Source organism: Polyangium fumosum (assembly GCF_005144585.1).
GTDB classification, from domain to species: Bacteria; Myxococcota_A; Polyangia; order Polyangiales; family Polyangiaceae; genus Polyangium; species Polyangium fumosum.
In genome coordinates, this window is the sequence record NZ_SSMQ01000062.1 from 1 (window position 1) to 57,671 (window position 57,671).

General features: G+C 69.2%; 41 protein-coding genes (1 of these 41 running past the window's edge). 17 read left to right on the plus strand and 24 right to left on the minus strand.

Going from position 1 to position 57,671, the window contains the following annotated elements:
• Positions 1-400: 400 nt before the first annotated feature.
• Positions 401-2,386 carry a hypothetical protein gene (locus tag E8A74_RS39510; protein WP_136934287.1) on the minus strand — a complete coding sequence of 662 codons (1,986 nt, stop codon included), beginning with the start codon at positions 2,384-2,386 and terminating at the stop codon, positions 401-403.
• An 88-nt stretch (positions 2,387-2,474) separates the two neighbouring features.
• Complete coding sequence (locus E8A74_RS39515) at positions 2,475-3,230, minus strand: hypothetical protein (protein ID WP_136934288.1); 756 nt, start codon at positions 3,228-3,230, stop codon at positions 2,475-2,477.
• 248 nt (positions 3,231-3,478) lie between these two features.
• On the opposite strand from E8A74_RS39515, the gene E8A74_RS39520 reads away from it, so the two are divergent.
• The 3 genes from E8A74_RS39520 to E8A74_RS39535 all read left to right on the plus strand — a co-directional run bounded on the left by E8A74_RS39520 (position 3,479) and on the right by E8A74_RS39535 (position 6,043).
• Positions 3,479-4,231 (plus strand): VOC family protein, encoded by a 753-nt coding sequence (locus E8A74_RS39520; RefSeq protein WP_136934289.1) that lies wholly within the window; start codon positions 3,479-3,481, stop codon positions 4,229-4,231.
• Between the two features lie 573 nt (positions 4,232-4,804).
• A complete protein-coding gene (locus E8A74_RS39530) occupies positions 4,805-5,173 on the plus strand; it encodes a copper-binding protein (RefSeq protein ID WP_136934291.1) in 369 nt (122 codons plus the stop codon).
• A 102-nt stretch (positions 5,174-5,275) separates the two neighbouring features.
• Positions 5,276-6,043: a Uma2 family endonuclease gene (locus tag E8A74_RS39535; protein ID WP_211365558.1), complete on the plus strand. Its 768-nt coding sequence runs from the start codon at positions 5,276-5,278 to the stop codon at positions 6,041-6,043.
• A gap of 4 nt (positions 6,044-6,047) precedes the next feature.
• Here E8A74_RS39535 and E8A74_RS39540 read toward each other — a convergent pair whose 3' ends face one another.
• A complete protein-coding gene (locus E8A74_RS39540; protein WP_136934293.1) occupies positions 6,048-7,100 on the minus strand; it encodes a C2 domain-containing protein in 1,053 nt (350 codons plus the stop codon).
• 48 nt (positions 7,101-7,148) lie between these two features.
• A complete protein-coding gene (locus E8A74_RS39545; RefSeq protein WP_232379954.1) occupies positions 7,149-9,092 on the minus strand; it encodes a multicopper oxidase family protein in 1,944 nt (647 codons plus the stop codon).
• Between the two features lie 166 nt (positions 9,093-9,258).
• On the opposite strand from E8A74_RS39545, the gene E8A74_RS39550 reads away from it, so the two are divergent.
• From E8A74_RS39550 to E8A74_RS39565, 4 genes are read left to right on the plus strand one after another with little or no spacing between them, the layout of a single operon-like run.
• Positions 9,259-10,788 (plus strand): AAA family ATPase, encoded by a 1,530-nt coding sequence (locus E8A74_RS39550; RefSeq protein ID WP_136934294.1) that lies wholly within the window; start codon positions 9,259-9,261, stop codon positions 10,786-10,788.
• Positions 10,785-11,681: a hypothetical protein gene (locus E8A74_RS39555; protein ID WP_136934295.1), complete on the plus strand. Its 897-nt coding sequence runs from the start codon at positions 10,785-10,787 to the stop codon at positions 11,679-11,681. The genes E8A74_RS39550 and E8A74_RS39555 overlap by 4 nt, the downstream gene beginning before the upstream one ends.
• Entirely contained in the window at positions 11,678-13,339 is a 1,662-nt protein-coding gene (locus E8A74_RS39560) for a vWA domain-containing protein (protein ID WP_136934296.1), read from the plus strand. Before E8A74_RS39555 ends, E8A74_RS39560 begins: the two co-directional genes overlap by 4 nt.
• Before the next feature lie 4 nt (positions 13,340-13,343).
• Positions 13,344-13,934 (plus strand): hypothetical protein, encoded by a 591-nt coding sequence (locus E8A74_RS39565; protein ID WP_136934297.1) that lies wholly within the window; start codon positions 13,344-13,346, stop codon positions 13,932-13,934.
• A 369-nt stretch (positions 13,935-14,303) separates the two neighbouring features.
• Here E8A74_RS39565 and E8A74_RS39570 read toward each other — a convergent pair whose 3' ends face one another.
• Together E8A74_RS39570 and E8A74_RS39575 are read right to left on the minus strand one after the other, a co-directional pair.
• On the minus strand, positions 14,304-15,098 hold the full coding sequence (locus E8A74_RS39570; protein ID WP_136934298.1) for a hypothetical protein: 795 nt from the start codon (positions 15,096-15,098) through the stop codon (positions 14,304-14,306).
• 258 nt (positions 15,099-15,356) lie between these two features.
• Entirely contained in the window at positions 15,357-16,052 is a 696-nt protein-coding gene (locus tag E8A74_RS39575) for a LamB/YcsF family protein (protein ID WP_170229716.1), read from the minus strand.
• 114 nt (positions 16,053-16,166) lie between these two features.
• Between E8A74_RS39575 and E8A74_RS39580 the strand changes: the two genes are divergently transcribed.
• The gene (locus E8A74_RS39580) at positions 16,167-17,168 is read left to right on the plus strand and encodes an NAD-dependent epimerase/dehydratase family protein (RefSeq protein ID WP_136934300.1); all 1,002 of its coding nucleotides are present in this window, start codon (positions 16,167-16,169) and stop codon (positions 17,166-17,168) included.
• A gap of 107 nt (positions 17,169-17,275) precedes the next feature.
• Positions 17,276-18,040 carry an SDR family NAD(P)-dependent oxidoreductase gene (locus tag E8A74_RS39585; protein ID WP_136934301.1) on the plus strand — a complete coding sequence of 255 codons (765 nt, stop codon included), beginning with the start codon at positions 17,276-17,278 and terminating at the stop codon, positions 18,038-18,040.
• Positions 18,041-18,062: 22 nt separating this feature from the next.
• On the opposite strand, the gene E8A74_RS39590 is transcribed toward E8A74_RS39585, so the two are convergent.
• The 8 genes from E8A74_RS39590 to E8A74_RS39625 form a co-directional block, all read right to left on the minus strand.
• Positions 18,063-20,918 (minus strand): acetoacetate decarboxylase family protein, encoded by a 2,856-nt coding sequence (locus tag E8A74_RS39590; protein ID WP_136934302.1) that lies wholly within the window; start codon positions 20,916-20,918, stop codon positions 18,063-18,065.
• Positions 20,919-20,960: 42 nt separating this feature from the next.
• The gene (locus E8A74_RS39595) at positions 20,961-21,986 is read right to left on the minus strand and encodes a polyprenyl synthetase family protein (RefSeq protein WP_136934303.1); all 1,026 of its coding nucleotides are present in this window, start codon (positions 21,984-21,986) and stop codon (positions 20,961-20,963) included.
• 17 nt (positions 21,987-22,003) lie between these two features.
• Complete coding sequence (locus E8A74_RS39600) at positions 22,004-23,002, minus strand: hypothetical protein (RefSeq protein WP_136934304.1); 999 nt, start codon at positions 23,000-23,002, stop codon at positions 22,004-22,006.
• Positions 22,999-25,167, minus strand: coding sequence for an FAD-dependent oxidoreductase (locus E8A74_RS39605; RefSeq protein ID WP_136934305.1), 2,169 nt, complete (start codon positions 25,165-25,167; stop codon positions 22,999-23,001). Before E8A74_RS39605 ends, E8A74_RS39600 begins: the two co-directional genes overlap by 4 nt.
• A 119-nt stretch (positions 25,168-25,286) precedes the next feature.
• Positions 25,287-30,776 (minus strand): trifunctional serine/threonine-protein kinase/ATP-binding protein/sensor histidine kinase, encoded by a 5,490-nt coding sequence (locus E8A74_RS39610; protein ID WP_136934306.1) that lies wholly within the window; start codon positions 30,774-30,776, stop codon positions 25,287-25,289.
• Between the two features lie 55 nt (positions 30,777-30,831).
• Entirely contained in the window at positions 30,832-31,524 is a 693-nt protein-coding gene (locus tag E8A74_RS39615) for an amino acid ABC transporter ATP-binding protein (protein ID WP_136934307.1), read from the minus strand.
• Positions 31,525-31,535: 11 nt separating this feature from the next.
• Positions 31,536-33,125, minus strand: coding sequence for an ABC transporter substrate-binding protein/permease (locus E8A74_RS39620; protein WP_170229717.1), 1,590 nt, complete (start codon positions 33,123-33,125; stop codon positions 31,536-31,538).
• Positions 33,126-33,214: 89 nt separating this feature from the next.
• Positions 33,215-33,661, minus strand: a complete 447-nt coding sequence (locus E8A74_RS39625) for an acyl-CoA thioesterase (protein WP_136934309.1) — start codon at positions 33,659-33,661, stop codon at positions 33,215-33,217.
• Between the two features lie 248 nt (positions 33,662-33,909).
• Between E8A74_RS39625 and E8A74_RS39630 the strand changes: the two genes are divergently transcribed.
• The 5 genes from E8A74_RS39630 (at position 33,910) to E8A74_RS39650 (ending at position 42,972) form a co-directional block, all read left to right on the plus strand.
• A complete protein-coding gene (locus tag E8A74_RS39630) occupies positions 33,910-34,374 on the plus strand; it encodes a hypothetical protein (protein ID WP_136934310.1) in 465 nt (154 codons plus the stop codon).
• Between the two features lie 129 nt (positions 34,375-34,503).
• Entirely contained in the window at positions 34,504-34,719 is a 216-nt protein-coding gene (locus tag E8A74_RS39635; protein ID WP_136934311.1) for a hypothetical protein, read from the plus strand.
• Positions 34,720-34,832: 113 nt separating this feature from the next.
• Positions 34,833-35,774 (plus strand): DODA-type extradiol aromatic ring-opening family dioxygenase, encoded by a 942-nt coding sequence (locus E8A74_RS39640; RefSeq protein ID WP_136934312.1) that lies wholly within the window; start codon positions 34,833-34,835, stop codon positions 35,772-35,774.
• Positions 35,775-35,854: 80 nt separating this feature from the next.
• Entirely contained in the window at positions 35,855-37,888 is a 2,034-nt protein-coding gene (locus tag E8A74_RS39645; protein ID WP_211365560.1) for a DUF4215 domain-containing protein, read from the plus strand.
• Between the two features lie 119 nt (positions 37,889-38,007).
• On the plus strand, positions 38,008-42,972 hold the full coding sequence (locus E8A74_RS39650) for an AAA family ATPase (protein WP_136934314.1): 4,965 nt from the start codon (positions 38,008-38,010) through the stop codon (positions 42,970-42,972).
• Here the strand turns inward: E8A74_RS39650 and E8A74_RS39655 are convergent.
• From E8A74_RS39655 to E8A74_RS39665, 3 genes are all read right to left on the minus strand, one after another.
• Positions 42,959-45,013, minus strand: a complete 2,055-nt coding sequence (locus E8A74_RS39655; protein ID WP_136934315.1) for a serine hydrolase domain-containing protein — start codon at positions 45,011-45,013, stop codon at positions 42,959-42,961. The genes E8A74_RS39650 and E8A74_RS39655 overlap by 14 nt on opposite strands.
• 39 nt (positions 45,014-45,052) lie before the next feature.
• Entirely contained in the window at positions 45,053-46,606 is a 1,554-nt protein-coding gene (locus E8A74_RS39660; protein WP_136934316.1) for a vWA domain-containing protein, read from the minus strand.
• Between the two features lie 185 nt (positions 46,607-46,791).
• Complete coding sequence (locus tag E8A74_RS39665; RefSeq protein WP_136934317.1) at positions 46,792-48,027, minus strand: S41 family peptidase; 1,236 nt, start codon at positions 48,025-48,027, stop codon at positions 46,792-46,794.
• Between the two features lie 289 nt (positions 48,028-48,316).
• Here E8A74_RS39665 and E8A74_RS39670 point away from each other — a divergent pair, with 289 nt between their 5' ends.
• From E8A74_RS39670 to E8A74_RS39680, 3 genes are all read left to right on the plus strand, one after another.
• Positions 48,317-48,658 carry a hypothetical protein gene (locus E8A74_RS39670; RefSeq protein ID WP_136934318.1) on the plus strand — a complete coding sequence of 114 codons (342 nt, stop codon included), beginning with the start codon at positions 48,317-48,319 and terminating at the stop codon, positions 48,656-48,658.
• 268 nt (positions 48,659-48,926) lie between these two features.
• Positions 48,927-49,442: a hypothetical protein gene (locus tag E8A74_RS54300; RefSeq protein ID WP_211365561.1), complete on the plus strand. Its 516-nt coding sequence runs from the start codon at positions 48,927-48,929 to the stop codon at positions 49,440-49,442.
• Positions 49,439-49,720 (plus strand): hypothetical protein, encoded by a 282-nt coding sequence (locus tag E8A74_RS39680; protein ID WP_136934319.1) that lies wholly within the window; start codon positions 49,439-49,441, stop codon positions 49,718-49,720. Before E8A74_RS54300 ends, E8A74_RS39680 begins: the two co-directional genes overlap by 4 nt.
• A gap of 3 nt (positions 49,721-49,723) precedes the next feature.
• Here E8A74_RS39680 and E8A74_RS39685 read toward each other — a convergent pair whose 3' ends face one another.
• From E8A74_RS39685 to E8A74_RS39715, 7 genes are all read right to left on the minus strand, one after another.
• Positions 49,724-50,200, minus strand: a complete 477-nt coding sequence (locus E8A74_RS39685) for a hypothetical protein (protein ID WP_136934320.1) — start codon at positions 50,198-50,200, stop codon at positions 49,724-49,726.
• A 112-nt stretch (positions 50,201-50,312) separates the two neighbouring features.
• Positions 50,313-50,813: a cupin domain-containing protein gene (locus E8A74_RS39690; RefSeq protein WP_136934321.1), complete on the minus strand. Its 501-nt coding sequence runs from the start codon at positions 50,811-50,813 to the stop codon at positions 50,313-50,315.
• 29 nt (positions 50,814-50,842) lie between these two features.
• Positions 50,843-52,150: a hydroxyacid-oxoacid transhydrogenase gene (locus tag E8A74_RS39695; RefSeq protein WP_136934322.1), complete on the minus strand. Its 1,308-nt coding sequence runs from the start codon at positions 52,148-52,150 to the stop codon at positions 50,843-50,845.
• A gap of 4 nt (positions 52,151-52,154) precedes the next feature.
• Positions 52,155-53,153: an NAD-dependent epimerase/dehydratase family protein gene (locus E8A74_RS39700; RefSeq protein ID WP_170229718.1), complete on the minus strand. Its 999-nt coding sequence runs from the start codon at positions 53,151-53,153 to the stop codon at positions 52,155-52,157.
• Positions 53,154-53,195: 42 nt separating this feature from the next.
• Positions 53,196-54,800, minus strand: a complete 1,605-nt coding sequence (locus tag E8A74_RS39705) for a hypothetical protein (RefSeq protein WP_136934324.1) — start codon at positions 54,798-54,800, stop codon at positions 53,196-53,198.
• Positions 54,801-54,844: 44 nt separating this feature from the next.
• The gene (locus E8A74_RS39710) at positions 54,845-55,867 is read right to left on the minus strand and encodes a ribonucleotide-diphosphate reductase subunit beta (RefSeq protein ID WP_136934325.1); all 1,023 of its coding nucleotides are present in this window, start codon (positions 55,865-55,867) and stop codon (positions 54,845-54,847) included.
• Positions 55,864-57,671: the 3' portion of a ribonucleoside-diphosphate reductase subunit alpha gene (locus E8A74_RS39715; protein WP_136934326.1), read on the minus strand. Its footprint extends 625 nt past the window's final position; only the last 1,808 of its 2,433 coding nucleotides appear in the window; its start codon lies beyond the right edge, outside the window — the gene reads right to left on this strand; it ends in the stop codon at positions 55,864-55,866. The genes E8A74_RS39710 and E8A74_RS39715 overlap by 4 nt, the downstream gene beginning before the upstream one ends.

A 57,671-nucleotide genomic window follows, 5' to 3' on the forward strand; every position in this document is an offset into this window, starting at 1 on the left:
CCCCCGGCTCCGTCACCATCAGTCGCGGCCTGGAACGCCTAGCTCCCGCAGCAGAGATGCTGCGCGTCCTCAGGGAGAATGGGCTCGTAAGATGAGACCAGTGCTCAGGGCACGGCCTGGACCGAGGATGGAAGAACTGCGCATTGCGCAGTTCTTCCAACGGGCCGGTGGCAAGACCATGGAGGTGGGTTTCGAGCCGGCGACGGGCACGCTGCCGGCTAAACCTGCAGCGCCGTGGCCGTAGTGGGCAGGATCGTCGCCAGTCTTGCCACCGGCTGTTCGATGAACTGCGCGGAGCGCAGTTCATCGGGCCTGGGTCCAGCCCCTGGCTGGTCCGGGTCCAGGGGCGGACAGCCCCTGGTGGGGCCTGGGGCAAAGCCCCAGCGCGGCGCCGCGACCGTCAGAGATCCATCTTGAGCAGCCGGCCCTCTGGCTTTGAGGCGTCGAGCAGCGGGAACAGGAGGTAGGGCTCCTTCTGCATTTCCTTTGGCGGCGGGGCTGTCGTGGTCACGACGTACTGGAAGGCGAGCGACCCGTTTGCGCTCTCCTCCAGGTGGCGTGCGTAGAGGAACAGCCGTTCGTAGATGCGCCCGTCCATGTCGGCTTCGCGTGGGCCGTCGTGGACGAGCAGCCCTGGGAGTTGACCGTGACCGTCCATCGAGAGCTTCATCGCGGCGAGGTCGAAGGCGAGCAGCTTGATGGTCTGCATCGCTGCGCCGTCTCGCTCACCTCGGTCCTCGACGCGTAGCTCTAGCCGCCGGCCCTTCACCTCGACGCGTGCTTCCACGTGGTCGCCGAGCAGCGCGCGCACGACGTCGCGGAACCGCTCCGAGATTCGCGCTTCGGCCTCCTCCTGCTCGCGCCGCAGCGCGGCTTGCCGCTCCGAGGAGGCTTTCACCTCGTCCGTCACCACGGCGAGCCGCTCCGTGTTTGCGTCGGCTTCGCGCTCGGCGGCCGTCATGTAGTCGTAGAGCCGCTCGACCTCCTCGATCGCTGCTCGTTCCCGCGCGATGCGCTTCTCCTCGGCGGACAGCGCGCTTCGCCGCCGTGTATGCTCGGCTGCCGCTTCTTTCTGCGCGGCCCGCGCCTCCGCGAGCGTCCGCTTCGCCTCCATCACCGCCTCGGCGAGCGCCTTCTTCCCCTCGCGCGTCATCGGCGCTGCTGCTGGATGCGAAGCTGCGAGCGGACATCCCTTCGCCATCGCCACGTCGAGCGGCACGCTGCACAGGCCTGCGCGCATCGGCAGCGGCGCGGGCGCGCCTTCCTCGGCCTCGCGCTTCTTCTCGCTTGGCCGCTTTGCCTCCTCGCGACGCGCTTCTGCCTCGCGCAGCGCTTCGACCCGCGCGCCGCACGCCTCGGCCGCTTGCCGCGCGGCGTCCTCGGCTTGCTCCACCTCGAGCGCTTGCGCCGCGAGCGCCTCCTCTGCGGCCGCGAGGCTCGCCTTCCGCCTCGTCACGGTCTCGCGGAAGCGCGCGGCGAAGAGCGGTCCTGCGTCGTTCGTGTCGTCCTCGACCCCGAGCAACCGCGCGAGCCTGCGCCGATCCTCCGCGGCCCGATCTGCGAGCCTCGGCGCCCTCTCTTCGAGGCCTTGCTTCTCCAGCGCGAGATCCTCGTAGCGACGTTGCGCCTCGCTCTCCTCGTCCGACATGAGCGCGCAGAGCGCTCGCAGCACCACGTGCCGATCGTCGAGCACGAGCCGCGGGCTCTCCGACTCGCTCGATGGATCCCGCCACTCCACGAGCCCCGCGAACCGTGACTCCTGATCCCGCGTCAGCCACGGCAGCACGTGCTCCCACGCGATGGGCTCCCGCTGGTGCGGCAGCTCCTTCACCGGCACGGGCTCCATCACCACGCGCCGGATGTCCGCGAGAAAGTCCTGGTAGCCGCCGCGCCCGCGCTCGGCGAGCGCCTCGGCGAACGAGAGCCCGCGCGCCGCGAACGGATGCAGGCCGAGGCCAAAGGGCCGCCCCACGATCCAGCGCTCGTCCCCGACGACGATCGTCGCCACGACCCAGCCCTCGGGCAGCGCCTCGCGGATCTTGTCCTGCCCGCGCGCGGTGCCGAAGCGCTGCTCGCCGAGTAGGTAGCGCAGCATGCGGCAGAACGTCGTCTTGCCGGCCGTGTGCCCCGTGATTTGCCCGTCGCCGAGCCGGTTCTCCACGTCCTCGGGCGTGGGCGGGGCCCAGAGCACGTTCAGGCCTTTGCGCAGCGTGATGTGCCGGAGGATCGAGGCCTCGGACGCGTCGTACTCGCGGAGCAGCCAGACCTCGGCCACCCAGACGAGCGGCTCGGAGCGGCCCGTCTTGATTGGCGCGGACGGAGGCGGCGGGGCGGGGGGCTCGAAACCTCCGAAGAGGTCGAGCTGTTGCATGCGGCGCTTGGTCATGACTTCGAGGGCGGGTGCGCGACGCTACCCCACGTCTTCGCGACTGTCTCTCCGGAAAGGTGGTCCTCGGGCCGCGGCCGCGCGCCGGCTACTCCTTCAGCGCGAGCAGGGTCCGATCGAGCGCATCGGCCATCTTGGTGAGTTCCTCTACCGTCACGCCGAGCTCCTTGCTTGCCCTCGCGTCGGAGACGGCACCATCCTCCACGAGCAGGGCCGCGTACCGCTGCGCGAGCTTCGAGGACCGCTGGAGGGTCCCGCGCAGATCGAGGGAGAGCTCCGGGTCGTTCATGAGCCCTTCGAGGGAGGCGAGCACGCGGAGCGCGCGCACCTGGCCCGGCACCTCCTTCGTCTTGCCCTGGAGGGCCCCGAGCACCGGGGAATCGTCGTCGTCGTCGTCGTCCTCGTCGCCGTCGAACCCTGGCAGCCCGCGTTTCGTCTCGATCCGGGCGAGCATCTCCTCGACGGGGACGAGCGGCACGTCGTTCGGGAAGACGAGCGCGCCTTCGCCGGCGCGCGGCAGGAGGTAACGCAAGGTCGAGACGAGTCCGCGGCAGGGGCCCACCTCGAGGTCGGACGCCTGGTCGAGGGTGATGACGGACTTGCAGGCGCGGTAGCGCGCGAGGATGGGCTTCGGGAGCGGGCGCTTGGCGAGCGCGTACGCGGCTTGGAGCTCGGCGACGGGCGGGATCTCGCCGCCGGCCGCGACCTCGGGGACCGTCTCGTCTTCGTCGATCCGCTCGACGTGTTCGTCGATGTAGGCCTCGAGGTGACGTTCGTACTCGTCGGCGAGCGCGGAGAGCGCGCGGGGCGAGAGGGGGCTGTAGAGGAACCAGGTGGCGCTCACGAAGCCGTCCCATACCACGGGACGGGCTCCGCGCGAGCGGAAGCGGGCGGGGAAGCGCTGCTCGGGTGGGCGGTTCCTTCCTCGGCGGGGGGGTTCGAGGCGGAGCGCGGCGCGGCGGGCAGGGCCGGGGGCTGGTTCGTCAGGACCGCCTGGCGCGCTCGTGGAGGGCCCGCCGCGGCATCCTGGATCACGCCGCCGAAACGCATGGAACGTTGCGAGGCCCCTACGCCGCGGATAGCTTGCGCACGGTGAACGAAGCGATGGCCAGGTTTTGCTGGTACGAGCTCAGGACCACCGACACGGGCGCGGCGCAGGCGTTTTACGCGGACGTGCTCGGGTTTCAGATGCGAGACACCCCGGGCGGCAGCCTGTTTTTCCGTGGGGATCAGGCGGTCGCCGGATGTTCCCCCTTGCCCGAGCGCGCCGCGGCCCGGGGCGCTCCGGCGCATTGGCTCGGGCATATCGGCGTGCGGGATGTCGAGGGCCTTTCGCGTCGTATCCTCGCGCAGGGAGGGGAGCCGCTCGGACCGACGCGCACGCTGGAAGGCGGCGCGACGCGCGTGATCCTGCGGGACCCGTTCGGCTCGGTCCTCGCGCTCGTCTCGCCGGGCCACGCCGCGAGCACGGGCGTCGTCGTGTGGCATGACCTCAACACGCGGGATCATGCGCGCGCCTGGGCCCTGTATTCGGAGCTCTTCGGCTGGAGGGCGACCGAGACGGAGGAGCTCGATCCGGAGTTCGGCCTGTATGCGAAGTTCTCGTGGGACGAAGGGGGCGCGAGCGTGGGCGGCATGGTCAGCAGCGCGCGGCTGCCGCATATCCATCCGCATTGGCTCTTTGCTTTCCACGTGGAGGACCTCGACGAGGCCCTCGCCAAGGTGAACGCGCGCGGAGGCAAGGTGCTCGCCCCGCGAAAGCTCCCGAGCGGGGAGCGGATCGCGGCGTGCGAGGATGCGCAGGGCGCCGCGTTTGCCCTGCATGCGTCCGCGCCGCGCGCCTAGAACATCGATAGGTTCCAGGGATCGGTCTGCGGCGGGAGGTCCGGCGCCCTGGATACGTCCGGAGACGCAGGTTTCGGGCGCGCGAGGGTGGGAAAGCGTTCGAAGGGGCGCGGGAGAACGTGACGCGCGGGTGTTCGAACGTTTGGAGACCCTCGCGCGACGAGGACGCGCGGGTGTTACGACGTCCCGACAGCCCGAGGCGAACGTGACGCGCGGGTGTTCGACCGTTTGGAGACCCTCGCGCGACGGTGACGCGCGGGTGTTCGACCGTTTGGAGACCCTCGCGCGACGAGGACGCGCGGGGGTTCGAACGCCTGGAGACCCTCGCGCGACGATGACGCGCGGGGGTTCGACCGTTTGGAGACCCTCGCGTCAGGGCGGAAGCACACCGATGCGTCGTGCCGCACGCGGCGCAGGTGTTCGGCACCAGCCACCGAGGCTCTTCCGCCCCCGCTGCCGCGTCCGCCTCCGCTGCCGCGTGCGCCCCCGCTGCCGCGTCCGCCTCCGCTGCCGCGTGCGCCTCCGCTTCGGATTCCGCCTTCGCTTCTGCCTCCTCGGTGGTACAGCATCCGCATGCGCGTGATCTCCCTACATCGAACGAGCCCGGCGGTCCTCGCGACCGCCTTGGCGACGCTGCTCGCGGCCGCGCCTGCCTGTTCGCGCTCGCAGGAGCAACCCAGCGGCGGGGCTGTCCCGACCGCCGCCCCGAGCGCGACGTACACGACGCGCGGCAAGGTGCGCGCGATCGGCGAGAAGAAGGACAACATCACGATCGCCCACGAGGACATCCCCGGCTACATGAAGGCGATGAGCATGATGTTCGAGGTCGCCAAGCCCGAGCTCCTGCGCGACGTGAAGGTCGGCGACGAGGTGTCGTTCACGTTCTCGGACCGCGACGGGCGCCTCTTCGTCGAGTCGATCTCGGCCGCAGCTCCGAAGTAGTCAGGGGGTGTCTCGAAGGGCCCGTTTGTCTCGGCCTTTTTCGACCCTCGACGCAACAAAACCAGCCTGTTCCCCGCCACTTCCTGTGGTATCGTCTCCTGTGTGAAGCTCTTCGCGCCCGGTCCTTTCCAGGCTCATCAGCTCCGCTCCGGGGATCCGTACGAGCTCTCGAAGGGTCATCCTGTCCTGTGTCTGCCGACGGGCGGGCGCGGCGCGCGGGCGAACCTGCTCGGGGGCACGGTGCTGGAGACGGATCCGGCCGTCGAGCAGGCGGGCGTGGACGCTGGATTCACGCCGGAGCCGGGAGTGATGCGGGCGCCGGACGTGGCCGTGGGCAACGTGCCGGACGTGGCCGGCTGGGTGCAGGGGGCGCCGCCGCTCGCGGTGGAGTATGCGGATCGCGGCCAGGACGAGGAGGAGCTGCAGTCGAAGATCGCCGAGCTCCTCGCGGCGGGCACGCAACACGTGTGGGTCGTGCGGCTGATGGGCCCGCGAAGGGTCGAGGTGTACACGCCGGGGCAGAAGCTTCGGACCCTGGGGCCGGGCGAGTCCCTCGTGGCGCCGGGGATTCTGAAGAACGCGGTTCCCGTCGAGGCCCTGTACGACCGCGAGGCCGCGCACGAGGTCACGCTGCGCAACCTCTTGCAGCGCCGCGGCTACGAGAGCCTGGAGGCCGTGCGGGAGGTGGGGCGGGAGGAGGGGGAGCTCGCCCACGCGCGGGCGGTCCTCCGCCGGCAGCTCGGCAAGCGCGGGATGACGCTCGACGCAGCCCAGGACGCGCGCATCGACAGGACGGCGGACCTCGCGACCCTCGACCGCTGGCTCGATCAGGCCCTCGTCGCGAAGACCACCGACGAAGCCCTGCGCTGACCCTTCACGGAAACGTCCCGCACGGCGTCGTCGATTTCCCCTCGGACCACTCGGCCGGCAGGGGTCCGGCCACCTTCACGGTGAACGTCGCGTTTCCCTCGTTGTTGCGCGGGTCCGCGTCGTTCAGCCCCACCCACACGAGCCCGGGCGTGCGGGCCACGAAACGCGCGCAGGGCGCCACGATCGCCCCCATCCGCGCGTCGCCGCCGCCCACCACGGCAATGCCGGCGCCGTGCGGCGCGGACCGGAACGGCTCGTTGTCGAAGTTCGGGTCGTGCGGCTCGTTCTCGAAATACCCGCGCGGATCGATCCATGCGCCGCGCCCCGTGCCGATCCGGTATTGCCCGCGCGCCGCGATCTCGACCACCTCGCCCGCGCGAATCGGCCGGAGCGACACCAGCGCGCCGCCGGCTTGCGCCGTCACCGCCGCCTCGGCCGTCTCCATCGGGTTCGTATACGCCAGCACGGCGAGATCCATCCGCATCACGCCCCCGCCGCGCATTGAAAACACGGGCCGCGTCGCCTGCGCCGCGAGCAGCTCCTGCCGGCCGAGCTTCACCCCGCCGATGATCTCCGCAGACGCCCCGTCCCGATCCACCACCGCCAGCGTGATGCCCTCGGCCGGGATCGAATTCGTCGGGATCACGAATTCGCCGTTGAATGTGGCTTGCATGGCGTCGTGCGCGGTCGGCGTCTGGTAATGGGCCGCGCTGCCCACGCCGAGCAGCACCACGAGATCGGGCAGCCGCGGGTCGGCGTTCGCGGGCCGCGGGCGCGGCTCGATGGGGCAAAGGGCCTCGGCTCCTTTGCCCGTGATCGGATCGGTCGTGGCCATCACGCGGCCGAGCATGCCGCAGGCCGTGCCGTCGGTCGGCTGGGGCTCGATGTCGTCCCAGGGCACCTCGGTGCCCGGCCGGTACGGCGTGACTTCCACCGTGTCGACGCGGACGACGAGCCAGGGCGGCTCCTTCCAGGCACTCGGGGTCCCGGGCTCCCCCATCGGCTCGGCGCAGGCCGCGGCGAGGAGCACGAGCGAAACGAATCCGATCCGGCGCATGCCCCACCGTACGCCAGAACGAGCGGGAAGGGTAGGGGACGCGCCGCCTCACGGCCCGCAGAGCGCGGGGTTTGGCGCGGGCGGGAGCGGGTACGCCTCCGTCGCCTCTTTGGCGAACTGGCATTGGAGATCCTCGGCCTTGCACCCGCCCTGGCTGATGCAATTGCCGTTCGCGTCCGTGCCCTGGCAAAGGCAATTGGTGTCGCCCTCGGGGCAGATCTCGACAAGCTCCATCATCCCCATGTCCTCGTGGTTCAGCTTGTGGCAATGCAGCACGAACTGGCCCGTGAACTTGCGGAAGTTCGTCAGGATCTGCCGCGGCCCGTCCTCCGCCTGCACCCAGAACGTGTCGCGCCAGTGCGGGAAGTTCGGCTCCTTGTTCGAGTCGTTCGCGCAGACGAGGTACGGATTGATGTGAATGTGGAACGGGTGCCCGTCGAACGCGCGGATCTCCCATTTCTCCGTCGTCCCCACCTCCATCACCCGGTCGCTGCGGTACCCCCAGGCGCGCCGATCGTCGAAGCGGCGGCAACTGATGTTCGGGGCGGGGCAAATACACGTCGGCGCGTCCGGATCGATGCCGTGCATGTGGTCGCCCGGATCACACGAGCCGAGCTCGGCGGGTTTCTCCGGGTCGGGTTTTTCCCCGGGCGTGGGGACGAGCAACGCGATCTTCTGGTGGATCTTGTCGACCGATTCGCAGCTCGCCTGCACCATCTGGCCGTCGACCTTGCCCATGAACGTCGTGGGCGGGGCGAGGGCCGCGACGGCCGACGCCTCCGGCATGTTCGTCTCCGTCGGCGCTCCGTTTTCCGCATCCACGTCGAAGATCGCCACGAGGCTCCCGAGCAGATCGGACGGGCGCCGCCCCACGAGGCAAAGCGTCGTCTTCTCGGCGGGCATCTTTACGAGGGCCTCGATCCGATATCCGGGGGAGACCCACATCGTATCGCTCACGTAAAACTGCGGCAGCGTGATGCCGTCGCGGGCGATCTGCGTGATCTCGATCGGATGCAGCACGTCGAACGATTCGCAGGTCGGATCGTCCGAGGGGTGGAGCTTCATCCCGAGCTCGTTCGGCGTACCGGCGTGCACGATCCGCAGACGCTCGACCTGGTTCGGCGAGGTCTTGATATGCGGCAAGAGCTTGCCGCTCACGAGCGTCGGCTTCGTATCGTTCTCCGCGCCCTCGAAATCGTTCGCCGAGAGCGTATCCTCGCTGCAAGCCTCGCCATCCGCGAGCGGCCGCGTCGACTCGACATTGATGGGCACGCCGCCGAGGACCATGATCCTCTCCTTTGCCTTGGCGATGCCCGGCACCTCGTCGAGATCCCCCTCGATGACGAGCGCGCCCGCGGCCCCGTTCGTCACCTGAATGGCCGTCGAGCCGTGGATGTGCGGGTGATACCAGTTGAACCCCTCGTGGTGCGGCCCGTCCTCGTCGAGATCCCAGCGGTATTGCGCCATTTCGCCGGGCGGCACCTCGTGCAGCACGTCGTCGGCGTGGTACCGCGCGTCCGGGCCGCAGCCCGATCCTTCGCAGGGGTCTCCCGCGGCGGGCGTCGCGTAGTTCGGCTGGACGTGCGTGCCGTGCGCGTGCAGGTTCGTCAGGTTGAAATCGTGGCACGTCACCGCCGACGTATTCGCGGCCCCGGCCACCAGCCGGTAATCGGAGCGCTTGAAATCGTTGTGGAGGTTGACCCGCACCTTGCGATCGGCGCCGGCCGGCACGCGGATCGTCGGGCCCGGGATCGATCCATTGTAGGTCCGCAGGCAATACCGTTTTCCGCCGATCTTCACCTCGCTCGGCGCGAGGCGCAGCTCGTGCACCCCCGCCGCGTTCGGGGCGAGCTCCGGCGGGTTCTCGAAGATCTCGGGCGGACCCGCGGGCGTCGCGGCTTCGTCCGAGCAGCCGCCGAGCGCCGCGCTCAGCAAGAGGAACGCGCATCGCCCTGCGTGATGCATTGGTAAGCCAAGGATCGCTTGTTTCATGTCATCCCTCCGCTCCCGGCTCCGCGTGCCGGTGGTTCGTTGCTTTCGAGCCGAACGAGGGGGGAGTGTAGAAGATCAGGCGTCCTTTGGGATGGCCAGAGGTGGTCATGGGATGGACAGGATCTGGTCATCGAGGAGGGAAACTCTGGCATAGTCGTCGTCACGCATGGATCCCCATCGCCTCGTCGCATCCTGGCTCGACGGCCGCGCCCGCGTCGAAAAGGACGGCGCGCTCGTCCTCGGGCCGCCGAGGAGCGCGGGCCTCTCGGGCAAGCTCCGCCGCGCCTACACGTGGATCACCACGCAAGCCCTCGTGTGCCCGTACCTCGACATGGAGCTCGGCGAATCGACGACGCTCGGCAAAGGCGAAGCGCGCGTCGACCTCGGCCGCGCCGCGCACGCCTCGTACGTCCTTTTGCCGCTCCTTTGCCTCGTCACCTCGCAACGCCTGCTCTTCGTCGGCGCCCCGGGCCGCGGCAAGACCACGATGGCCACGATCATGGCCGCGCTCGCCGGCATCCCCCTCGACGAGATCCGCCGCATCGTCCAGCACGGCCATCCCCAGCTCACCACGGCCGATCTGCTCGGCAGCCCCTTGCCCGCGAGCCTCGTCAAGGCCGAGGCGTCCGGCGAGATCCGCGTCGAGTGGCGCCGCTGGATCGGCAAGCGCGTCAAGATCATCGACGAGTACAACCGCATCCCCACGAAGACCCAGTCCGCGCTGCTCTCGCTCCTCGCCGAGGGCTACGCCGAAAGTTTCGAGCAGGTCGCGCTCGCCGGCAAATCCGCCTGGTATCTCACGGCGAACGAAGACGCCGGCGGCGGCACGTTCCAGGTCATCGAGGCCCTCAAGGATCGCATCGACGCCGTCGTCCGCGCGCCGCCCTTCCATGCCCGCTCGCTCGACGCCCTCGCCGAGCGTGTCGCGACAGCCCGCCCGCCCGAGACCCGCATCCCCGCCGACGTCGTCTTCTCCGCCGACGAACTCGATCGCGCCGAGGCCGAGATCCGCGCTGTCCCGGTCCCCGAGCGCGTGCTCGACGTGCTCGGCTTTTTCGCCGGCCAGCTCGATTTTTGCCGCCGGGCCTCGGACGTCCTCGAATACCGCAACAAGGACACGCTCCACCTCGCGGGCAAGAAGGTCGCGCACGTCTGCAACGAGGATTGCCCGCTCGACAAGAACGTCCACGTCTGCACACAGACCGAAAATGGCGTCTCGGCCCGCGCGCTCCAGGCCATCCTGCTCTTCGCCAAGGCCCTCGCGTATTTGCGCGGCAAGAGCGAGGTCTCCGTCACCGATGTGCGCCTCGTCCTGCCGTTCACGCTCTTCGACAAGCTCCGCCCGAACCCGCAGAGCGCGTTCTTTCAAAAGGCCGAAGCCCGTGTCCTTTTGCTCGATCGCGCCACCTGGATCACGCGCCTCTTCGATCAAGCCGCCGTCCAGCACGCGGCCTACGCGCCGCTGCGCGAGGGCGTGCGCGCGCTGCAAGCCGAGGCCGAGGCGAGCGCGCTCGGCGCCACCACGGCCGAGCTCAAGCGCCGCGTGGGCAAGGTGCAGCGCGCGATGGAGGAGCTGCTGAAGCGCGCCGATCTGTCGGGGCCGATCTACGACGACCTCGTGCTCCTGAAGAGCCTCCACGAGTCCTACCAGCGCAGGCTCACGGCCGCCGAGCGTCTGGAAGGAGGCGCCTCGTGACGGATCTCGAAGCGCTGGCGACGCATCATCTCCGGGAAGGAGAGCGCCGTTTTTCCCGGTGGGACGGCGCGCTCTTCGAAGCGCTCGTCCTCGGTCCGGGCAAGCGACTCGCGGGGAACCTCGACGGCTCCGAAGCCTCGCTCCGCATCTTCGAGGCCTGGCTCGGGCTCGTGGTCGAGGCGATCGGGCTCGGCTACATCCGCCCCGGCCTCGTAGGCGAGGGCGAGGGCGAGACGCCGCGCGCGCGCAGGCCCGAAAACCTTGTGGAGCTCCTGTTCGTGGACGTTCTCCCGGACAAGCTCCCGGCGCTCCCCGTCGAGACGCGTTTGGGCTTGCTCGCGAAGGCGTGGAACCTCGGCGAAGGCCTCTTCGGCGAGCCGCCGTGGCTCAACCTGTGCGTGGCCGCGGCGATGGCCGTGCCGAGTGCGTCCTCGAACCCCGGCGCGCTGCTCGACCTCGAAGGCCGGCTCCTCAAGATCCTCGACGCCGCCCTCGCGCCGCGCGCCCGCTCCACGTGGAAAGGCCCGTTCTCGGTGCGGACCGTCGATCTGCGCGAGGTCGAGTCCGCGTTTCTGCCGGGTCGCGTGCATTTCGGCGCGCCCACGCTCGTCTGCGTCCACGATCGCAAGCGGCCCGATCTCGCCGCCGGCGTGCTCCTCGGCGCGCGTGGCGCCCCGAACCTCGCGTTCCGCTCGCCCTGCCTCGCCGACAAGATCGAGCCCGATCCGAGCTTGCCCACGGTCACGCTCGGGCAAGGCGTCGTGTACGTGAGCGACACACGCGTCCCGCTCCCGCACTGGAAACGTGGGCACAGCGTCGCCGCCTCGCGCGCGGGCCTCGTCGTCGCGACCGCGCTCGACTCGCAGCGCCTCTGGCTCGTGGAGAGCCCTTGAGCGCCGAGGAGCGCATCACCTCCCTCGCGGCGCGCGCCTTCCCCCGCGCGCGCGCCCGTTACTCGCCGTATCTCCTCCTCGGCGAGCCCGTCGTGGATCCCGAGGGCGAAACCTTCGCCCGCATCGACCTCACCTCGCGCACGATCCGCCTCGGCGCGCGCCCGATCACCGAGGCCGCGCTCGAAGACGCGCTCGAAGCTTTGATCGCCCACGAGATCGGCCACCACGTCGCGTTCCCCGGCAGCCCCGTCGAGCACGCGCGCCTCCTCCTGCTCGAACGCACGTTCCTGCCGCGCCTCCCGCGCTCGCTCACGGGGCCGTTTTACGATCTGCTCGTCGACGAGCGGCTCGGGCAGGGATTGCCCTCGATCGAGGACGATCTCTGCCGCATCCTCGCGGCGCGTGGCGCGCGCTCGCCCGACGACGTGCTCTTCACGTTCCAGCGCGTCGTGATGGAAGAGCTCTGGCAACGAAGGGAAGGGGAGCTTCTCGGGACAACCGCCGCCGCATTCGAGCGCGCCTTTCCGGACCACCGCCTCGACGCAAAGCTCGTCGCGCAAAACCTCTTCGCGTTCGCGCCCGACGTCACGCTCCAGTACCTCTATTTCGCCTCGATCGCCTGGCGCTACGCCCTGGCGAGCCCCGCGCCAAAACATACCGGCGGCGGCGACTGCGCCGAAGGCGAGCTCTCCGCCGAGGACCTCGCCGCGGCGCTCGTGCCGAAAAAGGGCGAAAAAGCGGCGATCGAGCGGGCGATCCGCGAAGGATTTTTCCCGAAAGACCTGGCGGAAAAGCTCGCCGATCAGAGCCTCGAGCGCCGCGCGGGTGCGATGCCCGGCGACGGCGCGGGCAAATCCGAGCTGCTCACGACCGCAATGGCGGCCCATTACCGCCGCGAAGCCGAAAAGTATCTTTTCCGGCCGCCGCCCGCCCGCGTCTGGGCCGACGCGCTCGTGCCCACCACGCACCTCGAATGGGAGCCCGGCGATCCGGTCGCCGATATCGACTGGGTCGCCACGCTCCTCCGCCGCGGCGAGACGCTCGGCGCCGCAATGCCGCTGCTCCGCGAGCGCATCGCCGACGAAGAAGGCCAGAGCACGCCCTCCTTCCTCGGCCGCACCGAGATCTACCTCGACGTCAGCGGCTCCATGCCCGACCCGAAGCGCGCCCTCAACGCGATGACCCTCGCCGCGCAGATCCTCGCGACCGGCACGATCCGCGCAGGCGGCGCGGCGCGCGCGCTCGTCTATTCGATGGGCCACGAAAAGGCGTGGGACTTCTGCCGCTCCGAGCGCGTGCTCTCGAAGTTCTTGATGCGTTACATCGGCGGCGGCACGCACTTCCCCTTCGACATCCTCGCCGCCTCGGTCGAGGAGACCCGCGACGAGCAGCCGATCCGCGTGGTCATCACCGACAGCGACTTCGACACGAACTACGACGCAGCCCGGCAAAACGCGGCCATCTTCGCGCGCGCGGCCGAGCGCTCACCGGCGTTCGTGCTCCTCCTGCACGCGCCGAGCCGCGAGAAGGTGCGCCGCTACGAGCAAGCCGGAGCGCGCGTCGTCGCCGTGCGCGCGCTCGGCGATTTCCCGCGCGTCGCGGCGGAGCTCGCGTTCTCGTTGTTCGACGATCCTGGCACGACGAACCCCAGCGGATAAAGCCATGTCCTTCCTGAAAAACTGGACCGCGAAGCCCACCGCCGCCGCGCCGGCCGCACAAGACGCCCGCCTCCTACCGGAGAGCGTGCCCCTCCAGCTCACGCCAATCCTCGCCGCACTCGGCCAGGTCCTCGCGGAGATCGAGCCAGCCGCGCTGGACGTCGACGTCGCGCGGGCCAAACTCGCAGACCTCTGCCGCGACCTCGCAATCGAGCCCGTCGATCCGCTGGAGCTCGACCCCATGGCCGCAGGGCTCGATCGAGGCGCAATCGAGCGGCTCGCGCTCCTCGTGCTCGTGCTCGAACGGCGCATGATCCCCGAATCCACGCTGAAACGTATCTTCGAGGGACGCGCGCGCACCGCAGCACGCGAAGGCCTTTTCGACGTCGCGCGCGGCACCAGCCTCGTGACGCTCGACCTGCTCCGCCAAAGCCCACTGCGCCGCGAGGAACTCGCGCGCAGGCTCATCCTCGGGCTCGGCGCATCCGTCGCAGGCGAGAGCCTCGCCGAGGCACGCACAGCGCTCGAGCGGCTCGATTACAGCCGGCTGATGGCCGAGGCGGAGCGGGCACGGCGGGCGGCGGGGAAGGGGTGAGCCTCTCTGAAGCGGTTTCGCTGGGGCGTTGCCCCAGGCCCCAGGAGGGGGCTGTCCGCCCCCTCCACCCCGGACCAGCGAGGCGCTGGACCCAGGGTCGATGAACTGCGCGATGCGCAGTTCATCGAACAGCCAGTGGCAAGACCGGCGACGATCCTGCCCACGGAGGCCGCGGCGCCGCCGGCTCAACCGGCCACGTTCGCGTCGCCAGGTTGGAACCCCCTCGATGGTCTTGCCACCGGCCCGTTGGAAGAACTGCGCACCGCGCAGTTCTTCCACCTCGGTCCAGGCCGTGCCTGGTCCGGGTCGAGGGGCGGACAGCCCCCGCGGGGTCCGGGGCAGCGCCCCGGCGCGACGGCCCTGCCCCTCTTACCCCTTGACTTCCTCCCCATCCTCGTCCTCGCCGCCCTCGTCTTCCGCGCTGCTCCCGCCCTTCGATCGGTAAAGCTTGTCGAGCTTGAACGCCTCGGCCATCGCGGGGTTCCCGAGCCGCTTCGACGCGGCGATCGCGGCCCGCCGTGCTCTTCGCACGAGCTGCACGATGATCCCGTCGAGCAGGTCGAGGGTCTCCGTCTCCACGGGCGTCCCGCGCACGCCCACGTCTTCCTGATCGGCTTTTCGTAGCGCCGTGATCGACGCCTCGATCTCCACGAGCGCCTCGGGCCCGCCTTGATCCGCCGCCACCGCCGCCACCACCGGGTGCTTCAAGGTGTCGCCGAGCAGCGCGAGCTGTTGCGCCAAGGGCTCCGCCTTTTTTGCTGCTGACCGCGTCTGCCGAAGCGCTGCCGCGACCGTCGCCGTGGCCTCCTCGGACTCCCCACTCGCTTCCAGGTCCTCCTTGACCCCCGCGAGCACCGCGCGCGTGTGGATGCGCGTCGTCGCCGCCTCGCTACAGGCCTTCACGTAGGCCTCCCCGGTCACCTTCTTTTTGCCTTTGGCCGCTTCCCGCCCCACGCCCGCGTGGAGCAGCCCGTCGCGCGCGCCTCCGAGCTCCGCCGCGTGTTTTGCGCCGAAGCCCGACGTCTTGAGCAGCGGCGCGAACTTTTCGTAAGCGGCCAGCGTCTGGTGGGCCTGATCGAGCGTGTCCTGCGAGCCGAACTGCTCGCCCAATCGAAGGAGCGTGAGCCGGCGGGTCTTCGGAATCGTTTCGAGATTCGTGGGCATGCGGCGTAGCGTAACGAACCTCCGGCCCTCAGGAAACCACCTGCGCCTGTCCGTTCGTCGCCTCGTCCTGTCCCGAAACGACCGCTGCGCGCCGCAGCGCCGCCTGCGCCCGTCACGGCATCGCCGCTGTACGCCACGAAGCGACCGCTGTACGCCACGAAGCGACCGCTGTAGCTCGCGAAGCGACCGCTGTACGTCACACAGCGACCGCTGGAGCTCGTGAACCGACCGCTGGAACGCGCAGAGCGACCGCTGCGCTTACCGCGACAAGAGCCCCTGGCTCTCCAGCGCCGTCCGCACCGCCCCTGCGATCTCCACCGCGAAGGGGCCTTCGCCATGCACGCCGATCGCGTCGAAGCGGCTCGTCCTCGCGAGACGCAGCGCGTTCTCCGCGGCGGCTGCGGCGCTCTCGATCCTCGCGCCCGGCTCGCCCTCCGGGATCAGGTTCCCGTCTGCGTGGTAGCCCCGATCCGCGTACGCCTCCCGCAGATAATCGAGCCCGCCCGTGCGCACGTAGTCGAGCATCGGACCCTCGAACGGGCCGATCACCGGCACGTCCATCGAGAGCCCCTCGAACGCGCCGTCGAGGATCGCGTCCGCCACGTGCCGGTTCGCCGTCGCCGCGAGCAGGAGCGCGTCCGTCGCCTTCACCGCGAAGATCCGCGCGCCTTGCCACTCGGCCACGCGCAGCATCGCGGTACACTGATCGCGCACCGCGCTTCGCACGTCCTCCGGCTCCACGGAAGGCCCGATCGGTCCTCCGTGCGCGGGGAACGAGACGAGCGCGACGATCTTCGCCCACGACTCCTTCGCCTGCTGAATCGCGCGCTTGATCGACCGCTCGTCGACGCCGGGGCCTCCGCAGGTGATGCTCGCCATCGTGGCGAACTTGTAGAGCTCCCGTGGCTCGTCCTGTCGACGGCCCACGGGGATGTTGAGGCTGACCGCGCGCATGAGGACGACCATCGTAACGCAGGGCGCCGCCGCCTGGGTAGTCTCATCGAAGCGCCCGCCGCGCCCGCCGCGTGGGTGCTTGACGCCGCCGGGCCGGCGTGGTTTCCGCGGTCGATGCTCTCGAGCGGCGCCCGCGCCCGTGCCCTCGTCCTCGGCGCCACGGGGCACATCGGTCAAGCGATGGTGCGCGAGCTCCTCGCGCACGGCTACCACGTCACCGCCGCCACGCGCCGGAAGAGCCCCGCGAACCTCGCCGGCCTCGACGTCGATCTCGCCGTCGGCGACGCCGACGCGCCGGGCCAGATCGACGCGTGGGCCCGCGGTCACGACGTCCTCGTCGACGCCGCAGCGCCCTATCCGGTGAACCGGTTCGCCCCGCAATCCTCGGCCGAACGAGATCCGCTCCGGTATGCCGTGACGCGCACCCGCGTGGTCCTCGACGCCGCCTTCCGCAGCGGCGCGCGCCTCGTGTACATCGGCTCGTTCACGACCCTGCCGCGGAAGGAAGGGGGCCTCGCCGCGCTCGAGACGAGCTTTCGCCGGCAGAGCCATCCTTACTTCGCTGTCAAGGCGCACATGGAGGGGATGGTCCTCGATGCCGCGCGCCACGGCCTGCCCGCCGTCCTCGCCAATCCCACGGCCTTCCTCGGCCCCTGGGACGACAAACCCGCGGAGCTCGCGCTCGTCCCGCAGCTCCTCGCGGGCGCCGTCCCGGCCACGGTGCGGCGGGTCGTGAACATCGTCGACGTCCGCGACGCGGCCGCGGCGATCCGCGGCGCGCTCGAGGCCGAGGCGTTCGGCGCGCCCCTGCCGATCACGGGCCACGACGTCCCGACGGACGTGCTCGCCGCGCGCATTTGCGAGCTCGCGGGCGTGAGGCCGCCGCTCTTGCGCGCCTCGGCCCGGCTCTCCGCCACGGGGGCTTTTTGGATGGAGGCGGCGCTCTCGCTCGGCGGCCGGCCTTCGCCGCTCCCGTCGCTCGCGCTCTTGCTCGTGCTCGACGCGTACGGCATGGGCGCCCCGCGCACCACGCTGCGCTTCGGGGAAGGCGTCCGCCCGCTTGACGAAACGTTGCGTGATGCGATTGCGTGGTACCGCTCGCAGCGGCGCGCCTGATCGGCCGCGCGCCGTCGTCCTGCTGTTTCCAAAGCGAGGCGGATGGGCATAGACTCGGGCAAACGCGGTTTTTCCGGGTGGATCCGCAAACGGAGGAGGTCGTCCCCATGGGTCGAATCGAGGGCAAGGTGGCGCTCGTCACGGGCGCCACGGGCGGGATTGGCAGAGCAACGATCGACAAGTTCGTACGGGAGGGAGCGCGGGTCTTCGCGTTCGCTCGCCAGGAAGCGCCGCTGCGCGACGCCGTGGCGCAATACGGCGCGTCCGTCGCCATGGCGACCGGCGACGTCACCGAGGAGGCGGACGTGGCGCGCGCGGTCGCGGCGTGCCTCGACGCATTCGGGCGGCTCGACATCGTCTTCGCCAATGCCGGCGTCGAGGGCGTGGTCAAGCCGATCACCGACGTCACGGCGGAGGAGCTCGACGAGGTCTATCGGGTGAACGTGCGCGGGACGTTCTTCACGCTGAAGCACAGCGCCCCGCCGATGGTGAAGCAGGGCAAGGGCAGCATCATCGTGAACTCGTCGATCCTCGGGCTCTCGGGGATGGCCGGGCTCAGCGCGTATGCGATGAGCAAACACGCGGTGACCGGCCTCATGCGCTCGGCCGCGCTCGAGCTCGCGCCCGTCGGCGTGCGCGTCAACTCGATTCACCCCGCCGCCGTCGACAACCGCATGATGCGCTCGATCGAGCGATTGGCGGCCCCGGACGCGCCGAACTCCGTGAAGGACAAGTTCACGAGCATGATCCCCCTCGGTCGTTATGGCACGAACGAGGAGATCGCCGACCTCGTGCTTTTCCTCGGCAGCGACGAGTCCTCGTTCTGCAGCGGCTCCACGTTCGCGGCCGACGGGGCGTTCGGCGCCCTTTGAGCGCCGGCGCGCCCCGCCTTCGTCAGGGCTCCACGAAATCGGCCTTCTGCCAGGCCTTCGCGAGGATCAGGATCACCCCGTCGAGCGCCTTCGCGTAATCCTCGGGCGTCGCCCCGAAGGACGCCGAGGGGTCCGGCGCGAAGAAGGCGACCTTTGCCTCCGGCGCGAACGCCTTCGCCGAGCCGCCGGCCGTGGCCGCAGCGGTCGCGAGCTGCTGGAGCGCCGCCTCCGCGTACGGGCGGAGCCGGCTCTCCTTGGGGATACGCCGATCCACTTCGACGGTGAGGGAGGTGAGCTCCCCGGCGCGCGCCGCCGCTTCGTCGGCCCCGGCCTCGGCGCGAATCGCGTCGAGGGTCTGGACGATCTCGGCCTTGCCTCGTTCCCAGCGCGTCGGCCCCTGGTCCTCCCATTCTCCGCTCAGGATCGTCTCGACGACCATCTGGGGATCGATCGTCGCGAGCACCTGCGCGCGGTTCGGCTGCGACAGGGCCTCCCCCATCGAGGTGGCGATGTCCCGCGCGCGCGGCCCGATTTGCCGCGGCACCCCGGCGTCCACGTCGGCGAGCATTTCCATGCCGAGGCTCGGCGATTCGAGGAGGGACGCGAGCAGTTGTTCCTGGGGCGGGATGATCCACTGCGTGCAGCCCGCGCGCATCGCGAGGTTTCGGCCGAGGTGCTGCCGCATCGCGACGCGGGCCCAGAAGGGCCGCACGGGCTCGATGACGTACACCTCGGCCGGGCCGCTCACGTCCACGGCCTTCCAGGAGAGCCCCAGCGTCTTCACGATGGGCTGGCTCGGATATTCGTGCAGCCGGATCTCCAGGGGCCGCTCGAACTCGTCGAGCTCGAACACGTTCTCGAGCACGCGCTCGATGAGGACGACGCTCTGGTAGCAGGCGGCGATCGGATCCTGGGCGTCGCGGAATTGTTTCAAGGTGAGGATGTCGAGCGAAGCCCTCATCACGAGGGGCCCGAGCGCGAGGGCGCGCGCCATTTCGAGCTCCGTGCGCAGCTCGTTCGCCGTCGACACCTTCCGCTTGTGTTCCTTCTGCAGGAGGTGCGGGAGGTTCTCGTTCAGGAGGAACGAGTTCGTCGGGGCGGGCGGCGTCGTTGCGCCCTGGATGATTTCGATGACCGGCTGCTGCTCGGCCTTCTGGCCATACCCGACCGCGGGGAGCACCTCGGCCACGACCGTGAGCAGGGGCTGCGGCGTCTTCGGCGAGGGCCCGGCGTGGTCCATCCATCGATCGGGCGGGCTCGCGAGGGTGGCGGGCAAGGTGGGAATGCCGCTCACCTCGGAGGCCGAGATCGCGGCCGTGGCGCGATTCGCGTAGGAGAAGATCGGGATCATCGCCCCGCCGCGCAGCTCGCCGTTGAAATACCAGAGCACCGGCAGGAGGATCTCGATGTCGCGGTCCGTCCAGACGCCCACGTTGTTCGTCTCGGATCCGACCTCGTCGACGCTCGACACCATCATGTACACGTGTGTGCCCCAGGCGTCGATTTGATACCCGGTGCCCTGGAGCATCCCGTTGAGGTAAGCGTCGCAGAAGGCCTGGAGTTTTCCCCGGTCGGCGAGCATCGGGAGCACGCGGAGCGTCGCGTCCGGGAAATAAAAGGGCCCCGGGATGGGGTCGACCGGGACGCCTCGCGCGGTGTTGAAGAGCGGGATGGGCTCCGGGTCCGGCGCCGTGAGCGAATCGGGCACCCAGCCGTCGCTCTTCCAGCCGCCCGAGAAGGGCGTGCGCCACGCGAGCACCTCGCCCCAGGGGTATTTCACGTCGAAATCGAGCCAGAACGGGAACACGGGCTCGAGCACGTCCACCGGCTCGCCGTGCGGGCCGCGTGAGGGCGCGCCCGAGACCTGGAGCCCGAGCGTGTCGACGAGGGGGAAATCCGAATACCCGTGGATGTGGACGCGATATCCGCCCGTGATGTCGCCGAGCAGGAGGTGGCTGTTGCCGAAGAAGCCGACCTGGTTCATGCCGTCGATGAGGAGCTTCGTCGTGACGAACCCCTGGTAATCGGCGAGGTGTGGCTTCGTGGCGCTCGGGAACTGCTTGAGGTTGAGCGCAGTCCAGGAGGGGTTCGAGGTGTAGAGCCCGACGATGAGCTGCGCGAGCTGCTGGGCCATTTTTACGGCATTCGCGGGCGTCGCGCCGGGCTGCTTGTGCAGGATCCCCATTCCGTAGAGGATGTCGAGGCAACTCGACATCCAGCGGCTCGCGCTGTTCACCACGTTCTGCGCCGCGGCCCAGGGGTAAAACGCTTGCGTGAGGTCCGGGGGGCACTCGAACGGCGTGAGCGGCGGCGCCTGCACGAATTCGAGGAGCGCGCGCTCTTCGAGCTTCTCGCCCGCGTACGTCCGCGGAAAGAGCTGCGCGGCGACCTTGGCGAGGAGCCGCGGGGCCATGGGATCGTCGACCCACCCGCTCAGGGTCGGCACGAGATACCCGGGGGATTTCGGCCACCCGTAGACCTCGCGCCCCGTCGTCATCGAGAGCGGGTTGTTCACGAAGATGTACGGCGTGAGGTAGATCCAGTCCTTGAAGACGAGGTTCGACCCTTGCTCCTCGTACCACGCGAGCGGGATCGTGAAATTGACCTCGTGCTGCGCGATCCAGCCGAGGTTCGCGGCGTCGATCGACATCTTGCCGTAATGCACGAGCTGGAGGTACACGTACGGCAGGAACACCCGGAACTGGCCGACCTTGTCCGGGGCGATGTGGTTGAGGTACTGGTCGACGAACCGCTGCACCCGCTCCATGTCGGCGAGGAGCGGGAAGACCCGCATCGTCACCCCCTTGAATGAAAAAGGAGGGATGAGCTGCATCGCGGGATACAGGCCCCGTGCCACGTTGAAGGGCGGTTTTGCCATGGTTCGACTCCGACGACGTTGTCGTATTGCCGCGCCCGCTCGTCAAGCCCGCTCGATGACCCAGCGGGGGAGGGCCTCGAGGAACCGTTTGTCCTTGGAGTCCGGCAGCGCGCCGAACAGGAGGGAAAACTCGTGCGAGGCCGCGCCGGCGAGCCCCTGCGCGACCTCACGCGCGTACGCGATGCACCCGTAATGGTCCATCCGCTCGCGCACCCAGGTGATCTCCTCGCGGGTGCGCTCGGCGCGCGGGAGCGCGAGCAGGCGGCCGAGGCGCGCGCGCTCCTCCGCCGTCCCCGCCTCGAAGAGGCGGATCAGCATCATCGTGCGTTTGCCCTCGTGGATGTCGCCGCCGAGCTCCTTGCCGTAATCGTTCTCGTCGCCGGTCAGGTTCAAGAGATCGTCCTGGATCTGGAAGGCCGCGCCGAGGAAAAAGCCGAACCGGATGAACGAGTCGGGATCGACCGAGTCGAACGTGGCGATCATCGCGCCGACGCGGATCGGGTGGATCATCCCGAGCCAGCACGTCTTCTTGAGGACCATTTCGAGGTAATCGGATTCGCGTACGCTCGTCGAGTTCTCGTGGCGCCAGCCGAGCTCCATGGCCTGCCCTTCGGCCGACTCCGAGGCCATTCGCTCGGTCTCTTCGAGGATACGCAGCGCGAGGCGCGGGCCGAGGGTCCGAAAATTCACGAGCAGCGGGCGGAGGCCCAGGAGCCCGAGCATGTCGCCGACGTTGATGGCGATGGGGACGCCGTGCGTCGTGTGCAGCGTGGGTTTGCCCCGGCGGCGCTCGCTCTCGTCCTCGATGTCGTCGTGGACGAGCATGGCGTTGTGCAAGAGCTCGATGGACGCGGCCGTGTCGAGGGCGTCCTCGGGCGGGCAGCCAAAGGCGCGGGCCGTGGCGATGCAGAGGCTCGGCCGGAAGCCACGGCCGCCGCGCTGCGGATACTCCGCCACGAGGTCGTAGAGCCAGCGCCTCGGCTCGCGCGCCGGGATGTATTGAAAGAGCCGCGAGCGCGCGGCCGCACCGTATTCTTGCAAGACGGCGGGGACGATCTCGGCGAGCATGGCGTCCTCGGCCTTCGTCAGGCCTTCAAGGTGACGGTCACGCGACCGACGGGGGAGCGGCTCGCCTCGTCGATCACCACGCCGCTGTACGTGCCGGCAGGCTGCTCGGGCGGGATTTGCAGCGTGATCCCGATGGCGCCGTCATTCGACAAGCGGACCCCTTCGAGCGGCGGCGCGCCCTCGACGTCGAGCGCGGCGAGCGCCGGGGCGACGAGGGGTTTTCCGGCGGCGCCGGGCCCGAGGTGGAGGCGCACCTCGGCGGCGCGGCCGAGGTGCACGTCGAAGCGCAATGCAATGCCCGGTTCCCGCGCCGAAGGCTCGAGCGGCGGGCGCGGAGGGGGCGCGGGGGCCGCGGGACCCGGCCCACGGCTGGTCCACGGCGGGGCGCGGGGCCCCTCGAACGGCGGCGGCTCGTAGCGCTCGCGCGGCGGCGGCGCATACGCGCCTTGCGGCGGAGGCTCGTAACGCTCGCGCGGCGGCGGCTCGTAGCGGCCGTACGGGGGCGGGGGCTCGGGCCTTCCATACGGCGGAGGCGGCTCGTATCGGCTTTGTGATGCATAGGCCGCGCGCGGATCGTATCCGCCGTAGGGCGGTGCATAGGGCGATTGCGGCGCGCGTCCCTGGGGCATGAAGCCCATGGGGCCGGCGAAATCGAACATCATGCCAAGGGCGTCCGACCAGTACCGCATCGCCCTGCGCGCCATGTCGCCATACGAGAGCGGCCCGACCTCGTTCCACGAGCCGCCGAATCCACGCGCCGCGTCCCTGCCGCGGCGCATGTATTCGTCGTACACGCGATACGCCGTGGACACGCCCGTTTCGAGCGAAGGGCGGCCGTTCGGCGTCGAAAAACCATTCGGCGCGGGGCTGGGTTCGGGGCGGCGCTCTGGCGGGGAGCGGAAGATCAAGGGCATGTCCCGAATGGGCTGCGTGCGCGCGGGAGGATCCCGCCGCAGGCGGTCGTGCACGGGCGCGTCGTGGGGGGGAGGGCGATCATGCGGATTCCATTGGCTCATGGGTGATCGTATCCGATGATTTCGTCGAGGGGAGGGTGATGGCTGATGGCGTGCGCGGCGAGCAGCCCCGACATCACGGCCGACTCGACGCAGCCCGTATCGAGCCCGGAGCGCGTCCAATCGCCGGCGATGGTCAGGTTGTCGAAGGTCATGTCGAGCGGCGAGATGCGGTACTTGATGCTCCCGGGCATCGAGAGGACGTACCGATCCGAAGGATTCACGTTGGCGGTCCAGAACTGCGAGTCGAACCGCGCCGGGCCCGTGCTCCGCGGCGCGCCGGAGCGCGCCTCCTCGGGGTCGACGAGCAGATCCCAGCGGAATTCGCCCGGCCTGCGGACGGCCGCGGGCCAGAGCCAGCCCACGTCCCAATCGAGGAAACGCACGATGTTGTCGCGCACGTAGGCGCGCGCGATGCCCGGCAGATCCGGGCCCTCGGGCGCGACGTCCGGCAAGACGCTGCAAAAATACGCGATGGACCGGACCGGCTCCTCGAAGCTCTCCACGCGTTCGAGGTGTGTCATGTCCGCCCATGTATCGAACGGCTCGACGAACCCCGACAGGTTCACCGGCCCGGGGCGGTACCAGCCGAGCTCCCGCGCGTCCGCCCGGAGCCACACCTGGAACGCCTGCGTCGCGACGCTTTTCACGTTCTGTACCATCGCGCGCCACGACGGCGCCCGCTCGACGAGCTCGGGGGCGACGTGCGGAATGGCGCCGATGCTCACGCCGAGCACGACGAAATCGAAATCGTCGCCCACGCGGACCGTCTTTTCACGCGCGCGGCGCGTCTCCCAGTGCGATTCGAAGGCCCAGCCCTCGCGCTCCAGGCGCTCGCCGTCCACGAGCTGCCGGGGGTCGGCCTTCGCGGGCCAGCAGGGCAGCCCCTTGACGTCGACGAGCGGCGCGTACTCGCCGCCGCCCACGATCTCGGCCTGTACGTCGAATTCGAGCGCCGTGACGTGCGCGGGCCCTGCCTCGGGCGGCGCGAGTTTCACGTTGCGCAGGCGGTGGAAAAACTCGAAACGCGCGCCCCGCTGCTTCAAGACCTCGTACATCGGGGCGAACACGATGTCGCCCATGCCGGCCTGCATGCGGAAAAACAGCGATCCGCGGTACGTGAAAAACATCCGGAGCGCGCCGCGAAGCGCGACGCCCGCCGCGAGGGCCGGGCGCCGCACGTCGCCCTCCTCGTACGCGAACGCGAGATCGTAGAGCGCGCGGATGAACCCGGAGTCGAGCGAGCGCTCGGACGCGCCATTTCGGCGCAGCCAATCCGTCCATTCGTACTCGTTGATCGCGTCGAACCCATCCGGGTGGAACGCGAGCCCGTACCGGAGCGAGCCCCGCACGATGCAGAGGATGAGCTCGACGACCTCCCACACGCGCCGCAGCCCCATGTCCCCGCCGACGATCGCGTCGAGCTCCCGCCGCACGACCACGCCGATCGCGTCGAGGAGCCGCAGGAGCGTCGCCTGCACGCTGTCCCGCGGCGACAGGGCGAACAGCGATTGCAGCGCCGTGCGCAGGAGGTCCACGGCCTCGAACACCGCCGCCGTCGTGGCGAGCTGCCCGTACCGCAGGATCCGCTCGATCATCCCGAGCACGTCGCCCGGCGACGCCCCGGCGCGGCGCGCGCCTTCGGAGGCGGGCCAGCCAGGCGCAGGGCGCCCCGCATTCGCCGAACGCAAGAGCTCAGGGACGAGCGCGAGCGCCTTCTCCAGGTATCCCGCGACGCTGAAGGGGTTGCGCTCCTCCAGCGGATCGCCGGGCATGCCCTTGCCAGGCGGGAAATGGGCGACCCAGGGCTCCCAGGCGCCGCTCGGCAGGCGATCGGTCACGCCGACGACGGGCGCGGGCGCGAACGCGTCCTCGAACGTCGCGATGGGGCAGGCGCGCGGATTCCGCCCGAGCTCGGCATAACACGAGCGCATCAGGCGGAACGCATTCTCGTAAAACCCCATCCAGAGGTGCAGCCCGTGCTCCTCGATGCGGCCCGAGGGCCCGCGGCCCGAGGCGCCTTTGCCGCCGAGCCGGAAGCCCATCTGGTAGACCGTGACGTCGTAGAGGCCGCGATGCTCGGGCCGTGTCAGCTCGAAGGCGGCCGCCATCGATGCGCACCCGCCTCCGATGATTGCCACCCGAATGGGGCGTCCGGGAACGTGCATGTCCGTTATGGACAATGCAGCAGGTCTCTTCCTTCTTCAAGGACGAACGGCACGAGATGGGTGATCCCACTACGTTTTTTTGACTTGCTCGCGGGCCGTCCGCGGAACCTTCCCTAGCGTCAGCTTATGGTTTTTCGTGAGTCCACGCCGCTTGAAGACGCGGGCCCGGCGGCGCCGCCCGGCTGCTTCTGGCGTTTGGGCAGCGTTATGACGAACTCGGTGTACTCTCCCTGCGCGGTGTGCACCTGCATCGAACCGCGGTGCCCCTGGACCACGGTGTCGTAGCAGATCGAGAGCCCGAGCCCGGTGCCCTCGCCGGGCGGTTTCGTCGTGAAGAACGGATTGAAGACTTTTCCGAGGATCTCGTCCTGGATGCCCGTCCCGTTGTCCCGGATGCGCACCTCGACCAGGCTGCCGTCGCTGCGCGTGCGGATCCCGAGCGTCGGCGCGAAGCCGGGGCCGGCCGTTCGTTGCTTCTCCTGCATTGCGTAGCAGGCGTTGTTGATCACGTTGATGAATACGCGGACCATGTCCTGGACCGCGATCTCCACGAGGCCGATCGAGGCATCGCAGTCGTTCTCGATCTTCAGGTGGAACCCCGGCAGCTTGCCGCGATAGCCGTGGTAGGCGAGATCGAGCCCCTCGGCGAGGGCGGCGTTCAGATCCGCCGGCTCGTGTTTTCCGCCTCCCGCGCGCGAATGCAGGAGCATCCCGTTCACGATGTGGTTCGCGCGCACGCCGTGCTCGCCGATCTTCGCGACGTTCTGGCGCAAGAGGGAGAGCGTCTCCTGGATCTCCTCGAGCGCGACCGGCTCCGACGCGCCGTCGAGCTGCGTGAGCCCCTCGTCGAGCTCCGTGACGAGCCCGGAGGAGAGCTCGGCGAAGTTGATGATGAAGTTCAACGGGTTCTTCATCTCGTGCGCGATGCCGGCCGTCAGCGCGCCGAGGCTCGCGAGCTTCTCCTGCATCACGAGCTGCTGCTGCGTGTCGCGGAGCTGTTCGAGCGTCGATCCGAGCTCGGCGTTCTTCACGGAGAGCTCCCGCGTCCGCTCGTCGACCTTCTGCTCCAGCGTGCGGCTGTACTCTTCGAGCAGATCGTTCGAGGCCCGCAGGCGCGTGGAGGTCTTTTCGAGGTCGGCGAAGAGGCGCGCGTTGTGGAGCGAGAGCGCAGCTTGCGAGAGCAGGAGGCGCAGGACGTCGAGCCTCGACGCCGTGAAGGCGCCCGCGATGAGGTTGTTTTCGAGGTAGATGATGGCCGTCACGGCGCCGCGATCGAGGAGCGGCGCGCAGAGCACGGACTTCGGCCGCGCCGACGCGATGTACGGATCGGCGGTGAAGCGGCCTTCACGCGCCGCGTCACGGAGCACGACGCTCTCGCGCGTGCGGCTCACGTACTTCACGATCGCAGCCGAGAGGCGCTTCTCCTGATCGAGCGGCGTCGCGTCGTGCGTGATGACGTCGGCCTGATCGATCGTGTGCTCGACGGCGACGACGTGCTGGCCCTCGCGCTCCAGGATCAAAAAGCCGCGCTGCGCGCCTGCGTTCTCCAGGAGGATCCGCATGAGCGTGGAGCTCAGCCGTTCGAGGACGATCTCGCCGGAGATCGCGCGGGCGGCCTTCATCACGGTCGCGAGATCGATCGACTCGCCGCCGCTGCCGGTCGTGGACTCGACGCCGAGGTTCACCGTGGCGGGGCCTTGCGCGGTGCTCGGCGGCGGGGGGGCCGCCGATCCGAGCAGCTCCGCGTGCTCCTTGTTCAGCGACGCGACCTTGGCCGACGCGCCCCAGCGCACGTAGCCGTAGCGCGCCTCGCCCATGTACGTCGCGGCGATCTTCGTGCGCCCGAGCTCCAGGTAATGCTCCGCCGCGAGCTCGTAGGCGAGCGCCTCCTCCTGCACGAACCCGTGCTTCGCGGCGCCCTTGATCGCCCGCTCGAAGAGGTCCATCGCCTCGGCCGCGCGGTCGAGCAGCCGCGCGCGCACCGCCTCGACGAGCTCGTGCTTGTGCAGGTAGTTCGCCGGCGCCTGATCGGCCCAGCGCTTCACGAGGGCCTGGTTCTCGTCCACCTGGGCGAAGAGCCCCGCGCGCTTCTCGGGCGTCGCCACGCGCGCGGCCCGCAGGAGCGCGAGCGAGTGGTAGAGCGGGAGCTGCCCTGCCGTCATGTGCCCCGTGAGCGCGTTCAGGTAGGGCTTCGCCGCGTCGGCGGCCTCGATCGCGAGCGCCGTGTCCCCGAAGAGATACGCGAGCATGCACTTCGAGATGTGCAGGAGGCCGAGCGCGTTCTCGCTCTTCACCTCGAGGAAGTGCGGGATCGCCGTCCGCTCGTCGAGGCTCTCGCCCACGAGCAGGACCGGATCCTTCGACTTGCCCATGAGGTTCAGCACGGTCTGCCGGACGATGCGCGCGAAGGAGAGGCCGTGCTCCTGCTTGACGCGCGAAAGCACGTCGATGTGCTGGGCCACGTCCGCGACCACGACGTCGAGCGGCTCGCCCGCGTAAAAGATCGCCGCGGCGTGGATGGCCGCCGAGTACCCGACGAACTCGTGATCCCCGACGTCGAGGCCCGTCGTGACGGCCTCGCGCAGGAAGTCGAAGGAGACACGCAGGTGCTCCTTCCAGATCTTGATGAAGCTGCCGACGAGCGTGTAGACCTTCGCCTTGAGGGCCCGCGCGTCGAAGCGATTCATGAGGCGGATCGCGAGGTCGCCGTAGACGTTGCCGGCGTCCGGATCCCCGAAGGCGCTGCGCACGACGCCGTACTCGGCGAAGGCGAACGGCGAGAGCGGCGAGTGCCCGTGCTCGACGCAGAGCTTGACCATCTCGCAGACGATGGGCACGAAGAGCATGGGCTTGCCGATGTAGACCGGGGCCGTGAGCGTCACGAGCAGCCGGAGCCGCGCGACCTGGGTCGGATCCGCCATGTCGGGCAGATCCGCGAGCGACTCCACAGGCCTGTCGCCGATGAGCGCCGCCGTCTCGGCGTACCGCGCGAGCATGCCGTTCGTGTCGATGTCCTCGGGCAGCGGCGCGCCGAGCAGCTCGAGCGCCTGGAGGCCTACGCGGATCGTCGCGTCGAACTCGATACGCGCGGTGTGGAAGAGCATCCGCAGCTCGTGGATCCGCACCTTGTCGAGCGCCGTCCGCGCGTGCTCCAGGGCGCCCTGCGAGAGGCGCTGCGCGCGCTCGAAGTCGCCGTTCAAGTACGCGGCGCCCGTGGCCTCGATGTAGAGCTCGAACGTGAGCTCGTACCGCTCCGAAAAACTCCCCGGCGGCAAGAGGCGGATGCCGACGTCGAGGTAATGCAGCGCGGGTTCGTACGCGGCCGAAGCTTTGGCCTTCTTCCCGGCGATGAGGTTCAGCCGCGCGACCTCGGCGCGCTCCTCGGGGCTCTCGATGCGCTCGCTGCCTTGATCGAGCTGGCTGATGACGTCGAAGAGGCGCTCGTCGAGCTTCTCGGGCGGCGTGCGTTCGAGCAGGAGGCGGCCGATCTGCAGGTGGATGTCGGCGCGCCGGTGCTTCTCGATGAGCGAGTAGGCGGCCTGCTGCACGCGGTCGTGCAGGAACTTGTAGTGCGCGTCGGGGATCCCGTCCGTGCTCTCCAGCACCGCGGGCTCGGCGAGCTGGTAGGCGTCGCCGATCGGCACGACGAGCCCCTCGCGCAGCGCGTCCCAGAGCCCCGTCGCCGTCTCGATCAGCGGGTGATCGTGCACCTTCGCGAGCGTCGCGAGCTCGAAGCGCGCGCCGATGCAGGCCGCGAGCTCGAGCACGCGCTGGGCCCGCTCGGGGAGCCGCTGGATCTTCGCCGCCATGAGCTCGACCACGTTGTCGGTCATGTCGCGGCGCCGGATTTCGCCGAGATCCCACCGCCACTGCGCGGCCGACGGATCGAAGCGGAGCAGGCGCTCGTCGGCGAGCGAACGCAAAAATTGGCCGAGGAAGAAGGGGTTTCCGCCCGTCTTTTCGAGCGCGATCTCCGCGAGCGGCAGCGTGCCCTCGCCGCTGCGCACCGCGTCGTCGACGAGCTGCTCGACGTGCTCGATCGAGAGCGGCGAGAGCGAGAGCTCGGTCACGGGCGCGCCGGCCTTCTCCAGCGCCTCCAGCGTCAATCGCAGCGGATGCCCGGAGCCGACCTCGTTGTCGCGGTACGCGCCGATCACGAGCAGGTGCTTCATGTCGGGATCGGTCACGAGCAGGTGCAGGAGCTTCAGGGACGGCGCGTCGGCCCACTGCAGATCGTCGAGGAAAATGACGAGCGGATGCCCGCCGGCCGTCAGGGCGCGGACGAAGCTCTGGAATACGAAATGGAAGCGGTTCTGCGCTTCGTTCGCAGGCAGCGGCGAGATCGGCGGCTGGGCGCCGACGATGAGCTCGACCTCGGGGAGGACGTCGAGGATCACCTGTCCGTTCGGACCAAGCGCGGCCGAGAGCCGCTTCTGCCAGAGCACGAGGTGTCCCTCGCTCTCGGTGAGGAACTGCCGGACGAGGTCGCGGAAGGCCTGGATCAGCGAGCTGTAGGGGACGTCGCGGTTGAGCTGATCGAACTTGCCGGAGACGAAGTAGCCGCGCTTGGCGAGGATGGGCTCGTGCACCTCGTTGACGAGGGCGCTCTTGCCGACGCCCGAGTAGCCGGCGACGAGGACGATCTCGGCTTTGCCCTCGCTCACGCGGTCGAACGTGGAGAGCAGCTTTCCGATCTCCGCCTCGCGGCCATAGAGCTTCTGCGGGATCTGGAGTTTGTCCGGCACATCGCGCCGGCCGAGGGGGAACCGCTCGATCGGGCGGCCCTCTTCGAGCGCCGCGACGCACGCTTCGAGATCGGCCGCGAGCCCGAAGGCCGTCTGGTATCGATCCTCCGGGGACTTCGCGAGCAGCTTGCGCGTGATGTCGGAGACGGCGGCGGGGATCTGCGGGGCGCGCTCGTGCGGGGGCACGGGCTCGCGCGCGATGTGCTGGTGCACGAGCTCCACCACGTCGGAGGACTCGAACGGCACGTGGCCCGTGAGGAGCTCATAGAACGTGATGCCGAGCGAATAGAGATCCGCGCGGTGATCGACGGCGCGGTTCGTACGGCCGGTCTGCTCCGGGGACACGTAACGCAGCGTGCCTTCGAGCACGTTGAGATCCCGCATCGGCGCGCTCTCGCGCGAGAGCGCCGTCGCGATGCCGAAGTCGATGAGCTTGATCTCGCGGGTCTCGGGGTGGATGACGATGTTGGACGGGTTCACGTCCTTGTGGATGATGTTGCGCCCGTGGACCTCGCCGAGGATGCGGGCGAGCTCGGCCATGATCGGCAAGAGCTCCTCGATCGGCAGCCGCGCGCGGCCCCGGAACGCGCTGAGGGGCTCGGCCCCGAAGTCCTCGAGCACGATCGCGAGGCGGCCGTCGTGGCGCAGGAGTTCGTGCGTGCGAATGACGCCGTCGAGCTTGAGGCCGCTCGTGATCTCGTATTCACGGCGGAATCGCGCGAGCTCCTCGGGCCTCGGCCGGTCGAGGCGCAGCACCTTCAGCACCACGGGCAGCCCGTCGTGCGCGCGGCGGCCCCGGTACACGAGCGTCCGCGTGGTCTCGTGCAGCTTCGTCGTGATCTCGTAGCCGGGAAAGAGACTCATGGATCCCAAAACGAGGGGAGACGAGGTGCCTCCCCTTGTCAAGGATCCGGTCGCTTCACGCGGCTTCGGCGATCACCTCGGCCGGCGGGCCGAAGGCCGCCACGCGCCCTTTGTCGAGCACGAAGACGAGATCCGAGGCCTCGCGCGCCACGGGCAGATCGTGCGTCACGACGATCTGCGTGACGCCCGTGCCGGCCACGCGCCGCAGCGTCCGACCGACCTCATGCTTCAGCGCCGGATCGAGCGCGCTCGTGGGCTCGTCGTAGAGCAGCACCGAAGGCTCCATGGCGAGGGCGCGGGCGATCGCCACGCGTTGCTTCTGCCCGCCGGAGAGTGCCTCCGGGTACGCCTTCGCCTTGTCCTCGATGCCGAGCTCCGCGAGTAGCTCCTTGACCCGCGCCTCCGCGCGGGATCGCGCCTCGCCGCGCACGACGCGTGGCGCCAGCGTGCAGTTGTCGAGCACCGAGAGGTGCGGGAAGAGCTCGAACGTCTGGAAGACGAGCCCGATTCTCCCGCCGAAGGAGCCGTGCTTCGCGCCCGCGCCGAACGTCACGCCGCCGACGTCGATCGTCCCGTCGTCGAACGGATCGAGCCCCGACAAGCAGCGCAGCAGCGTGGTCTTTCCAGCGCCGCTGCGGCCGAGGACGCTGGCGATCTTGCCCGTCGGCACCTTCATGCAGAGCCCCGCGAGCGCGGGCGCCGCGGCGCCGGGATGTCGCTTGACCAGATCGGTGACGCAGATCGACATCGTTCCCTCCTTTAAGCAGAAGCCGGCCGCCGGACCTTCGATCCGAGCCGCTCCTCCACGCTGCGCGACAGGCGCGCGAACGGGAGGCTCAAGCCAAGGTAAAACAGCGCCACCACGAGGCCGAGGCCCAGGTGATCCCGCATGGCGCTGGCGAGGCTCGTGTACGTCTTCGTGAGCTCGGTCAACGTGACGACCGAGATGAGCGAGCTGTCCTTGAGCAGCGCGATGAAGTCGTTCGTCGTCGGCGGCAAGGCCACGCGGATCGCCTGCGGCAGCGCGACGTGGCGGAGCGACGCGAGCTTTGAAAGGCCGAGCGTCCGCGCCGCGTCCATCTGCCCCGCCGGCACGCTCCCGAGCCCCGCCCGGTAGTTCTCCGCCTCGGCCGCGGCGTAGTTCAGTCCGAGCGCGATCACGCCCGCGACGAAGGGCGAGAGCGTCACGCCGAGCTCGGGCAGGCCGAAGTACACCATCGTGAGCTGCACGAGCAGCGGCGTGCCGCGGAAGATCTCGATGTAGCCCACGGCGAGCCACTGGAGCGGCTTCGGCCCGTAGACCCGCGCGAGCGCGAGCGCCATGCCGAGCGTGACGGCCACGGTCATCGCGAGCAGCGAGACCACGAGCGAGAGCAGCGCGCCCCGCGCGAACAGGCCGAGCGTGGCCGGGTACCGGTCCGTCACGCGCGACCAGAAGGGCAGGGGTTTTCCGACGGCGGCGCGCCACGCGTCGTGCGCCTCGGCGACGGCCGTGGACGGGGGCTTCGGCCCGCCGAGCAATCGTTCCGTAGGCTCGTTCCAGAGGCCCCAGCGCGCATACAGCGCGGCGAGCGTGCCCTCCTTCGCGAGCGCCTCGATCGCCCCATTCACCGCGGCGAGCGTCTCGGCATCCCCCTTCGGGACGCCCACCGCATACGAGACCTCGCCAAACGAGCCGTCGACGACCTCCAGCGCGGGATCGATCGCCCCGTAATAAAGCGTGATCGGATCGTCGAGCAGCACCGCGTCGGTGCGCCCGATGCGCAGGTCGTCGTAGATGTCGTTTTGCCCGCCGTCGTACGTCTTCACCTCGGCGCCTTCGCGCTCCGAGAGCCGCGCGGCGAGCGAGCCGGGCAAGGTGCCGACCTTGCGCCCGCGGAGCGCGCCGAGCGTACGCGGCGCGCCCGCGTCGCCCTTGCGCACGGTGAGCCGCATGGCGGCGACGTAATAAGGGCGCGATAGATCGGCGACGCGCTTCTTCTCCTCGGCGACCTCGATGCCGTTGATGACCAGGTCGAAATCGCCGCGATCGAGCAGCGCGAGCAGCCCGTCCCACGCTCCTTGCACGGGCCTCGCGCGCACGCCGAGCTTCTTCGCGAGCGCGGCGGCGAAATCCACCTCGAAGCCGATGAGGTGGTTTGGATCCATCGGATCCTGGAAGACGTACGGTGCGCCGCCTTGTGAATCGTTCCCCCAGCGGAGCTCTCCGCGGGCGCGCGCCTCGGCGATGGAGTTCCTCGCCGTCGCGGGCGCAGTCGCGGGCTCCTCGGCGAGCGCCCTTCCGGGGGCTACGAGCGCGAGCAGCGGGAGCAAAAGGAGAAGCGTGACCGCGAGGCGACGCTTGCGCATCGTTTTCTTCGAGCACCTCCTACCGGGAAGGATCCCGAACGAGCGCGAAGGATGCGGGACGGGCGGGACGAACGCAAGACCTTTGGAGGTCATCCGACCGCGCTCGGGGGCACGACGAGCCGCTCGAGCGCGGCGCGGATCCGATCGGGGATCGGCGTCGGCTTGCGGTTTGCCCGATCCACGAAGACGTGGACGAAATAACCCTCCGCGGCCACGAGCGCCTCGCCGCGCGGGAAGAGCCCGATCTCGTACCGCACGCTGGAGCGGCCGAGCTTGCCCACGCGGAGCCCCGCGTCGATGTCCGTCGGGAACGATACGCCGCGCAGGTACCGGCAATGCGACTCCGCGGCCACGCCGATCACGTCGCCCCGCTCGATGTCGAGCCCGCCTTCGCCGATGAGCCAGCGATTGATGACGGTGTCGAAATACGAGTAATAAACGACGTTGTTGACGTGGCCGTAGATGTCGTTGTCCATCCACCGCGTCGGAATGACCAGGAAGTGCGGGTAGCCGTCGCGCGAGGCCGGTTCGCTCATGGCGAACCCATACACGAAACGGGCGCGGAGGCGGAAGCGGAGGCGCGGGGGCAAGCGTGCCGCGGCCTCCATCGAAGCCTTCGAAGCGTTCCCGCAGAAAAACCTCAGCGTCGCGCGCTTTGTCCTTGAGTTCGGGCGCGGCCCGCCGTTAGAACCTGTGAGGTCCAATGATTTGCGCCCCTTCTCTTCCCTCGGGCATCGTGGATGCCGGCCGCGCGAGGCGGCGGGGGAGAACGCGCGCGGGCGTCGTGGTCACCGTGCTTTCGGTCCTCGTGCTCCTCGGCGTCTTTTTCGGCGTCGAGGGAGGCTGCTTTGCCGCGGTCCTCACGCGAGGGATGCACGGCGGGCGCGGGGCCGTGCCGCAGGCGGCGCAATTCGTGTCGTCGGGCGGGCGTCGCTTCGAGGCCTCGCCTCTGGCCTCGAGCGGGCTGCATCGACATCCGCCGCCGGGCGCGGTGCACGAGCGGGGAGATCACCCTTCGCAATCGTCCCTGTCGACCCGCTCCCGCGCCTCGGAAGCGAACGCCCCCGCGATCGACCCTCCCACCGGCGCGCTGCCATGGGCGTCCACCCGCATCGAAGGCGAGCGCCTCCTCGCGGAGGATCGCGCCCAAGCGCTTTCGCATCGCCGGGCAGAGGCGGGCGGGTTTCTCGAGCGCCGCACGCCGCATCCTGCCCGAGCCCCGCCGCGCCCGTCGCGGGGCTCGACCTGAGCCCAACGGCTGCGGTTTCCACCGTTGAAAGGCGCGCGACGAGCGCCACGTGAGCCCCCCGGCCCCTGCGCCGCGTGCGGCGCCGATGGTCCTCGTCGTGCTCCGCTGGCATTGGCTCGGAGTGGAACATTGCACGTGCTCGTCCAAATCGATGGTTTGACCGTCCGCTGCCCGGAGGACGAGGTGGAGCGGGTGCGCTCGCTCATCCGCGCGGTCGACAAGAGCGGCGAGGTCTCTGGGAAGGCCCTCGTCCTCTTGTTTTCGTGGCATCGGGAGCGCCATCGGACGACGCCCCTCACCACCGCGCTCGGGTGGCTCGGGGCCGAGATCGTCGAGAAAACGTAGCGCTCCCGCTTTGATTGGTGCCCGCAGGAGAACAGTGTGTCTCTCCCGCGTGCTCTGGTGCGAACGAGGGCGGACGTGCATCCTTCCTCGGTCCCACGCGAGGAGAAGAGTCGATGAGCCACGAACGAGAAGAAGGCCTCACGCGCCGCCAGGCGATCGTCGCGGGTATCGCCGGAGCGGCGACGATCGCGGCGCTCCCGGGCGCCTTGGGCGGCGCCGCCGAGCCTTCGGCGGACGAGCCCCGGAAGCCTTCGGCGGCGGGGCGTTTGCCCGTTGTGTTCCTGCCGCACGGCGGGGGGCCGTGGCCGTTCGTCGACGTCGGGATGGGCAAGGCGGAGCACGACGAGCTCGCGGGGTACCTGCGCTCGATCCGCGCGCTGCCGGCGGCGCCGCCGAAGGCGTTGCTCGTGATCTCGGCGCACTGGGAGGAGCCGGTGCCGACGGTGATGACGGCCGAGCGGCCGCCCATGTTTTACGATTATTACGGCTTCCCGCCCGCGTCGTACACGCTGCAATGGCCCGCGCCCGGCGCCCCGGCGCTCGCGGCGCGCGTGCGTGAGCTCCTCGGCGCGGCGGGGTTTGCGACGGCGGAGAACGCGAAGCGCGGCTTCGATCACGGCACGTTCGTGCCGCTCATGCTCACGTATCCGGGCGCGGACGTGCCGACGATCCAGCTCTCGCTCAAGCTCGGCCTCGACCCGGCCGAGCACCTCGCGATGGGCCGCGCGCTCGCGCCGCTGCGGGATGAGGGCGTGTTCCTCCTCGGCAGCGGCATGACGTACCACAACATGCGGGGCTTCCGGGATCCGGGCGCCGGCGAGGTCTCGGAGGCGTTCGACGCTTGGCTCCGCGAGACGATGGCGCTCGCCGCGGAGGAGCGAGATGCGCGACTCGCCGCGTGGTCGAGCGCGCCGTCCGCGCGCCTCGCGCACCCGCGGGAGGAGCACCTCTTGCCGCTGATGGTCATCGCCGGCGCGGCGGGCGCCGATCGGGGCACGACGGCGTACAATGGCGCGGTGTGGGGGAAACGTTTGTCGGCGTATCACTTCGGCTGAGGCGAAAGGCGCGGGCGGCGGGCGGCGGGCGGTTCCTTTTTTTCCGCCTCGTGCGGAGGTATCCGCGTAGGATGCCTCTCATGAAGCGTCTCTTCGTCGGCATTTCTCTTGGTGGTCTCCTCCTCGTCGGTTGCAGCGACGGCTCCAGTCCAAACACGAGCACGAGCTCGAGCTCCGGTTCGGGCTCCGGCGGCTTCGGCGGCACCGGGGGCTCCGGCGGCTTCGGCGGCACCGGGGGCGACGGCGGCCTCGGCGGTACCGGGGGCGACGGCGGTCTTGGCGGTGGCGGAGGCATGGGGGGCGGCGGCGCCGGAGGAATGGGCGGCGTGGGCGGCACCGGTGGAATGGGCGGCGTGGGCGGCGCTGGTGGCATGGGCGGCGCCGGTGGCATGGGCGGCGCCGGTGGGGCAGGGGGCATGGGCGGCGCGGGCGGCGCGCCTGCGTGCGTCGTCGATGGCGTCGTAAAGCCCCCGGAGCAGTGCGACGACGGCAACCTCGTCGACGGGGACGGCTGCGATCAGGATTGCACGTTTTCGTGCGTCAACCCCGCAACCGATTGCCCCGCGGCGCCGCCTTGCCAGCAAAGCGCGTGCATCGCGAACCATACCTGCGTCACCCTCGCCGATCCCGCGCAGAACGGCACCTCGTGTGGCCCGAACGCGATCTGCAAGGACGGCGTCTGCGCGGCCGCCGTCTGCGGCGACGGCGTCGTGCAGAACGGGGAGCAATGCGATTTCGGCGCGGCGAACGGCCCCAATGCGGGCTGCGAGGCGAACTGCACGTTCTCGTGCACCAAGGGGCCGGACTCCTGCCCCGACGCCGAGACGTGCAACGGCGTCGAGTCGTGCACGACCGTGATGAGCGGCGCGAACGTCGGGCAGAAATGCATGCCGGGCGTGCAGGTCCTCGATTGCACGGCGTGCGCCTCGGGCGTCTGCGCCTCCGGCGTGTGCAAGGCGTCTACGTGCGGCGACGGCTGCGTCGACCCCACGATGGGCGAGCAATGCGAACCGCCGAGCACCCCCCTCTGCGACGCGATGTGCAAGACCGTCCCCTCGGCCATGTGCGGCAATGCCATCCGGGAAGTCGGCGAGGACTGCGACGACGGCAACCAGGTCAACCTCGACGGCTGCGACGGGTCCTGCAAGTTTGAGCAGGATCTGCGATCGAACTACCTCGTCATGCAGTTCGGCACCGACACCTTCTGCGGGACGGTGAACCAGCTCGGCCAAGCAATCACGGCGGGCGTGGCCGGAAATCAGCTCCAGATCAACATCGATCAGGGCATCAGCGCCGGGACGACGGGCTTCCTCGCCAAGATGTTCGGCCTCGCGAGCCTCGTCGGTGTCGACGATCCCTCGGTCGAGGTCGGCGTCGTGCGCGGCACGCCCGTGGCGGGCGCGGCCTACAACGGATCGAGCGATCTCGATTGGTGGTACAACACGAACACGGCGACGCTCGACGCGTCCCGGAACCCGCTCGACAAACTCGCAGGCAACATCACCGGCGGCGTTTTGCAGGCGGGGCCGGGCTCGATGAGCCTCCCCCTCAATTTCTTCCCGGGCAACGCGACGCTCCTCCGCCTATCGAGCGCCAAGTTCCGCGTCTCCGTCAACGCGGGCTCGGTGCCGCTCGTCTCGAATGGAACGCCCCCCGGCCACCTCGCCTCCGAGCACCTGAACCCCGCGTTGCAGAGCTTCGCGAGCGTGGGGCAAAAAGACGCGACGTTCTCCGGTCTGCTCTGCGGCAACATCAGCGCGAGGTCGCTCGCGCAGGCCCCCATTCCGTCGGAGTTCCTCCCCGGCGGCCAGCTCGCGTGCACACAGGGCTACAGCGCCGCGAATTCGCTCCTCGACGTGATCACGTCCGGCTGTTCGATCAGCCCCTTTGGGTTCCCGATTGTAGCCATCAACGCGACGCAGCCGGATGAGGCCGATCCGGCCGCGCCCGTCGGCGGCGCCGGCGCGCCCTACAAGCTGACCGTGAATGCGCAGAAGGTCGTGGCGAGCTGCACCGACAAGAACAACACGGCGGTGAACGTCTCCACCTGCCTCGACGCGGCCGCATATTCGAGTTTCTTCCGCTTCGCGATGGGCCGCGTCATCCTCAAGTGAGGCGGACACCACCACCCTCGGGGGGATTGTCACGGGCATCCGTGCGTAACTGCACTGCACGACAGGTGGCCAAGATTGGGCTTGGCAGCTACCGAGCGAACGTGGTCTGTTGACACGTTATGGCCTACCGTATCGTCGGAGCTGCGATCCACGAAGGCTCGAACTCCGTCATTTTTCGCGGGCGGCGAGATGACGACCTCACGCCCGTTGTCCTCAAGCTCCCACGCGGAGACGTGTCCTCGCGGGACATCGAGCGGCTCCGGCACGAATATACGATCCTGAAGACCCTCGACGCGCCAGGGGTTGTCAAGGCCCTGGCGCTCGAGCCCTCCGAGCGCGGCGTCGCGCTCGTGCTGGAGGCGCTCCCGGGCGAGACGCTCGCCGCGCTCCTCCGCGCGCGGCGCCTCGACGTGACGACGGCGCTCAGGATTGCCTGCGGCATCGCGGGCATTCTCGGGAGCGTCCACCAGCGCGGGATCGTCCACCGCGACGTGAAGCCGCAAAATATCCTTCATCAACCGGAGACGGGGAGCCTTCACCTCCTCGATTTTGGTTTGGCCATGCGAATGTCGGAGGCGCCCGAGCGCCTCGGCGTGGAAGGTCTGGCGGGGACGCTCGCCTATCTCGCGCCCGAGCAGACGGGCCGCATGAATCGGCCGGTGGATCACCGCGCCGACCTTTATGCCTTCGGCGTCACCCTCTACCACATGCTCACCGCGGCGCTGCCCTTCACGACGACCGACCCCGTCGAGCTCGTGCACAGCCACATCGCCCGTGTCCCCGTCGCGCCGCGGGAGGTCGACGGGCGTATCCCCGAGGTCGTCTCCGCGCTGGTCATGAAGCTCCTCGCCAAGGCGCCGGAGGATCGATACCAGACCGCTCGTGGCGTCGAGCTCGACCTCGCCGCGTGCCTTCGCCAGATCGAGGCCACGGGCACTGCCTTGGTATTTCCGCTCGGCCGCCACGACAGCGCCGCGGAGCTGCATCTGCCGGAGAGGCTTTATGGTCGCGCGGACGAGGAAAGAGCTTTGCGTGACGCATTCGATCGGGCGCGCCTCGGGCCCCCGGAGCTCGTCCTCCTCGCGGGCCCGTCCGGCGTCGGCAAATCGGCGCTCGTCCAGGAGTTCCGCCGCAGCCTCCCTCGCGACGGCGCGCGCTTCATCGCCGGCAAATTCGATCTCCTGAGCCGCGGCGTCCCGTACGGCCCCGTCATTCACGCATTTCGCGATCTCGCGCAGCAGCTCCTCGGCGAGAGCGCCGCCGAGCTCGCGTCCTTGCAGGCGCGGCTGTCGCGGGCCCTCGCTGGCAAGGGTCGGCTCCTCATGGATCTCGTCCCGGAGTTCGCGACGATCCTGGGCCCGCAGCCCGCGCTCCCGGCCCTCGGGCCGACCGAGTCGCAGAATCGCATGCGCCTCGTGCTCGAGAGCTTCGTGCAGGTCTTCACGACCCCGGAGAGGCCCCTCGTCCTTTTCCTCGACGATCTTCAATGGGCCGACCCGGGCACCCTCAAGCTCCTTTGGGTCCTGCTCGCCGATCGGGAGAACCCCGGCCTCTTGATCCTCGGCGCGTACCGCGACAACGAGGTGGACGCGGCGCATCCCTTGACGGCGATCCTCGCTGCGCTGCGGAACGAGGGCGTCGCGGTGCGCGAGATCGGGCTCGGCTCGCTCGGCGTCGAGGATCTCGCGCATTTGCTCGGCGACGCGCTCGCCGTGGAACCGCTCCGCGCAAGGCCACTCGCCATGGCCGTCCAGGCGAAGACCCAGGGAAATCCGTTTTTCGTGGGCCAGTTCCTGCACGCATTGCACGAAGGCCGGCAGATTCGCTACGACGCCGAGCAGAGTGCCTGGCGCTGGGACCTCGAGGCCATCGAGGCGCGCGAGGTCACCGACAACGTCGTGGATCTGATCGTCGGAAACCTCGCGCTTCTCGGCAGCGAAACGCAGCACGTCCTCCGCCTCGCGGCGTGCATCGGGCACGGCTTCACGCTGCAAACCCTCTCCACGATCGACGAGTTATCGCCCGACCGGACCGCCGATGCGCTCTTGCCTGCGATCCGCGAGGGGCTCGTGGTGCAGGAAGCGTCCGAGCGATATCGCTTCCTGCACAACCGCGTGCAGCAGGCCGCGTATGCCATGATCGAGGAGGCCGACCGGGCCTCGACACACCTGCGCATCGGGCGGCTCCTCGTCGCAGGCATGGAGCCTGGCGCGCCGGATCGGGCCCACTTCGAGATCGCCTTCCACCTCAATCGAGGCGAGGCGCAGATGCAGGACCCTGCCGAAAGGATCTCGCTCGCCGAGCGGAACCTCGACGTCGGTCGCAAAGCCAAGGCGTCGAATGCGTACGAGGCGGCGGCCTACCATTTCCGCCTCGGGACGACCCTGCTCCCGGAATCGTCCTGGCAAGACCTCTACGCGCTCACGTTCGCCCTGCACAAGGAGCTCGCGGAGTGTGATTACCTCTGCGGCCACTTCGATCGGGCCGAGGGCTCGTTCGAGCGCCTCGTGGAACGAGCCCGGTGCAAGGCCGATCTGGCGAATGTATTCGCCCTGGAGCTTCGGCTCTACCAGGTCGCGGGCAAGTACGCCGAGGCCGTGGATGTCGGCTTTCGGGCGCTGCGACGCTTCGGCCTCGAGATCCCCGAGACCGACGAAGCCCTGCAGGCGGCGACGACGCGCGAGATGCAGGAGGTCCAGGCGCTCCTCGGCGAAAGGCCCATCGACACGCTCCTCGACGCGCCGGTGATGGACCATCCCGAGCCGATCGCGGTGATGTGCATCCTGAACGAGCTCCTGTCCTGCTCGTACATCGGACGCCCCGCGGTGTTTCCGCTCAGCGTCATGCGGGCCGTCCGCCATTCGCTCCGCCACGGCAATTCGCCCGAGTCGAGCTACGCGTATAGTTGCTACGCCGTCCTCCTCGTCACATGGGATCAAATCCCGACCGCCGTCGCGGTCTCCGAGATGGCGATGGCGTTGAACGAGCGCTTCGGCGACGCCGCGTCGCTCGGCCGCGTGCTGCACGTGCACGGCAACCACATCCATTTCTGGGTCCATCCTTACCGCACGTGTTTCCCCATCGTCGAGCGCGCGTTCGACGCCTGCCTCGCCGTCGGGGAGTTCGTCAACGCGGGCTTCATCGCCCACGCGGTGACATGGCTCGCCCTGGAGCGGGGGGATGCGCTCGACGACGTCGTCCAGTTTTCCGAGCGCTTTGCTACCTTCGCGAAGCGGAGCCGGAACGAGCTTATCCTGCTCGCCATTCGGATCACGCAGCAGTTTGCCCAGAGCCTCACGCGCGCCTGGCTCCCGGATCGTCCCCTCGACGACGATCGATTCTGCGGGGACGCCGTCCTCGCGACCTTCACGCGCGCGGGCTTCCGCACAGGCATCGCCTTCTACCACATCACCTTGCTCCTGCTGCATTACACCGTGGGGCATTACGAAGAGGCGGTGGCCTCGGCCGACCGCGCGCGCGAGGTCCTCGACGCCGTGCCGACCCTGCCCATCGAGCCGACGTTTTACCTGTACGAGGCGCTCGCCCTGCTCGCGCGTGGCCCCGTGGGGGACGCGGAGGCCGCGCGGCGGGACCAAGCGCGGATCGATACGAGCCTCCACAAACTCGCGCGGTATGCCGAATTCGGCCCCGAGAACTACGAGCACAAACATCTCCTCGTGCGCGCCGAGGCGGCGCGCGTCGCAGGGCTGCACCTCGAAGCGGACGACCTTTACGATCGGGCGATCCTCTCCGCGCGGACCCACGGGTTCACGCCGTACGAGGCGCTCGCGAACGAGCTCGCCGGCCGAGCGCTCCTCGCGCGCGGCAGGCAACTCCTCGCGCCCGTGTATCTACGCGAGGCGCACGCCGCCTACCTTCGCTGGGGCGCGACGCACAAGGCCGAGCGCCTCGTGAACGAGCACCCGCACATCGTGGCCCACGGCCTCGCACGTGTGCCGGTCGCACACGCCTCGGCCAGCACGAGCACCTCCGCGGGCCGGGGCGTGGGCGGAATGGTCGACATGGCCACGGTCCTGCGCCTCGGGCAAACCCTCGCCGGGGAAATGGAGCTGTCCAAGGTGATCGAGCAGCTCATGCACATCGTGCTGAGCAATGCAGGCGCCACGCGAGGAGCCCTGATCCTCGACCGGGAAGGCGTGCTGCGGAACGAGGCGACGATCACCCTCGGGCCCGATGTCGTCACGGTATGCGATCGTGGCCCCATGGAGGCTTGCACCGACCTGCCGATCTCGGTGATCCGATATGCGGCGCGCACCCGGGAGGTCGTGGTGCTCGGCGACGTGGCGGCTGATCCGCGCTTCGCGAAGGACAACACGTTGCGCGGCCGCGGGGCCCTGTCGATCGTATGCATCCCGCTCATGCACCGGCGCCACCTCGTCGGCTTGCTCTCGCTGGAGAATGGGCTCGTCCGCGACGCCTTCAGCCCCGATCGGGTGGAGTTTCTGGATCTGCTGTGCGCGCAGGCCGCGACCGCGCTGGAGAATGCGCTCCTCGTCGGGCGCCTCCAGGAGGCGAGCCAGGCGCTCCGGCAATCGAACGAGCGGCTCGAAGCAGAGGTCGCCGAGCGAACCCACGAGCTGCTCGAGGCCAACACGCAGCTCACGCGCGAGTTCTCGGAGCGAGAGCGCGCCGAGCAGGAGCGCAGAGCTCTTCAGGAGGAAATCATTCGCGTGCAGACCGACCTCCTCGTCGAGCTCTCCACGCCCCTGATTCCCATCACGGATGACATCCTCGTGATGCCGCTCATCGGCGCGATGGACGCGCGGCGCGCCGAGCGGGTCATGGACACGGTCCTGTCCGGTGCATCCGGGAGCGGGGCCCGGGTGGTGATCATCGATATCACGGGGATGAAGACGGTCGACGAGGCGGCCGCGTCCGCGCTGATCCGCACGGCCTCCGCGTTACGCCTGCTCGGGATGCAGGCGTGGCTGACGGGCGTGCGTCAGGAGGTGGCCCAGACGCTGATTGCCATGGGGATCGAGCTCGGAGGGATTCGCACGTTCGGGAGCTTGAAGCGAGGCGTCGCGCACGCCGCGCGCCTCGCGCGGGTCACTTCTCGTTGAACACGTACTCGTGCTGGGCGTCGCGGATGGTCAGCGTCCGCTTGGCCGCGCTGCCGACCACGAGCTCCACCCCCATCATACCCGGCACCGTCGTGACGAACGAGATCGTCCCGTCCGGGTTCTCTTTCGAGGCGACCTCGCTCTTCCACTCGCCGAAATCGAAGATCGTCGCGGCGCCCGCGCGGGACACCTTGATCTCGCCGAGCGCCGCGTTCGTGTAATGGGCCGCGAGCTTCGCGGACTCCGCGGCGTCGGCCGGGGACGTGAGCAGCTTGCGCTCGGTGGCCCTGTGCTCGAAGTACATCTTGCCCATCGTCGCGATCTCCGTGTCTGCCTCGGGGCGACCGTCGAAGAGCACTTCGAGCAGCTTGCGCTGGAAGACCGAACGAATGTACCAGCCCGGGTCGCCGTTCGTCAGCACCACGGCGCCGACCCCGTACTCGGGCAGCCACATCATGTCGCTGTGGAACCCGATCATGTCGCCGCCGTGATGCACCACCGTCACGCCCCATTTCTTGTCGACCATCAGGCCCATGCCATAGGTCGCGTCCGGACTGATGGAGACCTGGGGCGCGCGGCGCGCGAGGAGGACGTCTTTTTCAAGGTACTGTTTTCCGTCCGGCAGCTTGCCCTCGGCGAGCTCCATTTGAACGTATTTGAGCACGTCATTCACCGTGGCCCAGGCGCCGCCCGCGGGGCGCACCGGGATGACGGCGTCGTTCACCGCAGCGAGGGCCCGCGCCGGCTTGTCGTCGAGGTCCGGCGCGTGCGGCACCGCGTAATTGCCCGTCTGCGCGCGCTTGAAATCGAGCGTGGCCCCCTTCATGCCGAGTGGCTCGAACACGCGCGTGCGCATCGCCTCGTCGTAGGCTTTGCCGAGCTCGAGCTTCGGGAACGCCACGTGCCCGCCGATGAACCCTGCTGCGGCGGCCAGCGGATTCGAATACTGGAAGAGCTCGCCGAATTTGCTGGTCGGCTGCATCGTCCCGAGCGTGGCGAGCGCGCCGTCGGGCGTCAATCCCTGGAACTGCAAGATCCATTCGAGATCCTGCCGCGGCAGCCCCGTGCACGCGCAGATCAAATGTTTCACGAGCACGCGGTTCGTCGTGTCCTGATCCCCGAGCTTGAACGAAGGCAAGAGCCCCGTCGCCGCCGTCTCCCACGTGAGCTTCTTTTCCTCGACGAGCTTTGCGAGCATCAGCGTCGTCAGCGCTTTCGTGTTCGACGCGATGATGTACTTCGTGTCCGCGTCCACGGCCGGCTTCTTGCCGAGCTCGCGCACGCCGAACCCGCCGGCGAACACCACCTTGCCCCCCTGGATGAGGCCGACCGAGACGCCCGGCACGCCGAGCTTTTGCTGCGCGGTCTCGACGAACTTCCCGAGCGCGGCGATACGCGCCGGATCGAGCGTATTTGCCTTCTTGCCCGCGAACGACTCGCGCGCCTGCCCCTTGGGGAGCAGGCGCCCATAAATCTGCGAGACCTGCGCGCCGCGTTTGTCGCCGACGGCGTCCTCCATGTCGTAGATCACGACGGTCCACGTGTCGTTCGCGAACCGGGTCATCACGCTGACGCCGCGCTTCTCGTTGGGCGAGGTCTGGTAGTCGTAGATGCGAACGCGCGTCCAGCCGTCCTTGTCGGGGGCGTCGATCGTCGGCCTGAGCGGCCATTTCACCTCGGCGCCATAAGCGGCCCACGCGAGCGCGACGGCGGCGTCCGCGTCCTTCGCCTGCACGTCGACGAGCACGATCCGGGAGCCCGCCTCGGGGGCTTCGAGGATCGTGGCTTTTCCCTTCACGGTCATCGTCCAGCCGCCCGGCGCGATGAACGAGTTTCCGGCCACCGTGGTTTTCGGCGTATCCGCGGCGAGCCGCTCGCCCGCGACGGCCTGCGGGGCCGGGGTTTCGGGCGCAGGCGCGGCCGAGGCGGCGGGCGCGGACGAAGGGGCCGGCTCCGCGGGCGGCGTCGGGATCGTGGGCTCGGGGGAAGACGCACACGCGGCGAGCGTGACGAGCGCAAAGGCGGGTAGGAACGAACGCATGGCGCGCAACCTACACGCGCGTGCTGGGCGGGGAAAGTCCTATTCTCCGCGCGTCTCGGGCAACGCGTATTCGAGCAAGATTGCGCCGCCCGCCTCGGTGAAGAACAACGTCTTCAGATCGATCAGGCTCCGCGTGGGCTGCGCTCCGGCCTCCGTCGTGACGCCATAGGTGCGCACGAGTTCGGCGCCGAGATCCTGCACGAGCGCGCCGACGTTGAAATCGTAGGCGACGGGCGTCACGAGGTAATCGAACGCCTCGAAGTAGCGGAGCATGTCCTTGCCCGATTGCACGAACATGTAATTGCCGCCCCGGCTGTTCGAGATCGCGTGGATCACCGACTGGTGGAAGTTTTCCCCGAGCCCGAGGGCGGTCAGGCCGATGCGCCGGCCGGCCTGCTCGGTCACGAGCCGCTGGAGCGAGGCGGTATCCGTCACGCCCGTGTTGAGCCCCGCGTCCGAGATGAGGAGCACGCGGTGCTCGTAGCCCGCCAGGCGGTCCACGTTTTCTCCGACGAGCTTGAATCCATCACGCAGGCCGGCTTCCAGGTTCGTCGAGCCGCGCGTCTGGAGCGCCTTCACCTTCGCGATGAGCACTTGCTTGTCGCGCACGGGCGCCGGCCGGACGAGGATCTCGCTGTTCGTATCGAACAGGACGATCGACAGCATATCGGCCTCGTCGAGCTCGTGGATGGTCTGCACGAGCGCGTCCTTGGCCCATTCGAGCCGCGACTTTTCGGTGGCGTCCGTGGCGCTCATCGAGCCGCTGACGTCGAGCACGACCGCGAGGTTCAGCGGATCACGCTGGAAGGCCTCGGCCGTCATCGAAGAGCTCATGCCGAGCTGCACGTAGAGCCTGCGCTTCTCGGAATCGACGGCGACGGCCGGATCGACACAAACGAGGGCGTGGCAAGCCGCGGCGCCCGTGAGCGGCAGGGAAAACTCGCGCAAGAACCCCTCGACGGTGAGCACGTCGGCCTTGGGCACGCTTCCATCCCCCACGATCTTTCGGAAATACCCGTACCCCTGCGCGCCGCCGCCGCCCAGGGCGAGCCCACCCCCAGGCGCCGCCGCGCGCGCCAACACCCGCACCCCGTGCCACGGGAGCGGGGTCGGAGGCGAATACCCGCCCACAGGGGGCTCCGCCTTCTGCATGTTCGCCGCAAGCCTGCGCATGAGTTCCAGGACTTCCGTGACGTCCTGATCCGCGCGGAGACGCGGATTCGCCAGGATCCGGGCGTCCAGGGTCTGGATTTCGGTGCGCAACGCGGAAGCGACGGCCCGGCGGGGAGCCGCGCAAACCGGGAAGATGCTTCGCTCGCGGGGGCGAACGGGCTCGGTGCAGGCTTCCTGATATCGACCGAGGAAATCCACGAGGGTCTGCGCGGTCTGCGCCAGGAAAATCGTCTTTTCGATGCCGGGATCGGTCGCGGTGAGCCCGGGGGCGCCGAGCGCCGGAATATCGAGGGAGCGGGATCCGGACTCGGTGCGTGCATTGTCTGCGCGCTCGTAACGCCAGGAGACGTCGACACGCGGCGCGGCGAGGGCGGGGCGCGCAAAAAGGATGAGCGTGGCGAGGAGCAAGAGGATTTGCATGGAAACCTCCTTCCCGGGCCGAGCCCGGGCGCGGGGAGGAAGCAAGAGGGACGCCCGCGGGGAATGAGAACGGAGGCGGATTCCAGCAGGAAGCCTTTGCCTGAAGAATCGATCCCGCGCGGCGACGGCTCAAGCGAGCGCGCTGCGGACGTTCGAGGTCCCGTGGGCGGCCCGGCGCGCGGGGCTCAATGCGAGGACGCCGCGAGGATCTCGAGCGCGCGCGCCAGGATCGTGTCCTCGCCCGGCGCGTCGTGGCCGACGAGATCGACGCGTTCGGGCGGGAGCCAGCGGTGCCGCGGGGTGCCATCGATGTGAAAGAGCCGCTCGACCGGGATCGCAAAACGAATTCCGCTTTGGTTCAGGGTGGACGACGTGATGGCGCCCTTGAGCCCCGCCATGGCCGTGCCGACCACCACGCCGCGCCGCATCCCATCGACGCCGATGGCCATGCCCTCGCCCATGCTCCCCGTCCAGTGATCGACGAGCACGACGAGCGGTTTTTCGTACGTGAAGGGGCCGCGGGGGAGCACGTATTGGACCCACACCCGGCTCCGCCCCTGCCAGCCGACGCCCGGCAATTCGTGTTTCTGGTAGGGCAGGGGCTCCCGCACGAAGCGCCCGAGCAATGCCTCCGCGATGGCGGAGTTTCCGCCGCTCGGGGTGTCGCGCAAGTCCAGCACGAGCGCGCGGCAATCGGCGAGCGCGGCGAGCGCGGCGTCGAATGCAGGGACGAGCGCGTCGTCGCCGAGGGAATTGTGGATCCGGAGATACCCGACGCCGCCCGCGAGCCTTCGCTCTTCGAGCGGCCCGTCGCCGGACGGGACTTCGGGGGCGGCGAGGTCGATATCACGCGGACCTTCGGCGGTCACGATACGAAGCCGGCGCCGTTCGTCATGGCGTCCGGCCAGAAGGCTACGCAGCGCCCATCCCTGCGCCGCGGGATCGACGCTTGCCGTCGTCCCCAGCCGCTCCGCCATGGCCCGCGCGACGGGGACGCCGCCGATCGCAAGGACCTCCTGGCCCGCCCGCAGGCCCGCCCGCGCCGCAGCGCTGCCCGGCCGGACCTGCGTGACGATCACGCGTGTTCCATCGAGCTCGGCCCACAGATCCGCGCCGCTCGGCACGAGGCGATACGAATGCTTCGTATTGGTGCCGAGGTGCGCGTGGGCGTCATGCAGCTCATCGAGCACGACCTCGAAGAGGGCGACCTGCTCCGCTTTGGTGCGGACCTCGGCGGCGCGCGCGGCGTGCCGCCGGCGCACGGTGTCCCAGTCGATCGATTGCTCCGCAAAATAGCCGTAGTTCTCGCCGATCTCCTTCACGAGCTGATCGACGTCCGCCGCGACCCCACGCGGCGCCGAGGCGCAACCGGAGAGCGCCGCGAGGAGGGCGATGGCGAATGGGCCGGCAACACCGCGCATACCGGCGCGAACCTAGCCGAGCGTCCGTCCCCCTGCAACGGACCCTGGGGAAACCACCGCTCGGGAGCACGTTTTCGCTGCGCGATAGATGGACCCCGACCCATACCTCTGGGGAGGAAGCGAGGCCGGGGGGCGCCGGCGCATGCGGTGGGTTCGCGGAGAGGTCGGGTTTTCTCTTGTCGACCTGTACGAGGTATGCGATTCGTGGATCGCCTTTGGTGATGGCCTTCCGACGTTCCAACGGTCGTGTTATGGATCCTCCGCTGGACCCTTCCTTCACGCAGTCGAGATGCGCATTCTATCCCTCAGTGACCTCGCGACCGCCGATCCGAGCACGGGCCCGCAGGCGATTGTGTTCCCCTTCGATTGCGCGCGCGCGAGCGGACCAGGGGACCCGGCGATGCTTGTGGGTCCTGCGGCGATGGATCTCTTCGTGCTCGCCTTGTTGACGCTCGTTCGACGTTTTGGAGAGCCCGACGTGCCGACCGTCAGAGGTCCCCCGCCCTCGATGTCGACCGCGCCGGACCTGTGCAGCGCGGCGTGGGACTTCGACTACCACCGTGTGGTTTTGCGCGTCGTCCCGGATCCGGCAGGATCCGGATCGTTCACGGTACAATTCTTTCGCGTCTGACAGAACGCGGGCAGAGCTGAGGGGGTGCCGTGCGCCTCCGGGGGGACGCGCCTTCGCATATCCCGTTGCTTCGTGGCAACACGGTCTTGCCACCGGCCCGTTGGAAGAACTGCGCGTTGCGCAGTTCTTCCACCTTCGGTCCAGGCCGTGCCTGGTCCGGGTCGAGGGGCGGACAGCCCCCGCGGGGTCCGGGGCAGCGCCCCGGCGCGACGCCCCTTGCCGCGTCCTTCCGCGGCAGGCTGGGCCAGCCCGTGGTATCCTCACGGCCATGAGCTTGCTTCGACCATGGTCAAACCCTCGCATTCGGCAGCTTGGGCGCCTCGCTCTGCTGCCGATCATCATCTTTGCCGGCTCGTGCTACCAGGCGCCGAGCTGCAACCTGAATTTCGACAACTGCCACGGGGACGGCGAGTGCGGGCCGGGGTTCATCTGTGCCCAGGAGACGTTTTCGATTGGCCTCGCGTGTATCGCTGCGACCGAGTGCCAGAGCAACACGGATTGCCCGGGCGGGGCGATTTGCATCCAGCGCGCGACGATGCCCCCCGACAACCCCTTCGGGGCCGAATCGCCTGGCAAGAAGGTCTGTAACTGCGGCTCGTTCTGCAACGGCGGCGTCGGAGGCTTCGGCGGCACGGGAGGCTTCGGGGGCGCCGGAGGGGAAGGCGGTGTCGGAGGCGAAGGCGGGATCGGAGGCGCGGGCGGCAGCGGGGGCGCTGGTGGAATCGGGGGCGCGGGCGGAATCGGGGGCGTCGGTGGCGTCGGTGGAATGGGAGGTGGGAATTGAAGCGCGTTCTTTTCGTGGCGCTCGGCCTCGTGATGCTGAGCTTGGGTTGTCAGAACACGGTCGAGGACGTCTGCGAGGACCTCGGGCAATGCCCCGACGTGGTCCCGGACCGTTGCCTCTCCGATGGCCGTGCGCTTCAGTCGGCGGCGGAGTCCCGCGGCTGTGATGATCCGTTCGAGGACTACATCGATTGCGTGGCGGGCGCGACTTGCTCGTGGGGGCAGTCCTGCGCGTCCCAGCGCTCCGCCCTGGAGGCTTGCGCCGGCTCCTTCCCGTAGCCGTCAGAGCGCTTTGGGCGCGAGCACGCGGCAGAGCTTGGCGACCTGATCCCGCCGCTCGGGCTTCGCCGCCTTGATCGTGCAATGCAGCCAGTCCTTGCCGATCGGATAGGCGTACTCCGCCACGTAAAAGCTCTGGATGTCGGTCTTGTACGAGCCCTCGCGCGCCACGGAGCCGTCGGGGTTCTTCTCGTCCTTGTCGAGCTTGACGTCCTTGGAGCCGGGGGGCGCGATATCGCCCATCGGCGCGACGGGCGTCACGGCGAGCAGCGTCCCGTCGAACTTCGCGTTTTTGCCCTTCTCGACAACGTAAAAACCCCCTGCGCTCGCATCCGCGATCGTCATGTTCCCCGGGATCGCGACCTCGCACTTCGCCTCCGGCACCTGCACGCGGACGAGGGCCTCTTCGCCTTTGCCACACCCCGTGAGGGCAGCGGCGACGACGAACATGGATGCGGCGGCATGGATCGAGCTCTTCATGGAGGTAGTGGTTCCTTTCCCTGATCGGGCGTGACGCGGCGGCCTCGTAGCAGACCCCCACGAGCAAGGGAACAGGAATTTTGCGGTCCAGGTGCGACGCGCCGCCGCTGCGCTACGGCTCGCCATCCCAGTAATCGACCGACGCCTCCTTGCGCTGCACCACACGGAATGCCCCGGGCTTCGCCTCGGCCTTCGCGAGGTACTTGCCCGAATCGGGGTACTCGCAGATCTCGGGGTACTCCATCGTGCTGAGCGACAGGTATTTGAGCGGCGCTTTCGAGGTATTGAGGATCTGGTGCGGGTATTCGGGGCCCGGCGGGATGAAGATCACGTCGCCGGCCACGATCGGCAAATGCTCGCCCGCCACGCGCAGCGTGCCTTCCCCTTCGAGGACGATGAACATCTCCTCCTGCGTGTAGTGGTAATGGTAGGGACAGCCGCGGCCGCCCGGCGGCATGATGTCGATCGAGGCGCCGAGCTTCTTCGCCGCCGTGCCCGGGGCGAGGGCGGCAAACGAGGTGTCGTAGAGCGGCTCGCGCTGGAAACGCTCGAGGGGCGCCGTGTTGAAGTTGCGAATCAGGCGCTGTCGCAGGTCCGTGGCTTGAACACTCATGGCAGCGCCGAGGCTAGCACGCCGCGGCCTCACCAATAAGCAAACGCCCCCCGGAAGAGCCCCCGCAGCACGTCCTCGTCCACTGCGCACGGCGCATTCGACACGAGCCGCGCCTGCACGATCGTCCCGGCCGCAAGCGCGTCCACGTCCGTCTCCCCATATCCCACCCCGGAGAGCCCATTCGGCACGCCGGCGGCCCGCATCATCCCGCCGAGGTGCGTCGCCAGCACCTCGCCCGCGTTCTCCAGGCCCGCGCCGCGTACGTCCGCGCCGAGCCGCGCCGCCGCGTCGAGGTGCCGCGCCGGGCTCGTCTTCGCGAGCGCGCGGAACACCGCCGGCGCATTCACCACGACGGACACCCCGTGCGGCACGAGCGGCTCGCCCTCGGGATACCCCGGCATCATGAACGAGCGGCACAGGCCCGAGACCGCGTACGACATCGCATGCGGCAAATGCACGCCCGCATTGCCGAACGCGATGCCCGCGAGCGTCGCGGCCCACGCCATTCCCTCGCGCGCCTCCTCGTCCTCCGGATCGGAGACGGCGCGGAGCAAATACCGGCCCGCGAGCTCCAGCGCGCTCTTGCAGCCCATGTCGCTCCACGGGTTCGCCCCCTGGCTCATCGGCCGCTTGCTCGCTTCCGGCGCCCGCGGCCGCGTCGAATAAGGCCGCGCCGTGTACGATTCGAGCGCGTGCGTGACGACGTCGAACCCGCTCGCCGCGACCACGCTCTTCGGCATCGTCCGCGTGGCCAAAGGATCCACGATCGCCCGGGTCGGGCGGAGCCTCCGCGAGGCAATGCCCGTCTTCGCCTTGCGGCCCGTGTCGTCGAAGACCGCGATGCCCGTGCATTCGGCGCCCGTGCCCGTCGTCGTCGGGCAAGCGATGTGCGGGGGCAGGGGACCCGGGACCTCGCGGCCCTCGCCGATCGGGCGGTTCACGTACGCATAAAAATCGGCCGGGTACGTGGCATACAGCAAGGCGGCCTTGCACGTATCGATGACCGAGCCGCCGCCGACCGAGACGTACCCGTCGAAGCGGCCCTCCGCGGCGAACCGCGTGGCCTCGGCGAACGAACGATCCGTCGGCTCGACGTGCACCTCATCGTACACCACGACGTCCACGCCCGCGCGCCCGAGCGAGCGCCGCGCAGCGTCGACGGGCGCGAGCTGTGCGAGCCGCGCATCCGTGAAGAGCGCGACGCGACGCAGGCCGAGCGCCGCGGCCTCCTCGCCGACCTCCGCGAGCGCGCCCGGGCCGAACGTGACGGCCGACGCGTCCATCGAGAAGGCCGCGTCGCCGCCCTCGATCAGCGCATACCCGAGGCAATACCCCATCGCCTCAGATCCATTTCTCGCGGCGGTACCATTCGAGCGCGAGGCGCACGCCCTCCTGGACCCCGACCTTCGAGCGCCAGCCTGTCGCCTCGCGCAGCGCGTCGCTCTTGCACGTCCACGCCTCCTGCGCGCCCATCTTCGCCTTCTGCCGGTTGAAGAGGCGTGGCTTCTTGTCGAACCGCGTCGCGATCTCGCCGCCGAACGCCGCCACGTCGACCAGCATCTCGGGCAGGTCCATGGTGAGCACGCGCCGGCCGCTCGCCTCGACGATCGCCCCCTGGAACCGCTCCCAGGTGACGGGCTCGTTGTCGCACACGAAAAACGCGCGGCCCTTCGCGCCGTCGTGCGAGGCCGCGACGAGCGTCGCCGTGACGAGGTCGTCGACGTAGATGCCCGAGAACCAGCGCTTCTTGTTGCCGAAGAAGACGTTCCGGCCGCGCTCGACCTCGCGGAACAGGTTGAAGTAGTCGACGTCGCCGGGGCCGTACACGCCGCCCGGCCGCAGGACCGTCCAGGGGATCACGTCGCCGGCGCGCTCGACCACACGCTCGGCTTCGAGCTTGCTTTGCCCGTAGAACTCGATGGGGCGCGCCGTGTCCGTCTCGACGTGCGGGCGCGCGGCGCTCGAAGGGCCGTAACTCGCGAGCGAGCTGACGAGGACGAAGCGGCGCACCTCGGGGTGCTTCTTGCGCAGCGCTTCGAGCAGGTTCTCCGTGGGCATCACGTTCGCGCGCTGGAAATCGGCGTATGCGACGCCCTTCGTCGCGCCCGCGACGTGCAGCACGTAGTCCGGCTTCTCCTCGCCGATCAAGCGCTCGAGGCCCGCGCGATCGTCGTACTCGACCTCGACCGAGCGCCCCTGCTTCGCGGGCGGCGAGCCGCGCCGCCGCAAGGAGACGACGTCCACGCCGCGCGCGGCGAGCGCGCCTTGCAGGCGCCCGCCGATGAAACCACTCGCGCCCGTGAGGAGGACTTTTCCGGTTGAAATTCCGAGCTCTTCCACGTCGCCGCTTTGCCTCAACTGGCGCGGGGCGGCAAGAGCCGATCAGAGGGGCGCGAGCGTCTGGAGGATCTTGAAGGCCTCCTCGCACACCACGTCGGTCTGGCAGCGCGCCGTGACGTGCAGATACCCGACGTTGCCTTCGTCGCTGCCGAAGCCCCCGAAGCCCGGGAGGCAAAACGGAGGGCAGGTGGCCTCCTTCTCGTCGAATGCCACGATGAAGCCTCGCGTGACGTCCGGGCCGGCCATCGCGAGATCGAGCCCCTCCATCCACTTCGCGACCGCGCCGTAGCGCCCGATTCGAATGGGCGTCGTCGGCCCGTCGAGCGCGACGCCATATCCATCGAGGAGGAAGGTCACGTTGAAATCGAACCGATGAAGCGTGAGGATCGCGCCCGGGCCACACTGGAGGCCGTTGCGGAGCGTGGTGTCGACGTCGGGCGGCGCGAAGAACGTGAACTGCCGCGCGAAGGTTTTCCGGACCCACGCCTCGGGCACGCCGCTCGGCGGGCGCTCGACGCAGTGGCCCTTCCGGCACATCGAGGAGGGCTGCACGCTGCACACCTCGTAGCTCGATACGCACTTTGCTTCGAGCCACTCGCGCGCGATGCGATCCGCCTCCTCGGTCGAGGCGTGGCGATTCTCGAACCGGAAGCAGCCGTCGAGGTCGTACCATTGCTCGCCGCGCAACGTGGTGCGGCAGTCGTTGTCGTGCGTGCAGGTGGAGGCGCGATCCATCGCGATCGTGTACTGATCCGCGAACTCCTTGCAGTACGCGGGAGGCCCGCGCTGCGCCGCGGCCTTTTTCCGCGCCACAGCCTCGGCCGCGGCCTCGGCCTCGGCCCGCGCCGCGAGCACGTGCACGTCGTACGTGGCCTTCCCGACGCCGAGCGCTGCTCCAAACGCCGCCGCCTGCAAGGCATACGGCGCGATCTTTCGCAGGCGCCACCGCGAGAACGCCGTCCGCATCACGCCCGACACCACGGGCACCCCTGCGAACGCGATTCGTAGGACCTCGGACGATCGATCCGTCGAGGCCGGCGCCTCCAGCGTCCACGGCGCGCCGCCCTCGCGATACCCCGCGGCTCCGGAGGCCTGCTCCGCCCGCACGATCTTGCCCGCGACGACGACCCGATCTCCGTGCGCGACCGATCGCATGCGGAGCGGCCCGGCGGGGAGGGGATCATGATCTCCGCACGCCGCGCGAATCCGCGCCGCTGCCTCCTCGGAGAGCACGTCGAGCGCGCCGTCCCGCGCCTCGCGGGAGCCCGCCACGACCTGCGTTTTCCCGCGTAGCTCCACCGTCCCATCCCGCATCACGAGGCGGAGCCGGGGCGCGCGTGCATTCGCCGCGCAAAACGGACCCGCGGCCGTGGCGGCCGCGGCGGCCGCGCCGTCCTCGAACCGGGCCCCCGGTTCACCGACGACCTCGAGCACACCTTCGAGCGTGACCTTCGTCTCCGGATCGAGCCCCGCGAGCGCGGCCCGCGCCTTGCCGAGCGCGCGCCGCGCCGCCCGCGCCTCGCGCCGGGCCGACAACGTGGTCCCGAGCGCCCAGGCGCCCATTCCCACGACGAACGCAGCCGCGCCGCCGAGGGCCCCGACGATCGCCGCCGTCTCGGGGCGCTGAAAGGGAGTCTCGGTGAACATCGCAGGAGGCGTGAGGCTACCACGCCTGCGGGCGGGCAGGCGCGTCAGAACGCGGCGTCGAGCACGACCTCGCCCGACACGCCGACCTGGTAGGCCGAGGCGCGCCGCTCGAAGAAGTTCGTGACCTCTTGCACGTCCTGGAGGTCCATGAACGAAAACGGGTTTTTTGTCTTGTAGCGCCTCGGGAGATCCAGCGTCGCGAGGCGCTGATCCGCGCAGAATTCGAGGTAACGGCGGACGTCGCGCGTCGACATCCCGGCGATGCCCTCCCCGAGCAGGTCCTCGGCGAACTGCATCTCGCAATCGATCGCCTCCTCGATCATCGCGACCACCGCGCTGGACAGCACGTCATCGAAGAGCTCCGGCTCCTCGCGCCGCACCGTCTTCACCACCTCGAAGGCGAAGGCCATGTGCGCGCTCTCGTCGCGGAAGACCCAGTTGGTCCCCGCCGCGAGCCCGTGGAGGAGCCCCCGGGAGCGAAGGAAATACACGTACGCGAATGCGCCGAAGAAGAAGAGGCCCTCGATGCAAGCCGCGAAGCAGATGAGGTTCAGGAGGAAGGCGCGTCGCTCGGCGCGCGCATCGAGCCGTTCGAGCCCGCGCGTGGCGTCGAGCCATTTCATGCAGAACGCGGCCTTCTTCCGGATGGACGGGATGTTCTCGACCGCGGCGAACGCGCGGTGGCGGTCCTCCGGGTCGGGGACGTACGTGTCGAGCAGCGTCAGATAAAACTGCACGTGGAGCGCTTCCTCGTAGAGCTGCCGCGAGAGGTACATCCGCGCCTCGGGCGCGTTGAGGTGCTTGTACAGGTTCAGGACGACGTTGTTCGCGACGATGGAATCGCCGGTCGCGAAGAAGGCGACGAGGCGCTGCACGAGGTGCTTCTCGGCGTCGTTCATCTTCTTCTTGAGATCGCCGACGTCGGTCGAGAAATCGACCTCCTCGACGGTCCACGTGTTCTTGATAGCCGCGCGGTACATCTCGAAGAATTTCGGGTACGTCATCGGCCGGAGCGTCAGGCAGAGGCCCGGGTCGAGCAGGCGGGCGGGACGGGCAGCGGCGCTCATTGGCACGCCTCGCAGCTCTCGGGGTTTTCGAGGGAGCACGCCACGGCGGCGTCGTCCGTCGTCGCTTTGGGCTCCTCGACCGTGGCCTTCGCGATACGCGTCGCGGGGCGCGAGCGCAGGTAATAGGTCGTCTTCAGGCCCTTTTTCCAGGCATAGAAGTACATCGACGAGAGCTGGCCGATGTTGGGGCTCTCGATGAAGAGGTTGAGGGATTGGCTCTGGTCGAGGAAGGCCCCCCGATCGGCGGCCATGTCGATGAGCGAGCGCATCGGGATCTCCCACGCCGTGCGGTAGACGGCGCGCAGCTCCTCCGGCAGCTCGTCGAGCCGCTGCACGGAGCCCTCCGCGAGCTTGAGGCGCGAGCGAATGGCCTCCGTCCAGAGCCCGAGCGCCTTGAGCTCGCGGGCGAGGTAACGGTTCACCTGGAGGAAGTCGCCGGAGAGGGTCTCCCGCTTGAAGAGGTTGCTCACCTGCGGCTCGATGCACTCGTAGCAGCCGGCGATGGAGGCGATCGTCGCGGTCGGCGCAATGGCGCAAAGCAGCGAGTTGCGCATGCCGTGTTCGACGATCCGGGCGCGGAGCAGCTCCCAGCGCCCGAGGTCGTCCGGCGTCACGCCCCACGCGTCGAATTGAAGCTCGCCCCGCGCGGCCCGCGTCTCTTCGAATGCCGGGTGGCGCCCTTTCTCCTCCGCGAGCTCGACGGACGCCGTGAGCGCGTGGAAATAGATCTCCTCCGAGATCTGCTTCGAGAGCGCGCGGGCCTCGGGCGCGTCGAATGCGAGGCGCATCTGGAAGAAGACGTCCTGGAGCCCCATGAGACCAAGCCCGATCGGTCGCCACCGCAGGTTCGACCCCCGCGTGATGGCGATGGGGTAATAATTCAGGTCGATGACGCGGTCGAGCTGCCGGACCGCGGTCCGCACGGTGCGGCCGAGCTTCTCGAAGTCGACCCCGACGACGCGGCCTTCGGCCTGAAACGTGTGTCGCGCGAGGTTGATCGAGCCGAGGTTGCAGACCGCCGCCTCGTCGCTCGACGTCACCTCGATGATCTCCGTGCAGAGGTTCGAGAGGTGCACGACGCGGCCCGGGAGGGCGGTCTGGTTGCAGGCGCGGTTCGACTTGTCCTTGAACGTCATCCAGCCGTTCCCGGTCTGCGCGAGTGTGCGCATCATCCGCGCATAGAGGTGACGTGCTTTGATGGTGCTCAGCGAAAGGCCCGCTCGTTCTGCCTCCTCGTAGCGGCGCTCGAAGGCTTCGCCGTAGAGATCGGGGAGGTCCGGCACGGTCTTCGGGTCGAAGAGGCTCCAGTTCGCGTCGGCCTCGACGCGCTTCATGAAGAGATCCGGGACCCAGTTGGCGAGGTTCAAGTTGTGCGTGCGGCTCGCCTCGTCGCCGGTGTTGTCGCGCAATTCGAGGAAGGCCTCGATGTCCGCGTGCCACGGCTCGAGATACACGCAGCACGCGCCCTTGCGCTTGCCGCCCTGGTTGACGGCGGCGACGGAGGCGTCGAGCGTCTTGAGCCAGGGCACGATGCCATTGGAGTATCCATTCGTGCTCTCGATGAGGGAGCCACGCGAGCGGACACGGTGGTACGCGAGGCCGATGCCGCCCGAGAACTTCGAGAGCATCGCGACGTCGGTGTAACTCCGGTAGATGGTCTCGAGGTGATCCTCGGGGGAGTCGAGGAGGAAGCAACTCGAGAGCTGCTCGTGGCGCGTCCCTGCATTGAAGAGCGTCGGCGAGCTCGGCAGGTATTCGAGCGACGAGAACAGGTGGTAGAGCCCGAGCGCGTCCTGGACCGTCT

Excerpts from the sequence above, each read along its gene's own strand:
- E8A74_RS39510 (WP_136934287.1), bottom strand. The coding sequence starts at position 2,386 with ATGACCAAGCGCCGCATGCAACAGCTCGACCTCTTCGGAGGTTTCGAG.
- E8A74_RS39530 (WP_136934291.1), top strand. The coding sequence starts at position 4,805 with ATGCGCGTGATCTCCCTACATCGAACGAGCCCGGCGGTCCTCGCGACC.
- E8A74_RS39540 (WP_136934293.1), bottom strand. The coding sequence starts at position 7,100 with ATGCGCCGGATCGGATTCGTTTCGCTCGTGCTCCTCGCCGCGGCCTGC.
- E8A74_RS39545 (WP_232379954.1), bottom strand. The coding sequence starts at position 9,092 with ATGAAACAAGCGATCCTTGGCTTACCAATGCATCACGCAGGGCGATGC.
- E8A74_RS39550 (WP_136934294.1), top strand. The coding sequence starts at position 9,259 with ATGGATCCCCATCGCCTCGTCGCATCCTGGCTCGACGGCCGCGCCCGC.
- E8A74_RS39565 (WP_136934297.1), top strand. The coding sequence starts at position 13,344 with ATGTCCTTCCTGAAAAACTGGACCGCGAAGCCCACCGCCGCCGCGCCG.
- E8A74_RS39570 (WP_136934298.1), bottom strand. The coding sequence starts at position 15,098 with ATGCCCACGAATCTCGAAACGATTCCGAAGACCCGCCGGCTCACGCTC.
- E8A74_RS39575 (WP_170229716.1), bottom strand. The coding sequence starts at position 16,052 with ATGCGCGCGGTCAGCCTCAACATCCCCGTGGGCCGTCGACAGGACGAG.
- E8A74_RS39580 (WP_136934300.1), top strand. The coding sequence starts at position 16,167 with ATGCTCTCGAGCGGCGCCCGCGCCCGTGCCCTCGTCCTCGGCGCCACG.
- E8A74_RS39585 (WP_136934301.1), top strand. The coding sequence starts at position 17,276 with ATGGGTCGAATCGAGGGCAAGGTGGCGCTCGTCACGGGCGCCACGGGC.
- E8A74_RS39590 (WP_136934302.1), bottom strand. The coding sequence starts at position 20,918 with ATGGCAAAACCGCCCTTCAACGTGGCACGGGGCCTGTATCCCGCGATG.
- E8A74_RS39595 (WP_136934303.1), bottom strand. The coding sequence starts at position 21,986 with ATGCTCGCCGAGATCGTCCCCGCCGTCTTGCAAGAATACGGTGCGGCC.
- E8A74_RS39600 (WP_136934304.1), bottom strand. The coding sequence starts at position 23,002 with ATGAGCCAATGGAATCCGCATGATCGCCCTCCCCCCCACGACGCGCCC.
- E8A74_RS39605 (WP_136934305.1), bottom strand. The coding sequence starts at position 25,167 with ATGCACGTTCCCGGACGCCCCATTCGGGTGGCAATCATCGGAGGCGGG.
- E8A74_RS39610 (WP_136934306.1), bottom strand. The coding sequence starts at position 30,776 with ATGAGTCTCTTTCCCGGCTACGAGATCACGACGAAGCTGCACGAGACC.
- E8A74_RS39615 (WP_136934307.1), bottom strand. The coding sequence starts at position 31,524 with ATGTCGATCTGCGTCACCGATCTGGTCAAGCGACATCCCGGCGCCGCG.
- E8A74_RS39620 (WP_170229717.1), bottom strand. The coding sequence starts at position 33,125 with ATGCGCAAGCGTCGCCTCGCGGTCACGCTTCTCCTTTTGCTCCCGCTG.
- E8A74_RS39625 (WP_136934309.1), bottom strand. The coding sequence starts at position 33,661 with ATGAGCGAACCGGCCTCGCGCGACGGCTACCCGCACTTCCTGGTCATT.
- E8A74_RS39640 (WP_136934312.1), top strand. The coding sequence starts at position 34,833 with ATGAGCCACGAACGAGAAGAAGGCCTCACGCGCCGCCAGGCGATCGTC.
- E8A74_RS39645 (WP_211365560.1), top strand. The coding sequence starts at position 35,855 with ATGAAGCGTCTCTTCGTCGGCATTTCTCTTGGTGGTCTCCTCCTCGTC.
- E8A74_RS39650 (WP_136934314.1), top strand. The coding sequence starts at position 38,008 with ATGGCCTACCGTATCGTCGGAGCTGCGATCCACGAAGGCTCGAACTCC.
- E8A74_RS39655 (WP_136934315.1), bottom strand. The coding sequence starts at position 45,013 with ATGCGTTCGTTCCTACCCGCCTTTGCGCTCGTCACGCTCGCCGCGTGT.
- E8A74_RS39660 (WP_136934316.1), bottom strand. The coding sequence starts at position 46,606 with ATGCAAATCCTCTTGCTCCTCGCCACGCTCATCCTTTTTGCGCGCCCC.
- E8A74_RS39665 (WP_136934317.1), bottom strand. The coding sequence starts at position 48,027 with ATGCGCGGTGTTGCCGGCCCATTCGCCATCGCCCTCCTCGCGGCGCTC.
- E8A74_RS39670 (WP_136934318.1), top strand. The coding sequence starts at position 48,317 with ATGCGCATTCTATCCCTCAGTGACCTCGCGACCGCCGATCCGAGCACG.
- E8A74_RS54300 (WP_211365561.1), top strand. The coding sequence starts at position 48,927 with ATGAGCTTGCTTCGACCATGGTCAAACCCTCGCATTCGGCAGCTTGGG.
- E8A74_RS39685 (WP_136934320.1), bottom strand. The coding sequence starts at position 50,200 with ATGAAGAGCTCGATCCATGCCGCCGCATCCATGTTCGTCGTCGCCGCT.
- E8A74_RS39690 (WP_136934321.1), bottom strand. The coding sequence starts at position 50,813 with ATGAGTGTTCAAGCCACGGACCTGCGACAGCGCCTGATTCGCAACTTC.
- E8A74_RS39695 (WP_136934322.1), bottom strand. The coding sequence starts at position 52,150 with ATGGGGTATTGCCTCGGGTATGCGCTGATCGAGGGCGGCGACGCGGCC.
- E8A74_RS39705 (WP_136934324.1), bottom strand. The coding sequence starts at position 54,800 with ATGTTCACCGAGACTCCCTTTCAGCGCCCCGAGACGGCGGCGATCGTC.
- E8A74_RS39710 (WP_136934325.1), bottom strand. The coding sequence starts at position 55,867 with ATGAGCGCCGCTGCCCGTCCCGCCCGCCTGCTCGACCCGGGCCTCTGC.